General features: G+C 60.3%; 49 protein-coding genes and 1 tRNA gene (1 of these 50 cut by a window edge). 29 read left to right on the top strand and 21 right to left on the bottom strand.

What is annotated here, in order from left to right; all coding sequences use genetic code 11:
• Nucleotides 1–104: 104 nt before the first annotated feature.
• Nucleotides 105–1370, top strand: a complete 1266-nt coding sequence (locus KY494_RS17235) for a histidine kinase (protein ID WP_219134056.1) — start codon at nt 105–107, stop codon at nt 1368–1370.
• A complete protein-coding gene (locus KY494_RS17230) occupies nt 1357–2139 on the top strand; it encodes a LytTR family DNA-binding domain-containing protein (protein WP_219887640.1) in 783 nt (260 codons plus the stop codon). Before KY494_RS17235 ends, KY494_RS17230 begins: the two co-directional genes overlap by 14 nt.
• Nucleotides 2140–2182: 43 nt before the next feature.
• On the opposite strand, the gene KY494_RS17225 is transcribed toward KY494_RS17230, so the two are convergent.
• The 7 genes from KY494_RS17225 to KY494_RS17195 all read right to left on the bottom strand — a co-directional run bounded on the left by KY494_RS17225 (nt 2183) and on the right by KY494_RS17195 (nt 9799).
• A complete protein-coding gene (locus tag KY494_RS17225; RefSeq protein WP_219887639.1) occupies nt 2183–3226 on the bottom strand; it encodes a histone deacetylase family protein in 1044 nt (347 codons plus the stop codon).
• 19 nt (nt 3227–3245) lie between these two features.
• Entirely contained in the window at nt 3246–4847 is a 1602-nt protein-coding gene (gene gshA / locus KY494_RS17220) for a glutamate--cysteine ligase (RefSeq protein WP_219887638.1), read from the bottom strand.
• 215 nt (nt 4848–5062) lie between these two features.
• Nucleotides 5063–5893, bottom strand: coding sequence for a peptide chain release factor N(5)-glutamine methyltransferase (gene prmC / locus KY494_RS17215; RefSeq protein ID WP_219887637.1), 831 nt, complete (start codon nt 5891–5893; stop codon nt 5063–5065).
• A 10-nt stretch (nt 5894–5903) separates the two neighbouring features.
• On the bottom strand, nt 5904–6374 hold the full coding sequence (locus tag KY494_RS17210; RefSeq protein ID WP_219887636.1) for a disulfide bond formation protein B: 471 nt from the start codon (nt 6372–6374) through the stop codon (nt 5904–5906).
• Nucleotides 6375–6578: 204 nt separating this feature from the next.
• The gene (gene prfA, locus KY494_RS17205; protein ID WP_219887635.1) at nt 6579–7655 is read right to left on the bottom strand and encodes a peptide chain release factor 1; all 1077 of its coding nucleotides are present in this window, start codon (nt 7653–7655) and stop codon (nt 6579–6581) included.
• A gap of 87 nt (nt 7656–7742) precedes the next feature.
• The gene (gene hemA, locus KY494_RS17200) at nt 7743–9017 is read right to left on the bottom strand and encodes a glutamyl-tRNA reductase (RefSeq protein WP_219134051.1); all 1275 of its coding nucleotides are present in this window, start codon (nt 9015–9017) and stop codon (nt 7743–7745) included.
• A gap of 92 nt (nt 9018–9109) precedes the next feature.
• Nucleotides 9110–9799 (bottom strand): response regulator transcription factor, encoded by a 690-nt coding sequence (locus KY494_RS17195; protein WP_071079937.1) that lies wholly within the window; start codon nt 9797–9799, stop codon nt 9110–9112.
• A gap of 167 nt (nt 9800–9966) precedes the next feature.
• Between KY494_RS17195 and KY494_RS17190 the strand changes: the two genes are divergently transcribed.
• Entirely contained in the window at nt 9967–10470 is a 504-nt protein-coding gene (locus tag KY494_RS17190; RefSeq protein WP_219887634.1) for a hypothetical protein, read from the top strand.
• 11 nt (nt 10471–10481) lie between these two features.
• Here KY494_RS17190 and ptuB read toward each other — a convergent pair whose 3' ends face one another.
• From ptuB to metE, 6 genes are all read right to left on the bottom strand, one after another.
• On the bottom strand, nt 10482–11114 hold the full coding sequence (gene ptuB, locus KY494_RS17185; RefSeq protein ID WP_219887633.1) for a retron Ec78 anti-phage system effector HNH endonuclease PtuB: 633 nt from the start codon (nt 11112–11114) through the stop codon (nt 10482–10484).
• The gene (locus KY494_RS17180) at nt 11107–12555 is read right to left on the bottom strand and encodes an AAA family ATPase (protein WP_219887632.1); all 1449 of its coding nucleotides are present in this window, start codon (nt 12553–12555) and stop codon (nt 11107–11109) included. Before KY494_RS17180 ends, ptuB begins: the two co-directional genes overlap by 8 nt.
• A 111-nt stretch (nt 12556–12666) precedes the next feature.
• Nucleotides 12667–12918: a cell division topological specificity factor MinE gene (minE, locus tag KY494_RS17175; protein ID WP_071079935.1), complete on the bottom strand. Its 252-nt coding sequence runs from the start codon at nt 12916–12918 to the stop codon at nt 12667–12669.
• Between the two features lies 1 nt (nt 12919).
• On the bottom strand, nt 12920–13735 hold the full coding sequence (gene minD / locus KY494_RS17170; protein WP_071079934.1) for a septum site-determining protein MinD: 816 nt from the start codon (nt 13733–13735) through the stop codon (nt 12920–12922).
• Between the two features lie 37 nt (nt 13736–13772).
• Nucleotides 13773–14510, bottom strand: coding sequence for a septum site-determining protein MinC (minC, locus tag KY494_RS17165; RefSeq protein WP_099761089.1), 738 nt, complete (start codon nt 14508–14510; stop codon nt 13773–13775).
• Nucleotides 14511–14738: 228 nt separating this feature from the next.
• Complete coding sequence (metE, locus tag KY494_RS17160) at nt 14739–17069, bottom strand: 5-methyltetrahydropteroyltriglutamate--homocysteine S-methyltransferase (protein ID WP_219887631.1); 2331 nt, start codon at nt 17067–17069, stop codon at nt 14739–14741.
• A 118-nt stretch (nt 17070–17187) separates the two neighbouring features.
• Between metE and KY494_RS17155 the strand changes: the two genes are divergently transcribed.
• From KY494_RS17155 to KY494_RS17135, 5 genes are all read left to right on the top strand, one after another.
• Nucleotides 17188–18096, top strand: a complete 909-nt coding sequence (locus KY494_RS17155) for a LysR family transcriptional regulator (RefSeq protein ID WP_116742914.1) — start codon at nt 17188–17190, stop codon at nt 18094–18096.
• A gap of 129 nt (nt 18097–18225) precedes the next feature.
• Nucleotides 18226–18711, top strand: coding sequence for a phasin family protein (locus tag KY494_RS17150; RefSeq protein WP_219134046.1), 486 nt, complete (start codon nt 18226–18228; stop codon nt 18709–18711).
• Between the two features lie 212 nt (nt 18712–18923).
• A complete protein-coding gene (locus KY494_RS17145) occupies nt 18924–20102 on the top strand; it encodes an acetyl-CoA C-acetyltransferase (protein ID WP_099761085.1) in 1179 nt (392 codons plus the stop codon).
• Nucleotides 20103–20314: 212 nt separating this feature from the next.
• Nucleotides 20315–21055, top strand: coding sequence for an acetoacetyl-CoA reductase (gene phbB / locus KY494_RS17140; protein ID WP_096233088.1), 741 nt, complete (start codon nt 20315–20317; stop codon nt 21053–21055).
• A gap of 119 nt (nt 21056–21174) precedes the next feature.
• Nucleotides 21175–22611, top strand: a complete 1437-nt coding sequence (locus KY494_RS17135) for a tetratricopeptide repeat protein (protein WP_219887630.1) — start codon at nt 21175–21177, stop codon at nt 22609–22611.
• Here KY494_RS17135 and KY494_RS17130 read toward each other — a convergent pair.
• Nucleotides 22548–23168 carry a LysE family translocator gene (locus KY494_RS17130; RefSeq protein ID WP_258194287.1) on the bottom strand — a complete coding sequence of 207 codons (621 nt, stop codon included), beginning with the start codon at nt 23166–23168 and terminating at the stop codon, nt 22548–22550. The two genes, KY494_RS17135 and KY494_RS17130, sit on opposite strands and share 64 nt — an antisense overlap.
• Before the next feature lie 165 nt (nt 23169–23333).
• Between KY494_RS17130 and KY494_RS17125 the strand changes: the two genes are divergently transcribed.
• The 4 genes from KY494_RS17125 to KY494_RS17110 all read left to right on the top strand — a co-directional run bounded on the left by KY494_RS17125 (nt 23334) and on the right by KY494_RS17110 (nt 25902).
• Nucleotides 23334–23816: an Lrp/AsnC family transcriptional regulator gene (locus tag KY494_RS17125; RefSeq protein WP_010393611.1), complete on the top strand. Its 483-nt coding sequence runs from the start codon at nt 23334–23336 to the stop codon at nt 23814–23816.
• A 78-nt stretch (nt 23817–23894) separates the two neighbouring features.
• Nucleotides 23895–24851, top strand: coding sequence for a prolyl aminopeptidase (gene pip, locus KY494_RS17120; RefSeq protein ID WP_219887629.1), 957 nt, complete (start codon nt 23895–23897; stop codon nt 24849–24851).
• A 112-nt stretch (nt 24852–24963) separates the two neighbouring features.
• The gene (locus tag KY494_RS17115; RefSeq protein ID WP_101483434.1) at nt 24964–25404 is read left to right on the top strand and encodes a DUF2721 domain-containing protein; all 441 of its coding nucleotides are present in this window, start codon (nt 24964–24966) and stop codon (nt 25402–25404) included.
• 42 nt (nt 25405–25446) lie between these two features.
• Complete coding sequence (locus KY494_RS17110) at nt 25447–25902, top strand: hypothetical protein (RefSeq protein ID WP_219134043.1); 456 nt, start codon at nt 25447–25449, stop codon at nt 25900–25902.
• Between the two features lies 1 nt (nt 25903).
• On the opposite strand, the gene KY494_RS17105 is transcribed toward KY494_RS17110, so the two are convergent.
• Entirely contained in the window at nt 25904–26485 is a 582-nt protein-coding gene (locus KY494_RS17105) for an SRPBCC family protein (protein ID WP_257572057.1), read from the bottom strand.
• A gap of 159 nt (nt 26486–26644) precedes the next feature.
• Between KY494_RS17105 and KY494_RS17100 the strand changes: the two genes are divergently transcribed.
• Nucleotides 26645–28690, top strand: coding sequence for an NADPH-dependent 2,4-dienoyl-CoA reductase (locus KY494_RS17100; RefSeq protein WP_219887628.1), 2046 nt, complete (start codon nt 26645–26647; stop codon nt 28688–28690).
• A 74-nt stretch (nt 28691–28764) separates the two neighbouring features.
• Here the strand turns inward: KY494_RS17100 and ybaL are convergent, their stop codons facing one another.
• The 3 genes from ybaL to KY494_RS17085 all read right to left on the bottom strand — a co-directional run bounded on the left by ybaL (nt 28765) and on the right by KY494_RS17085 (nt 33455).
• On the bottom strand, nt 28765–30474 hold the full coding sequence (gene ybaL / locus KY494_RS17095) for a YbaL family putative K(+) efflux transporter (protein ID WP_219887627.1): 1710 nt from the start codon (nt 30472–30474) through the stop codon (nt 28765–28767).
• A 210-nt stretch (nt 30475–30684) separates the two neighbouring features.
• Nucleotides 30685–31806 (bottom strand): beta-ketoacyl-ACP synthase III, encoded by a 1122-nt coding sequence (locus KY494_RS17090; protein ID WP_219134040.1) that lies wholly within the window; start codon nt 31804–31806, stop codon nt 30685–30687.
• A 206-nt stretch (nt 31807–32012) separates the two neighbouring features.
• A complete protein-coding gene (locus tag KY494_RS17085; protein WP_219887626.1) occupies nt 32013–33455 on the bottom strand; it encodes a S41 family peptidase in 1443 nt (480 codons plus the stop codon).
• 325 nt (nt 33456–33780) lie between these two features.
• Between KY494_RS17085 and KY494_RS17080 the strand changes: the two genes are divergently transcribed.
• The 4 genes from KY494_RS17080 (at nt 33781) to KY494_RS17065 (ending at nt 41007) form a co-directional block, all read left to right on the top strand.
• Nucleotides 33781–34359, top strand: coding sequence for a hypothetical protein (locus KY494_RS17080; protein ID WP_219887625.1), 579 nt, complete (start codon nt 33781–33783; stop codon nt 34357–34359).
• Between the two features lie 132 nt (nt 34360–34491).
• Nucleotides 34492–36555: a M13 family metallopeptidase gene (locus KY494_RS17075; RefSeq protein ID WP_219887624.1), complete on the top strand. Its 2064-nt coding sequence runs from the start codon at nt 34492–34494 to the stop codon at nt 36553–36555.
• A 243-nt stretch (nt 36556–36798) separates the two neighbouring features.
• Nucleotides 36799–38874, top strand: a complete 2076-nt coding sequence (locus KY494_RS17070; protein WP_258194286.1) for a M13 family metallopeptidase — start codon at nt 36799–36801, stop codon at nt 38872–38874.
• Between the two features lie 219 nt (nt 38875–39093).
• Entirely contained in the window at nt 39094–41007 is a 1914-nt protein-coding gene (locus tag KY494_RS17065) for a methyl-accepting chemotaxis protein (protein WP_308836388.1), read from the top strand.
• A 113-nt stretch (nt 41008–41120) separates the two neighbouring features.
• On the opposite strand, the gene KY494_RS17060 is transcribed toward KY494_RS17065, so the two are convergent.
• A complete protein-coding gene (locus KY494_RS17060) occupies nt 41121–41684 on the bottom strand; it encodes a cytochrome c5 family protein (protein WP_219887623.1) in 564 nt (187 codons plus the stop codon).
• Nucleotides 41685–41883: 199 nt separating this feature from the next.
• Between KY494_RS17060 and KY494_RS17055 the strand changes: the two genes are divergently transcribed.
• A tRNA-Arg gene (locus tag KY494_RS17055) sits at nt 41884–41959 on the top strand.
• Nucleotides 41960–42105: 146 nt separating this feature from the next.
• Here KY494_RS17055 and KY494_RS17050 read toward each other — a convergent pair.
• The gene (locus KY494_RS17050) at nt 42106–42819 is read right to left on the bottom strand and encodes a hypothetical protein (protein ID WP_219887622.1); all 714 of its coding nucleotides are present in this window, start codon (nt 42817–42819) and stop codon (nt 42106–42108) included.
• A 972-nt stretch (nt 42820–43791) separates the two neighbouring features.
• Between KY494_RS17050 and KY494_RS17045 the strand changes: the two genes are divergently transcribed.
• The 5 genes from KY494_RS17045 (at nt 43792) to KY494_RS17025 (ending at nt 47774) form a co-directional block, all read left to right on the top strand.
• Nucleotides 43792–45048 carry a type II secretion system protein GspD gene (locus KY494_RS17045; RefSeq protein ID WP_219887621.1) on the top strand — a complete coding sequence of 419 codons (1257 nt, stop codon included), beginning with the start codon at nt 43792–43794 and terminating at the stop codon, nt 45046–45048.
• 73 nt (nt 45049–45121) lie between these two features.
• Complete coding sequence (locus tag KY494_RS17040) at nt 45122–45559, top strand: hypothetical protein (RefSeq protein WP_219887620.1); 438 nt, start codon at nt 45122–45124, stop codon at nt 45557–45559.
• A gap of 340 nt (nt 45560–45899) precedes the next feature.
• A complete protein-coding gene (locus KY494_RS17035; RefSeq protein WP_219887619.1) occupies nt 45900–46277 on the top strand; it encodes a HigA family addiction module antitoxin in 378 nt (125 codons plus the stop codon).
• A gap of 21 nt (nt 46278–46298) precedes the next feature.
• Nucleotides 46299–47309 (top strand): DNA-binding protein, encoded by a 1011-nt coding sequence (locus KY494_RS17030; RefSeq protein WP_219887618.1) that lies wholly within the window; start codon nt 46299–46301, stop codon nt 47307–47309.
• 3 nt (nt 47310–47312) lie between these two features.
• A complete protein-coding gene (locus KY494_RS17025) occupies nt 47313–47774 on the top strand; it encodes a type II toxin-antitoxin system death-on-curing family toxin (RefSeq protein ID WP_219887617.1) in 462 nt (153 codons plus the stop codon).
• Here the strand turns inward: KY494_RS17025 and KY494_RS17020 are convergent.
• On the bottom strand, nt 47767–48747 hold the full coding sequence (locus KY494_RS17020; RefSeq protein ID WP_219887616.1) for a site-specific integrase: 981 nt from the start codon (nt 48745–48747) through the stop codon (nt 47767–47769). The two genes, KY494_RS17025 and KY494_RS17020, sit on opposite strands and share 8 nt — an antisense overlap.
• Before the next feature lie 384 nt (nt 48748–49131).
• Between KY494_RS17020 and KY494_RS17015 the strand changes: the two genes are divergently transcribed.
• From KY494_RS17015 to KY494_RS16990, 6 genes are all read left to right on the top strand, one after another.
• Nucleotides 49132–49653 (top strand): hypothetical protein, encoded by a 522-nt coding sequence (locus tag KY494_RS17015; protein WP_219891799.1) that lies wholly within the window; start codon nt 49132–49134, stop codon nt 49651–49653.
• Nucleotides 49654–50121: 468 nt separating this feature from the next.
• Nucleotides 50122–52779, top strand: coding sequence for a TonB-dependent receptor (locus tag KY494_RS17010; RefSeq protein WP_219887615.1), 2658 nt, complete (start codon nt 50122–50124; stop codon nt 52777–52779).
• Between the two features lie 194 nt (nt 52780–52973).
• A complete protein-coding gene (locus tag KY494_RS17005) occupies nt 52974–54326 on the top strand; it encodes an MFS transporter (protein ID WP_219887614.1) in 1353 nt (450 codons plus the stop codon).
• 24 nt (nt 54327–54350) lie between these two features.
• Entirely contained in the window at nt 54351–55298 is a 948-nt protein-coding gene (locus tag KY494_RS17000; protein WP_219887613.1) for a family 43 glycosylhydrolase, read from the top strand.
• 18 nt (nt 55299–55316) lie between these two features.
• On the top strand, nt 55317–56387 hold the full coding sequence (locus tag KY494_RS16995; protein ID WP_219887612.1) for an aldose epimerase family protein: 1071 nt from the start codon (nt 55317–55319) through the stop codon (nt 56385–56387).
• A gap of 196 nt (nt 56388–56583) precedes the next feature.
• Nucleotides 56584–57671 carry the 5' portion of an IlvD/Edd family dehydratase gene (locus tag KY494_RS16990; RefSeq protein WP_219887611.1) on the top strand. Its footprint extends 655 nt past the window's final position, so 1088 of the gene's 1743 nt are visible here — the first part of the coding sequence; the start codon lies at nt 56584–56586; its stop codon lies beyond the right edge, outside the window.

The following is a 57671-nucleotide window of genomic DNA, read 5'->3' as shown; positions in this document are numbered from 1 at the left end:
TTTTGATGCCTTTGTCGCCAGTATTGCCCTTCCATCGCATAATGGCCACCGTCGCCGGGGGCGATGGTTATGCTGGGCCCACTTCAAACCCCAAGGAAAAAATCATGACTAGCCTCTTCTTTATCCTGCGCATCACCTTGGCCACGATGCTCACCTACATCATCGCCACGGCAATCCTGGTGGAGAATTTCCTGCGCTATATCTTCGGGCATACGGAAGGCTTCTTTGTCATCGTCGGCGCGCTGCTGGCCAGCGCCGTCATCACGAATGCATTTTCGCATGTGCGGCGCGTGCGCCTGATCGCCGGTGCCGTCAATGCCAGCACTCTGTCGAGCCGCCAGCGGCGTCAGATCGAGATCCCGTTCGAGGCGGGCGAGGTGTTCGACATGATCGACGCGGCCATCCGCGAATTGCCGGGCAGCGAAGTGGTCGAAAGCGCGCGCGACAGCCTGCAGGTGCAGGCCAGAGTGCGCCGCGCCGCGCCGTACACGCACACGGGCTTGCCCCGCATGCGCGTGCTGGGTTTCCTGGAGCCGCGGCCGAACCAGATCCTCGCCACCGTCACGCCGAATGGCGAGGCGGGCAGCGTGACGCTGATCTGCGAGCCGGCGCGCAATGCCTGGACCGACTGGTTCCTCGTCGACCATGGCAGCAACCTGGAAAATGCGGAAGCGGTGACGCGGGCGATGACGCGCCGCGTGGCGCAGCGTCGGCGCGGCGAGCAGGCCGAGGCGCGCCAGACGGTGACGGAAAAGGAACTCACGGTGGCCAAGCTGAGCCTGCTGCACGCGCAGGTCGAGCCGCACTTCCTGTACAACACGCTGGCCAGCGCGCAGCTGCTCACGCGCAGCGATCCCGTGCGCGCCGACGAGATGCTGGGCAACCTGATCCTGTACCTGCGCCACTCGCTGCCGCGCACGGAGCAAGCCATGTCGACCCTGGGCACGGAGCTGGAACGCGCGCGCGCCTACCTCGATATTTTGAAAATCCGCATGGGCGGACGCCTGAACCTGCAGATCGAGGTGCCGCAATACCTGCGTCAGGCGGAGCTGCCGCCGATGATGTTGCAAACGCTGGTGGAAAACGCCATCAAGCACGGCCTGGAGCCGAAAAGCGGCGGCGGCACGATCTGGATCATGGCGCGCAGCGGTGACGGCACGGTGATCGTCACGGTGGCCGACGATGGCAAGGGCTTCAGCGACGACGGTGCCGGCACGGGCATCGGCCTGCGCAATGTGCGTGAGCGCCTGCGCTTGATCTACGGCAATACCGCCGCGTTTGCCATCGTCGCCAACTTCCCCGATGGCGTGACGGCCACCATCACGGTGCCGGACAGCACGGCGCAAGGAGTGTCGTATGCATCCGCCTGAGATGAGCTGCGTCATCGCCGAAGATGAAACCCTGCTGCGCGATGCGCTGGTGGCCCTGCTGGCCGAAGAGTGGCCTGGCTTGCGCATCGTCGCCGCCTGCGACGACGGCGGCACGGCGCTCGACGCCATCGCCACCCTGCGCCCCGACGTCGCCTTCCTCGACATCCGCATGCCGGGCCTGACGGGGCTGGAAGTGGCGGCTGGCGCGCTCGAAGCGAGTCCCGGCACCCAGGTGGTGTTCGTTACCGCCTATGACCAGTACGCGATCGATGCCTTCGACAAGGGCGCCGTCGACTATTTATTGAAACCCATCGCCCGCGAGCGTCTGCGGGCGACCTTGCAGCGCGTGCAGGCGCGGGCCGGCAAGGGACAGGCGGGCGACGGCGCGCTGGCCGGCTTGCTGCAGCAATTGAGCAGCGCCTTGCCGGCGGCGGCCAAGTCGCCGCCGCTGGTGTGGCTGACGGCCAGCAGCGGCAAGGATACGCGCCTGATCATGGTGGAAGACATCGCCTATTTTCAGTCCGATACCAAGTACACGGCCGTCATGACGGCGGACGGCGAGGCGCTGCTGCGCAAGCCGATACGCGAACTGCTCGACGTGCTCGATCCGGCCATTTTCAAGCAGATCCACCGCTCCACCATCGTCAACATGAAGATGGTGGCGTCGGTCACGCGCGACGAGGTGGGACGCGGCGTCTTGCGCCTGAAAACGCGGCCGGAAACCCTGGCCGTGAGCCAGCCGTTCATGGCGCTGTTCCGGAATATGTAGGTCGGCTTAGCCCGCCAGGGCGTAAGCCGACATCACCACCGGCCTACTCCGCCGTCTCAAAACCTTCGAGCACGTTCACCACATTGATGCCCAGTTCCCTGACCGCATAGCCGCCTTCGAGGATGAAGGCGGTGGGCAGGTTCAGATGGGCCAGGCGTTCGCCCACGCGCAGGTAGTCGCCGCTTTGCAGGGCGAAGTGCGACAGCGGGTCGCCGACGAAGGTGTCGACCCCGAGCGACACCACCAGCGCGTCGGGCGCGTACATCTTGATGCGCAGGCAAGCCGTTTCCAGCGCGGCGAACCAGCTGGCCGTGGTGCTGCCGGCCGGCAGCGGCAGGTTGACGTTGTAGCCGAGCCCGGCGCCGCTGCCCGTCTCATCGGCGTGGCCCAGGTAAAACGGGTATTCGCTGCGCGGGTCGGCGTGGATCGAGGCGAACAGCACGTCGTTGCGCGCATAAAAGATGCTTTGGGTGCCGTTGCCGTGGTGGTAATCGATATCGAGGATGGCGACCTTGCTGGCGCCGTCGTCGAGCAGGTGCTGCGCGGCCAGGGCCGCGTTGTTCAGAAAACAGTAGCCGCCAAAGAAATCGCTGCCCGCATGGTGGCCCGGCGGGCGCGTCAGGGCGAACGTGGCGCGCTCGCCCAGGCGCAGCGCGTGGGCCGCGTTGACGGCGCAGTCGGCGCCCGTCTTGGCCGCCGTCCACGTACCGGCCGTCAGCGGCGTGCCGTTGTCCATCGAATACAGGCCCAGCTTGGCCGTGAAGTCGTCCGGTTCGATATCGCTGCGCAAGGTGCGCACGGGCCACACGGAGGGCAAGGCATCCTTGTTGGCATTGTCCGGGTCGAGCGCCAGCCAGTCGTGCCAGGCGTGGCGCAGGAAGTGCAGGTAACGGGGCGTGTGGATGCGCTCCAGTGAGGTCAGCGGTACACCGTGCGGCGTGACGATGCGGCCCAGGTTGCGCCGTCCCAGTTCGGCCACCACCATGTCGGCCCGTTCGGGCGTCTCGAAGCAGGGCACCAGGGTGCCGCGAAACATTTCGAAGCGGCCCCGGTGCTGGCTGTGCAATTCATTGTAGAAGGTCAGCATCGGGGCATTTTTCGCAAGGTCAGGTGTGTGAACAAAGGGTGCTGGCGCGGTAGGCGGCGACGAAATCGTCGAAGCTGCCGGCGGGCGCCGCTTCCATGGCGCGCTGCTCGGCCAGCGAGCTGGCGGCCATCGCGTCGAAATACGCGCTTTGTTCCTTGCTTGCCGGCTGCGCGCGGAAGTAGGCGGCGTGGCGTTCGCTCTGGCGCAGGCCGAAGGCGGCAAACGAGCCGCCATTGGCGCGCAGTTCAGCCAATACCTTGGCCGATGGCGTCGCGTCCGGGTCGGCCAGTTTGGCCGCCTGCGCCGCCAGGCTGTCCGCATGCGCCGTGCCGCCAATGCGCGCATCGAGCATGGCCGCCACGGGGGCGATGCGCGCCAGCAATTCTTCGCCCCACGCTTGCAGGGTGATGTCTGCGCCATCGCGGCGCAAGGTCAGGCCCGGCGTGCGGCCTTCCTTGACGGTGCGGGCAAAATTGTGCGTGTAGCAGGCGCTTTGCTCGGCAGAAATCGGCGCACTGTCGTCGAGCGCGCAGAACAGCAAGAACGCGTCGAGGAAGCGGCCCGTTTCCAGGCTGATGCCGACCGGTTCGAACGGGTCGACATCCATGCAGCGCACTTCGATGTATTGCACGCCGCGCAGGCACAGGGCCTGGATCGGGCGCTCGCCCGTGCGGATCACGCGCTTCGGGCGGATGGTCGAATAGTATTCATTTTCGATCTGCAGCACGTTGGTGGACAATTGAATCCACTCGCCATCCTTCTTTGTGCCCAGCGCCGCATACGGCGGATACGGGTCGTTGACGGCATGCGTGAGGGCGCTGACGTAGTCTTCCAGGCTGTTTTCGTGCGGGCGCAGACCCGACTGGGCATCGTTCTGGTAACCGAGGTCGCTCATGCGCAGGCTGGTGGCGTAGGGCAGGAACAGGGTGTCGCCGGACAAGGTGTCGAGCTTGTGCGCGCGGCCGCGCAGGAAACCGCTGGACAGCGCCGGCGAGGTGCCGAACAGGTACATCAGCAGCCAGCTGTAGCGGCGGAAATTGCGGATCGTCGCCAAATAGCTTTCCGACTGCACGTCTTGCGGCGTGGCCGCCGCGTGTTGCGGGCTGGCGCTGGTGTCCGGGTTGCTGGCGAGCACTTGCCACAGCTGTTCGTCGAGCGAATAGTTGTAGTGGATGCCGGCGATGCATTGCATGGCCTTGCCGTAGCGCAAGGCCAGGCCGCGCCGGTAGACGTGCTTGAGCATGCCCATGTTCGAGCTGCCGTAGTTGGCGATCTCGATATCCTCCTCAGGCGGCAGCTGGCACGGCATCGACTGGCTCCACAGCAACTCGTCACCGAGGCGGCTGTAGGCGTGGCGGTGCACGGTATCGAGCTTGTCGAGCGTGACGGCGATGTCGCTTTCAGCCGGTGTGATGAATTCGAGCAGCGCTTCGGCGTAGTCGGTGGTGATTTCAGGGTGCGTCAGCGCCGAGCCCAGGGCGGCGGGGTGGGGCGTGGAAGCCAGTTGGCCGGCATGGTCGACGCGCAGGGTTTCACGCTCGATGCCGCGCAAGCCGCCCAGCAGCGCGCGGTTGGCATCTTCGGTCAGCAATGCCAGGCGGCGAGTCAACAGGTTGGGCAATTTGAGCTTCCTTTCTTGTGCAGCATATAAATAATTTGTGCTGAGATTAACCGAATTTTGGCAAATGCGTCGGCGCCGGCCCAAAAAACGCCGCGTCGCCAGCGTCCGCCCCGGGCAAGAGGGGCGGCGCTTCGGTCAGGAATTCGCTTGATATTTTAACAAACTGCGGGGGATCTGGCGCGCCACTGGGTCAAGCTTTGCGCAGGTGGCAACGGTCAGCCCAGGCGGGCGCCGCTGACGCGCTCGATGCCGGCCAGGTCGCGCCAGCTTTGTACTTTGCTGTAGCCGGCGTCGGCCAGCAAGCCGCGCACGGATGCCGCCTGGTCATAGCCGTGCTCCATCAGCAGCCAGGCGCCCGACGCCAAGTGACGCGCGGCGCCGGAGACGATGGTGCGCAGGGCCGACAGGCCGTCCGCGTGGTCGGTCAGCGCACCGACCGGCTCGAAGCGCAAATCGCCTTCGGCCAGGTGGCGGTCGCCGCTGGCGATGTAGGGGGGATTCGAGACGATCAGGTCGAATTTTTCCGTGCCCAGCACTTCGAACCAGTCGCTGGCCATGAAGGTGATGTTGACGCCGTTGGCGCTGGCGTTGCGGCGCGCCACGGCCAGGGCCGTGCTGCTGACGTCCAGGGCCGTGACGACGGCGTCGGGCCGCGTGTACGCCAGCGCGACGGCGATGGCGCCGCTGCCCGTGCCCATGTCGAGCACCCGTCCGCCAGGCGGCAGGCGCTCGAGCGCCAGTTCCACCAGCACTTCCGTGTCGGGGCGGGGAATCAGCACGGCGTCGTTGACTGCGAACGGCAGGCCGAAGAATTCGCGTTGGCCGACGATGTAGGCGATCGGCTCGCCTTGCAGGCGGCGCGCCAGCAAGCCTGATAAACGTTCGGCTTCATCGGAAGTGAGCACACGCTCCGATTGCGTGATCAAGCTGACGCGCGACAGGCCCAGCGCGTGGCCCAGCAGGATGCGGTTGTCGAGCGGATCGAGCAGTGGACGGATTTGCAGGGCGCCGACAGTGCTGCCGGCGGGGATCAGTGTTTCTGGCATGGATAGTCTATTATTTCTTGCGGCGCAGCAGTGTCCACAGCAGGCCTACGGTAAAAATGGCGAACCAGGCGAACGCCCATTGTGGGATCGACAGGCCGAAAAATGGCTCGCCGGCGTTTTCGCAGGCGCCATACGATTCAAACATGAACGGCATGAGTTCGGCCGTGAAGACCTTGTTCAGCGCCGTTTCCACCGGGTCGATGCCGCACGAGAAGCCGGGATGGGCCAGCACGTACAAATGCTTGGCGCCCACGCCCAGGCCGCCCAGGGCCGCCAATACGCCGATGCCGGCGCCGATTTTCGGTCGGTTGGCGGCCGCGCCAGCCAGGCAGGCGATGCCGATGGCGAGGAACAGGTAGCGCTGGATCACGCACAGCGGGCACGGCGCCATGTTCATGGCATGCTGCAAATACATGGCCACGCCCAGCATCAGGAAACACAGGGCGGCGATCAACAGGAGGACGGTGCGTGAATTTTTCATGGGCGACACGGTGAGGTGGATGGAATCGAGCTGGTCATTTTCGCACAAGGCCGGATTTTTATTGCTTAGCCGCTACTTAAAGCTGTCGGCTTACGCGCTGCGCGCTAAGCCGACCTACAAATTGCGGCGTAGGACGGCGTAGGTCGGCGTAGGACGGCGTAGGTCGGCTTAGCGCAGCGTAAGCCGACACAACGGCGCCAGCGTTTAGTCGCCTAAAGCAGCCAGCAGTTCCGCCTGATGCTCCGCCGCCAGCGCATTCGTCAAATCCGTCAAATCGCCGTCCATGATGAAGTCCAGCTTATACAAGGTCAGATTGATGCGGTGGTCCGTCAGCCGGCCCTGCGGGAAATTATAAGTGCGGATGCGCTCGCTGCGATCGCCCGAGCCGATCAGGCTCTTGCGCGTGGCCGCTTCCTTCGACTGCTGCTCGCGCAATTGCACGTCCTTGATGCGCGCGGCCAGCACTTTCATCGCTTGCGCCTTGTTCTTGTGCTGGCTGCGGTCATCCTGGCACTCCACTACGATACCGGTGGGCAAGTGGGTGATGCGCACGGCCGAATCGGTCTTGTTGATGTGCTGTCCGCCCGCGCCCGAGGCGCGGTAGGTGTCGATGCGCAGGTCGGCCGGGTTGATGTTGACGTCTTCGACTTCATCGGCTTCCGGCATCACGGCCACCGTGCAGGCCGACGTATGGATGCGGCCCTGCGTTTCCGTGGCCGGCACGCGCTGCACGCGGTGGCCGCCCGACTCGAATTTCAGCTTCGAATACGCGCCATTGCCGACCACGCGCACGATCACTTCGCGGTAGCCGCCCAGGTCGGAGTCGGACGACGACACGAGTTCCACCTGCCAGCGGTTGCGTTCGGCAAAGCGCGAGTACATGCGTAATAAATCGCCGGCGAACAGGGCCGATTCATCGCCGCCCGTGCCGGCACGAATTTCCAGGAAGATATTGCGCTCGTCATTGACATCCTTCGGCAGCAGCATGGTTTGCAATTCGCGTTCCAGGCGCGCCATGGTGGCTTTCGCCGCCTCGATCTCTTCCTGCGCGAATTCCTTCATGTCCGGGTCGCCCAGCATCTCTTGCGCCGTGGCGATATCGTTGCCCGCTTCCTGGTAGGCATGGTACAGGGCCACCAGCGGGCCCAGTTCGGCGTGCTCGCGCGTCATCTTGCGGTAACTGTCCATGTTCGACGTGGCGTCCGGGTGCATCAGCAGTTCGTCGAGTTCGACCAGGCGGTTCGCCAGTTGATCGAGTTTGCCCAGCATGGATGGTTTCATAGCGATTCGCGGTAAAAGAGTGTAGGAATGATGCAAGCCCGGCAGGCGGGCAGGGGTGGCCGCGCGCGGGCGGCCAGCGGGGCTGCGCTAACGGCGGGGGCGGAACAGTTTCGGCAGCAGGGTGACCAGCTGCTTGCGCTCGTCGCCTTGTGCCTGGTGCAGCGCCTGCTGCGGGCCGTGCAGGAACTTGGCCGTCAAGCCTTTCGACAGCGCTTCCAGCACGGCGTCGATGTCGGCGCCCTTGGCCAGCATCTTGCGCGCCCGTTCGACTTCCATCAGGCGCAGCGCTTCGCTGTTTTCATGCAAATGCTGGATGACGGGCACCATGGCGCGGTCATCGACCCAGCTCATGAACGATTGCACGCGCGTCTCGATGATGGCCTCGGCTTGCGCCACGGCCGCCTGGCGGCTTTCCAGTCCCGTCTGCACGACCTTGCCCAGGTCGTCGACCGTGTACAGGAAGACGTCGTTCAGGCGGCCCACTTCCGCTTCGATGTCGCGCGGCACGGCCAGGTCGACCATGAACATGGGTTTGTGGCGGCGCGCCTTGATGGCGCGCTCGACCAGGCCCAGGCCCAGCAGCGGTAACGATGACGCCGTGCACGAGATGACGATGTCGAACTGGTGCAGCATTTCTGGCAAGTCCGCCAGGCGGATGGCCTTGCCGTTGAAGCGGTGCGCCAGTTCCTCGCCCCGTTCCATGGTGCGGTTGGCAATCGTGATGCTTTTCGGGTTTTGCGCGGCAAAGTGCGTGGCGCACAATTCGATCATTTCGCCGGCGCCGATGAACAGCACGTTCTGCTCGGCGATCTTGTCGAAGATGCGCTGCGACAGGCGCACGGCGGCGGCCGCCATGGACACGCTGTGGGCGCCGATTTCCGTGCTGCTGCGCACTTCCTTGGCGACCGAAAAGCTGCGCTGGAACAACTGGTGCAGATACGTGCCCAGGCCGCCCGCCTCGTCGGCCGTGCGGATGGCGTCCTTGATCTGCCCCAGGATCTGCGTTTCGCCCAGCACCATCGAATCGAGCCCGGAGGCGACGCGGAAGGTGTGGCGCACGGCATCGTGCTGCGGCAGCATATATAAGTGGGGGCGCAGCTCGCTGTAATTGAGCTGGTGATAATCGGCCAGGAAATGCGCGCCCGCATCGAGCGGGTTCGGCACATGGCTGGCCGCATACAGCTCGGTGCGGTTACACGTCGAGAGAATGGCCGCTTCGTCGTTGTCGCGCAGGTCGATGCGCTGGAACCAGGTGCGCGCCGCCATCACCGCCGAACCCAGATGCTCAGGCGCAAACGCCAGCTGTTCGCGGAGCGACACTGGAGCGGTGGTATGGTTGAGGCCGACGGCGAGCAGTTGCATTTCAGGGCTGTTGGGAATTCTTATGCCGACATTATAACGCCTTGTGCCCGCTCTTTGAGCAGTTCGCCTGTTTTCACCCGGATGCGTGGGCGTCACCCGCCCAGTTTTTCCAGGCGATAACCATAACTGTAGACGGGCACGAGGCGGTAGCCGTGTTCCGGTTTCAGCTGCAGCTTGTTGCGCACGCGCGAGACGTGGGTATCCATGGTGCGCGAGGGCAGGGCCGTGTCGCGCTGCCACACGGCTTCGTGGATGTAGGCGCGCGACAGGGGACGGCCCATATTGCGGAAAAACAGCAGCGCCAGGGCGAATTCCTTGTGCGTCACGTCCAGCACTTCGCCATCCTTCAGCAGGCGGCCGGGGCGGGTTTCAAACGTGTAATGACCAAATTGCAAATACTCGGCGCCATTCTGCGCCGGGTAGGCCACGCGCAGCAGCGCCTGGGTGCGCAACGTCAGTTCGCTGCGCCGCAAGGGCTTGATCATGTAGTCGTCGGCGCCGGCCGTCATGCCGGCCACCACATCGTCTTCGCCCGAGCTGTTGGTCATAAACAACACGGGTGCCTTCGGCGCCAGTTTTTCCCGGGCACGGCGCAATACTTCGGCGCCATCCAGATCGCTCACATGCCAGTCGAGGATGAGCATGTCGCAACTGTCCTTGCGCAGTTGCCCCAGCATTTCCTTGCCACTCTGAAACTCGTGGCAAGCGTGGCCGGCGGCGGTGAGCACCTGGCAGATCAGTTCTGCCTGACTATGGTCGCTATCGAGTACGGCAATTCGCATAATGGGCTGGAGTGTGTAGCAACAAACAGACGGTCCGCTCTGCTTATCGTAATGTTAAGGAATGCTCAAGTGAAATATAACAGAGATTGCAACTGTGTCCAGTGAAATCAGCGGCCGTATTCTTTACGTTACACTTGTTCATCTACCCTCACCGCGGAGAAACGGCAATGACAGACAAGAGCAGTACCGATTGGACCCTGATACCGGCCAGTCGTGCCGAAATCGAGCAAGTGCGCGAGCGCTGCCGGCGCCTGGTGCAGCGGCGTGCCGTGATGTCGGCGGGCGCCTCGGCCATTCCCATTCCCGGCATCGACCTGATGTCCGATGTCGGCCTGTTTTCCATGTTGATCAACGATATCAACCACGAGTTCGGCCTGACGCCCGAGCAGATCGAGCGCCTCAACCCGCAGTTCAAGATGATGGCCTACCGCGCTGCGGTGGGCATGGGTGGCATGCTGGTAGGGAAGCTGGTGTCGCGCGAACTGATCCTCCAGCTGCTCAAGCGCAGTGGCGTCAAGATTGCCACCAAGCAGGTGGCGCGCTTCGTGCCGTTCGCCGGGCAGGTGGTGGCGGCGGCCATCGGCTACGCCGTGTTCCGCCAGATCGGCAACCAGCACGTGAATGCCTGCGCCGCGGTGGCGCAGGAATTGCTCACCGTCAGGCCGAGTTAAAGCTGATTCTTTTATGTAGGGATCAAAATGTGTTTGATAGCCGTCGCAAACGGTTGATTCGCTGTTGCGACGAGTTCGTCTTTTAAAAATGCTTTTCCTTCCGCTATGGTGAAATCGCCTGAGGCTACCATTTCCCGGACTTCCCTTGCCTGGTCGATATAACCGGCGATGGCGGTGCGTCGTCTTTCGCGCAAGGCGCCGTTGAGATTAAAGATGCGTATGGTTTCCATTGCACGCCTTTTATCCAAGGCATTCAATCCTTCCCGAACCGCTACACTGCCGTCGCTGACGAACAGGAAAAAGTGTTCCGGGTCTTCCTCGTCCGGTTTGATCAGGTCGGCAACATCGTAAGGAGGCAGCTCATCCTTGAATTTGCCACAGTTGTCCGGTCGATTGCAGGAACCAAAAAGATTTGTCCAGAGAAAGGTTACCTTCGAATCCTGCCGCTTTTGACGAAAGTGTTCGATATGCCTCTTGTCGGTGCGTAAATAACCTTCGCAATAGGCGCAGTGCTGGTGCTGCATCTCATTCAGTTTTTCCCATATCTCTTGCTTGTCTTCGAACGTGACGGCATTCCAATTGTCTCGGCCATGGTGGTAGGTGGACAGGCACGCCGGCGCCGTACCGCGTTGCAGCTTATGCATCACCAGTCTCGTGCAACGGTAGTTTGCGTTTGAAGGCTTGCAGGCGTATCAGGCGATCGCACTCCAGCATTTTTGGATGGTCGGCACCGAAATGCACGTTCAGTTCTTCACGGAGCGCCTTGCCACCAGGCTCGTCATGCAAGTTCTGCTGAATTAACGCCATGTAGTGACTGAGTTGGCGAGCCGGCTCGACATCGGGAACGGGATTGATACCCATCACATTGGCCAGTACGTCCGAGCTGGCCACGCCCATGGTTTGTTGCTCGATCGTATTGACCACCATGCGCTGGCGCCCGCTTTCTTCGTCCCGTTCCCAATCGAGCCGGCGTATGCAGTGCGCGTCGACGCTGCTCAGCATTTGCGGACTGTGGGTGGTCACGATGAACTGGAGATTCGGGAATGCCTTTAGTAAATCGGGTAACACGGTCTGCTGCCACTCCGGGTGCAAATGCATGTCGATTTCGTCGATCATGACGATGCCATGCGTCAGCAGGGCCGCTCTGTCGCCATGGTGGGTATTGAGCTTGTAGCAGCGGTAGGCGATGTCACCGACGAGCGCCAGCATATTGCGTATGCCATCGCTGAGTTGGCTTACCTTGAGCTTGCCCTGATCAGGGTGCTCCAGTACCAGATCGTCGTGTTCGGCGCTATATTCCAGCCAATGCCAGCCTGTATGCGGTTCCAGAATCACGTCGATGGCCTGCTGGACGGCGCGTACCGGTGCAAGCAGATCGTCGGCGACCTCCGCCTCGGCCCCCAGTCTCTTTTCGAGATTGCGGATCTGGGCATCCCTGAGCGCCTTGAATACCCGCGTGTACCACTGGGCAAAGTCCTTGTAGCTCGACGAAGGCGCCAGGCAATCGCGATAGGCCCAGGTGCGCGAAAACGATGCCTGGTCCACTTTCTCGGATTTGCCGGCCAGTTTCTTCTGGCTCCACAGCCGGCCCGTGCCGTAATAACCCAGCATGGGTAAATTGTCTTCTTCGACTTGCCCGTTGTCAAACACACGACGTTCCAATGCTTGCGCATAGGTATTCAATGCTGTCTCATTCAAGAAAACAACGTTTTTTGTTTTACTGGCTTTTTTGACGCTGTCACGGCGGCGTTTTTCGTGCCACCGTAAATCCATTTTATCTGCCTTATGGACCATCGGCTCAATAGTGCCAAACGATTCAATCACGCAAGGCAGGCGCCATTCCATCTGATGCGCTGCCAGTTTTTCGCGCAACACATCGTCGATCTGTATGCCGGTGGTGTCGAGCGACATGCTGCCCAGGTCGAAACCGGCAAGATACGGCCACAAGGCAATCTTGATCGCATCGAGCAGGGACGATTTGCCCTGGCCGTTGAGTGCGACGATGACGGTCAACCGGGGATCGAAAGCGAGCTGCACATTTTCAAAGCAACGGAAATTCTGCAGAGTGATCCGTTCGATTTTCAATGTTGACTCCAGTGCAGCATAGGTGAATGTCGTCGGGGACAACGCGAAAAGGGCTGACTGAATGTCAACCCTTTGATTATAGTACTGTTTTTGCCCGCTGCTTGGCCAGCTCTACGCGTCCGGCAGCACCACATTGACGTCGAGTACCTCCAGGTTGCCCTGGCGGTCCAGCGAGATCTTGATGTCGTCGGCATTGACCTTGGTGTACTTGGAAATGACGGCGATCAATTCCTTGTGCAGGGCGGGCAGGAAGTCCGGACCACCGCGGCCGCTGCGTTCGCGGGCGATGATGATCTGCAGGCGTTCCTTGGCGGCGGTCGCCGTCTTCGGCTTGGGAGGGAACAGGAAAGAAAGCAAGGCCATATCACTTCGCCCCAAAAATGCGCTGGAGTAATCCAGGCTTTTCATAGTTGGTAAAGCGCAACTCGACCTCTTCGCCGAGGAAACGCGAGACCACGTCTTCATAGGCTTGCGCCACGTCCGTGCCCTTGAAATGGATGGCCGGATTACCCTGGTTCGAGGCGGCCAGCACTTGTTCCGATTCCGGAATGATGCCCACCAGCGGGATGCGCAGGATTTCCTGCACGTCCTGGTAAGACAGCATTTCATCCGATTCCACGCGTTTCGGCGAGTAACGGGTGATCAGCAAATGTTCCTTGACCGGTTCGCCGCCCGTCTGCGCGCGGCGCGACTTGGCTTGCAGGATACCGAGGATGCGGTCCGAATCGCGCACCGACGACACTTCCGGGTTGGTGACGATGATGGCTTCGTCGGCAAACGTCAGCGCCATCAGCGCGCCATGCTCGATGCCGGCCGGCGAATCGCAGATGATGAACTCGAAACCCATGTTGATCAGGTCGTTCAACACGCGTTCCACGCCTTCTTCCGACAAGGCATCCTTGTCGCGCGTCTGCGAGGCGGGCAGGATGAACAGGTTGTCGCAGTGCTTGTCCTTGATCAGGGCCTGGTTCAGCGTGGCTTCCTTGTTGATCACATTGATCAGGTCGTAGACGACGCGGCGCTCGCAACCCATGATCAGGTCGAGGTTACGCAGACCCACGTCAAAATCGAGCACGGCTGTCTTGTGGCCGCGCAGGGCCAGGCCAGTGGAAAAACTGGCGCTAGAGGTCGTCTTGCCGACACCGCCCTTGCCGGACGTCACAACAATAATTCTTGCCACAAATAATCCTTTTCAGATATCTCTTGAATTGTGCAGCTTAAGAGCGGTTCACGGGAGTGACCGGATTGACAGAGTGTATATCGATTCTGTCTCCAGCCAAACGAATTTGCGCGGGTCCGCGTGCCATTTCCGCCGGGAAACCATCCTCGAACGTGCGGTAGACGCCGGCGATCGACACCAGTTCCGGCTCCATGGCCAGCGCAAAAATGCGCGCCTGGGCATTGCCCGAGGCGCCGGCCAGCGCGCGGCCATACAGCGAGGAATACACATGGATGCTGCCGTCGGCGATGATTTCGGCGCCATTGTTGACCACGGCGGTGATGATCAGGTCGCAGCCGCGCGCATAAATGCGCTGGCCCGCACGCACGGGCGTGTCGATCACCATCACTTGCGCTTCGGCGCCCGCCTGGGCGGCCGCCGTGGGCGTATCCTTGGGCGGCGCATCGTCGCGCGTCTTGCCGCTATCGAGGCTCAAGCCTTGCGCCAGGATGGCGTCCTGCATCTCGGCCGGCGCATTGCGCACGGCCACGGCATTCAAACGGTATTTTTTCAGCAGGGCCACCAGGGACGCCCAATCGACGGGCATGCCGCCAGGCGGCAAGTCGGCCACGTCCAGCACGGCCAGGTCATCTTCGAAAAAGTCCGCCACGCCTCCCGTCATGTCGCGCAAGGCGGCATCGAGTGCCTGCGTATCGGCGCTATGGACAATGGCGGAAACGGCGACGACGGTGGAAATCTTGATTTCGATAGGCTTCTGCGACGGGCTTTTGGACATAAACATTTATCAAAGTGAAACTGCGGCAGGCCAGATGTTCCGTACGGCAACAATGGGAGCAGTAAATTTCTTGCATTCTACTGCAAAAAAATCAGCGTCAGGGACCTGGAGTGTGCTATTCCGCAGGGCAACAGTGACTTCTTGTCAAAAAACAAGGGCGGCGCCCCGGAAAACCGCTGCGCCGCCCCAAGAGCAGCTGAGAATGCGCCCTGACGGCGCGGTCCCGGATCAAGCCGCGCGCATCTGGCGCGCCGCCTCCACCATATTACGCAACGCGGTTTCCGTTTCCGCCCAGCCGCGCGTCTTCAGGCCGCAGTCCGGGTTCACCCACAAGTTGGCTGGCGGAATGACGGCGCTGGCTTTTTGCAGCAAGCGCACCATGTCGACGGTCGAGGGGATGCGCGGCGAATGGATGTCGTACACGCCGGGGCCGATTTCGTTCTGATACTGGAACTGGCCCAAGCCCGTCAGCAACTCCATGTCCGAGCGGCTCGTCTCCAAGGTGATGACGTCGGCATCCATGGCGGCGATCTGCGGCAGGATGTCGTTGAACTGCGCATAGCACATGTGCGTGTGGATCTGCGTCGCGTCGCTGACCACGGACGCGGCGATGCGGAAGGCGCGCGTGGCCCAGTCCAGGTAGGCGTCCGACTGGCCGCGGCGCAGCGGCAAGCCTTCGCGGATGGCCGGCTCGTCGATCTGGATGATGCCGATGCCGGCCGTTTCCAGGTCTTGCACCTCGTCGCGGATGGCCAGGGCCAACTGCAGCGCCGTGCTGGCGCGCGGCTGGTCGTCGCGCACGAACGACCATTGCAAGAGCGTGACGGGACCCGTCAGCATGCCCTTCATGGGTTTATGCGTCAGGCTTTGCGCGTGCACCGTCCATGCGACGGTCATGGCGGCCGGGCGCTGCACGTCGCCGTAGATGACGGGCGGTTTCACACAGCGCGAGCCGTACGATTGCACCCAGCCCAGGCGCGTGAAGGCGAACCCGTCGAGTTGCTCGCCAAAGTATTCGACCATGTCGTTGCGTTCCGCTTCGCCATGCACCAGCACGTCCAGGCCCAGCGCTTCCTGGCGCCCCACGGCGTGGGCGATTTCGGCGCGCATCTGGCTTTCATACTCGGCGCTGGCCAGTTCGCCCCGTTGATGGCTGGCGCGGGCGGCGCGAATGGCCGCCGTCTGCGGGAAGGAGCCGATGGTCGTCGTCGGGAAGTCGGGCAGCTGGAAACGCGCGCGCTGCACGGCCTGGCGCAGCGGGAAGCTGGAATCGCGGCGGTCGACGGTGGGCGTGAGCGCTTGCAGGCGCCGCGCCACCGATGCCCGGTGGACGCGGGGGCTGGCGCGCCGCCCGGCGATGGCCAGGCGGGAACTGGCCAATGCGGCCAGCGCGGCGGCGTCGGACTGGCCTTCCAGTGCCCCCTTGAGCAGGGACAGTTCCGCCAGCTTTTCCGTGGCAAACGCCAGCCAGCTCTTGATCTCGCCGTCGAGCGCCGTTTCCGCTTCCAGGCTGAACGGCACGTGCAGCAGCGAGCACGACGGCGCCAGCCACAGCTGGCCATTGCGCTTGGCTGCCAGCGGCTGCAGCACGGCCAGGGCGGCGTCGAGGTCGGTGCGCCAGATGTTGCGCCCGTCGACGATGCCGATCGACAAGACTTTATGCGCGGGCAGCCAGTCCGTCACGCTGATCAATTCATGCGGCGCGCGGATGCCGTCCACGTGCAGGCCGGCCACGGGCAGGCGGCAGGTCAGGCTGAGGTTTTCTTCCAGCGGTGAGAAATATGTGGCCAGCAAGATATTCACGCCCACCTGGTTCAGTTGCCAGTAGGTGCTCTCAACAGCGCTGCGCCAGGCGTGGGGCAAGTCCAGGCCCAAAATCGGTTCATCGAGCTGCACCCACGTCACGCCTTGCTGTTTCAGGCGGTCGAGCAGGGCGCCGTACACGGGCAGCAATTGTTCCAGCAGGGCCAGACGATGGAATCCCGACTCGCCCGGCGTCTTTTCCTTGCCCAGCCAGAGGAAGGTGAGGGGGCCGATCAGGGCTGCCTTGACCTGGTGGCCGAGCGCTTGCGCCTCGGCCACTTCCGCCAGCAGGCGCTCGCCAGCCAGCGAAAATTGGGTCTGCGGCGACAATTCGGGCACCAGATAGTGGTAATTGGTGTCAAACCACTTGGTCATTTCCAGCGCGGCCGTGCCTGCGGCGTTGCTATGGTGCGCGTGGCCGCAGTGCGCGTGTTGCGCCTGCGTTGCTGCACCGCGCGCCATGCTGAAATAGCGCGCCAGCGGCGATTGCTCCGGCGTAAAGTTGAAACGCGCCGGTTCGCAGCCCAACAGCTGGATATGGTTGGCCACCTGGTCGTACAAGGCGAAGTCGCCCACGGTGACGTAATCGAGCCCGGCATCGCGTTGCTGCGCCCAGTGGCGCGCGCGCAGTTGCTGGCCCGTCGCTTCCAGGGCGGCCTCGGACACTTCGCCACGCCAGTGGCTTTCCAGTGCCAGTTTCAGTTCACGCGCGGCGCCGATACGGGGAAAGCCAAGGATGTGGGTACGAATGGGCATGATGTCATCGAGATTTAATGTGAGTGCGCTAGAGTGTGCGGCAACTTGGTCTATAATCAAAACGAAACATTTTGCCGAATAACATGAAAATAATTCACGTACATCCCCCCATTTCCCGATGCTAGAAATCCGCCACCTGCGCACCCTGAGTGCCTTGCGTTCGTCCGGCAGCCTGGTGCGCGCCGCGCAGCTGCTCAATTTGACCCAGTCGGCGCTGTCGCACCAGATCCGCTTGCTGGAAGAGCGCTACAAGGCGCCCTTGTTCGAGCGCAAGTCGATGCCGATCGCGTTTACGGCCACGGGCAGCCGGCTGCTGGAGCTGGCCGACAAGCTGCTGCCCGAGATCGAGCTGGCCGAGCGCGACGTGGCGCGCCTGTCGCAGGGCGACAAGGGGCAGTTGCGCGTGGCGCTCGAATGCCATACCTGCTTCGACTGGCTGATGCCGGTGATGGATGCGTTCCGCCAGCGCTGGCCGGAAGTGGAAATCGACCTGGTGTCGGGCTTTCACAGCGAACCGGCGGACTTGCTGCGCTCGGGCGAGGCCGATCTCGTGATCGGTTCGCCATATGGCCCCGATTTCACCGTGTTTCCCCTGTTTCGCTTTGAAATGCTGGTGGTGATGGCGCAGAAGCACCGGCTGCAGGCGCAGCGCCGGCTGGTGGCGGCCGACTTTACGGGCGAGACCCTGATCACCTATCCCGTGCCGGAAGAGCGCATCGATCTGATCCGCGAAGTGCTGCGGCCTGCCGGCATCGAGTTTGAACGCCGCACGGCGGAACTGACGGTGGCCGTGCTGCAACTGGTGGCGAGCCGGCGCGGCATCGCCGCCTTGCCGAACTGGGCCATCAAGAATTACGTCGATTACGATTATGTGGTGGCGCGTCCGGTGGGCGAGCACGGCCTGTGGAGCGACTTGTACGTGTCCGTGCCGCAGCAGTTGCAGGACAAGGCGTATGTGCGCGATTTCGTCAGCGTGATACGCGAGCAGTGCGCGGCCTCGCTCGATGGTATCAAGTTGTTGTCCTGATCAACGTTGAGTTGGAAACAAACCAACAGCAAAGCTTGATAAATATCAAGGTTCAGCAATGAACCACCGCTTACAGTTGAGCACTGTGCGGCGCAACATGGCGCTGCCTACTCTTTGGGGAGGAACACGATGTTTTCATTTTCCGAGCAATGGGCACTGGCCGGCAAAGCCGTGGTGGAAGCACAATTGATCAGCGCGCAAGCGTATGCCCAAGCCGCCGTCGAGAGCGGCGCCAGCGTGCTGGACTTGCAGCTCGACGCGGCCCGCGCGGCGCTGGCGGCCGCTACGGTGGCGGGCAATCAGCTGCTGTCCGCGAAGGATACGCAAGCGCTGCTGGAACTGTCGCGCACGCAGTCGCAACTGGCCATCGAACGCATCGGTGCATATGGCCGTCAGGCAAAGGATGTTGCTCAGGAAACCCAGGAGAAATTCGACACTGTGACAAAGGGTGAGTTTGCTGCATCGCGTCAAAAATTTGGCGAACTGGTGCAGGTGGTAAAGCAAACGCCCGTGCCCCTGATTATTCCCTTCAATAATTTTCTAAAAACCACTTTCGGCGGCGCCGATGAAGGGTATGATAAAAATAAAAACACGCGTTCCGCTCGTCAAACATAGACGCGTTGCGGCCCGGCAGCGACTATCCGCCGCGCCAGGCCGCCCGCCGCCACCGCAAGGCAGGCTGCCATCGCCGCCGCCTGCGGTGTGGCGCTGGAACTGCGGCGTATGCCGCGCTAGAATGAAACACAGCTTGCTGTGTCTTCCCGGATTCATTGGATTGTATTAATACCTTGACCTTGGCCCTCGTGGCCTGCATATCGGAGAAATAAATGGATGATGTCGTAATCGTGGCCGCCGGCCGTACCGCAGTCGGCAAATTCGGTGGCAGTCTGGCCAAGATTCCTGCGTCCGAACTGGGCGCGCATGTAATCAAGGGCTTGCTGGCACAAACCGGCATCGACCCGAACCTGATCGGCGAAGCGATCCTGGGCCAGGTGCTGACGGCTGCCGTCGGCCAGAACGCCGCGCGCCAGGCTGTCATCAAGGCTGGCCTGCCCAGCTCCATCCCGGCATTCACCATCAACAAGGTATGCGGCAGCGGCCTGAAGGCCACGCACCTGGCGGCGCAAGCGATCAAATGCGGCGACGCCAACATCATCATCGCTGGTGGCCAGGAAAACATGAGCGCCTCGCCGCACGCGATGAACGGCTCGCGCGACGGTTTCCGCATGGGCGACTTCAAGATGGTCGACACCATGATCGTCGACGGCCTGTGGGACGTGTACAACCAGTACCACATGGGCATCACGGCGGAAAACGTCGCCAAGAAATACGAAGTGACGCGCGCCGAGCAGGATGAATTCGCGCTGCAGTCGCAACTGAAGGCGGAAGCGGCGCAAAAAGCGGGCAAGTTCAAGGATGAAATCCTGCCGCTGGAAATCGCCAACAAAAAAGGCACCGTGGTCTTCGACAGCGACGAATACATCAAGCCGGGCTCGACCCTGGAATCGCTGACCGGCCTGCGCCCCGCGTTCGCCAAGGATGGCACCGTCACGGCCGGCAATGCTTCCGGCCTGAACGATGGCGCCGCCGCCGTCATCATGATGTCGGCCTCGCAAGCGAAAGAACTGGGCTTGAAGCCGCTGGCACGCATCAAGGCCTACGCCTCGTCGGGCCTGGACCCGGCCGTCATGGGCATGGGCCCTGTCTCCGCTTCGCGTCTGTGCCTGAAAAAAGCCGGCTGGACGCATGAAGAGCTGGACTTGATGGAAATCAATGAAGCGTTTGCCGCGCAAGCGATTGCCGTCAACAAGGAAATGGGCTGGGATACCAGCAAGATCAACGTGAATGGCGGCGCGATTGCCATCGGCCACCCGATCGGCGCCTCCGGCGCGCGCATCCTGGTCACCCTGATCCACGAAATGATCCGCCGCGACGCCAAGAAGGGCCTGGCAGCGCTGTGCATCGGCGGCGGCATGGGTGTCGCCCTAGCGATCGAACGCGACTAAGTAGCTGGCACCGCCCCCAAGCTACTGCGCGGCGCGCTTTGCGGCCTGCGATGCTCACTGTGCTTCAGCACAGTTGCGCTTCTCGGCCACAAATCATCGCCGCTCGCTACGCTTGGGTACGGTGCGGTTTGCCGCCGTGATGCAACGGTTGTGGACTGTCTTACCTAATTAATTAACTTTTTAGCAACAGAACGACACTGAGGGGATGAAAAATGGCAAGAGTTGCATTGGTAACTGGTGGCATGGGTGGTCTGGGCGAAGCAGTCTGTTTCAAGCTGGCGGCGCTCGGCTATCGCGTGGTCACGACCTATTCTCCAGGCAATCAGAAGGTCGCGGACTGGCTGGCGACGACCAAGGACATGGGCTATGACTTCAAGGCGTATCCGTGCGACGTGGCCGACTACGATTCGGCCGCCGCCTGCGTGGCTGCCGTGGAAAAGGACATCGGTCCTGTCGACGTGCTGGTGAATAACGCCGGCATCACGCGCGACATGACGTTCAAGAAGATGGACAAGCCGAACTGGGATGCCGTGATGGGCACCAACCTCGACTCTGTTTTCAACATGACCAAGCCCGTTTGCGACGGCATGGTGGAACGCGGCTGGGGCCGCATCATCAATATCTCGTCCGTGAATGGCCAGAAGGGCGCTTTCGGCCAGACCAACTATTCGGCCGCGAAAGCCGGCATGCACGGTTTCACCAAGTCGCTGGCGCTGGAAGTGGCGCGCAAGAACGTCACCGTCAACACCATTTCGCCAGGCTACATCGGCACCAAGATGGTCATGGCGATTCCGCAGGAAGTGCTCGACAGCAAAATCATCCCGCAAATTCCGATGGCGCGCCTGGGCAAGCCGGAAGAAGTGGCCGGCCTGGTGGCCTACCTGGCCTCCGATGAAGCAGCGTTCGTCACCGGCGCCAACATCTCGATCAACGGCGGCCAGCACATGTCGTAATCGTTGTGGAGGTAAAACAGAGAGACAGCTGCGGCTGTCTTTTTTTTATGCTTGCCAGCAAAGCTTGGGGATCGCCGGATTTGCCTTAGAATCAGCATTTCTTCACTGCATCATTCTCCATGCCCCTTGTTCCTGCCTTGCGCCGCGCCAGCGTGGCCGTCATTCTTTTCCTGGGCGCCAGCGCGGTCCAGGCCAGCGTCGCGTTCCACGTCACGGTGACGACCGAGCGCGTCAACCAGCCCGGCGTGAAAACCAGCCTGCCCGCGCGCGATACGCAGGACAGCGACGTCGTGCTGGGTCCGCATTACCTCAGCGTGCGCGATGGCAAGAGCTTGTCCGTGCTCGACTTTGCCACGCGCCGCCACCACGTCATCGATACGGCGGCGTCCACCTACGACACGTATTCGCTGTTCGACGTGGCGGGTTTTCGCCGTTTCGAGATAGAACACCGCAAGGGCATGGCCGGCGCGCTTGAGGCTGGCGGCTTGCAAGCCCACGTCACGCCGCTCGTGTACGAGGAGCAAGCGCTGTCCGTGCCGGCGGCCAGGCGGCGCAATGCCCTGCAGCCCCAGGTGCTCGACGGTGCCGTGCTGTGGTCGCTCGACGGGCAGCCCCTGTTGCGCCTGGACATTGCCGGCAGCCCCTCCAGCCGCGACGATGCGACGGCGTTTGCCCAGTATGTGCGCTACACCTGGGGCGGCCACCCGGCGGTGCTGAAGATGCTGGCCGACGGCAAGCGCATTCCCGCCGACTTCACCTTGCACTACCAGGAAGTGGGCGGCAAGGTCACGCGCCATTTCCGCATCAGCGCCATGACGGCGGGCGCACCGGCCACCTATACCTTGTCCGCGTACCGGCCCCGCCCGCTGGCGGCCGATGCGCCGGCGCTCGAACGTGTGCTGGCGCAGGCGGCGCTGCTGCCGCCGCCGGGACCCCAGGTCCATCCTGCGCTGCGCGCCGAAGCGGAAAAGCTCTTTGCCGCAGACAAGCCCTTCGAGGCTTTTTTGAGCATGCTGGACGACCATTTTTCCACGGGCGCGCTGGTCGACAAACTCTCGCCGCAGCAGCAACTGGCCATGCAGGCGTGCCAGCCCATCCATGACTTGACGCGCGCACTGCTGGCCAAGGACAAGGAAGGCATCGCGGCCGCACTGGCCAGCGTGCAGGAACTGAGAAAGCAAACGGGGCTGGAGCAGCCGGTACTGGCCTTGTTCGAAGGGAATTTGCGCGCCAAGCTGGGGCAATGGCCCGAAGCGACCGCGCTGTATCTGCAAGTGCTGCAGGAAAAACCGCAGATGGCGGCCGTGTACCAGGACCTGGGCGACGCCTTGCTGGCGCAATTCGATGCGCCGAACGCCTGGCGCAGCTGGGATGCGGGCCGGGCCATGGCGCCCACGCTGCGGCAATTTCGCAAGGTCAACGATTTAGAACGTAGCCTGTTGCACGACTATCCCGCCTTCTTTACCGGCGGGGTGACGCTTGCGCCTGACGTTCAGCCCAGCACCAGCCGCCCGGCCAGCAAGACGAAGACGGTGGGCAGCACGAACTTGCCGTAAGGCGAAGGTTTACCACGCAGGCGGCGCGCCAGACGCGCGGCCAGCACGGCGTACAGGGCGTCGAACAGCAAGCCCACCAGCACCAGGACGGCGCCCAGACGCAGGTATTGCATGCCGACCTGCTCGCCGCCGACGACGAATTGTGGCAGGAACATGCTGCAAAACAGCAGTGCCTTCGGATTGAGCAGATTCGTCAGGAAGCCGCGCACCAGGCTGGCGCGGGCGCCGTGCGCCGTGGCGGGGGCGGCTTCTTCCTGTGCCGTGCTTGTCGACAGGGCCGACTGCAGCAGGCGCAGCGCCAGGTACAGCAGGTAGGCGGCGCCCGCCCATTTGACCCATTGCAAGGCTTGCGGATGCGTGACCATCAACGCCGCCAGGCCCGCGCCCGACAGCGCCACGTGTACGGCGCGCGCGCCGGCGATACCCAGCGCCGTCACCAGCGCCGTGGCCACGCCGCGCGCGGCGCCCGTCGCCAGCACCAGCGCCATGTCGGGGCCTGGCAATAAAAAGGCGCCGGTCAGTGCCAGCAGGTACATCAGGAAGGTAGAATCGGACATGGCGCAGCTCGGTCACAGGCAAAAAGTAAGGGCGGGAGCAACGGCAGCTTGCCGCATGCTCGCCGGGCCCCATTATGTTCTTGTCGCGATGAAATGTGCTTGCTTTTCCTGCCCTGCATGCCCTAGTATTCGGGTAGATTCCACTCCTATAAAAACAAAAATTAGATGAAAATTTCAGAAGTTAGCCTCGACGCCACCGATTTGCAGATACTCAGGCTGTTGCAGGATGAAGGAAGGCTGTCCAACGCGCGCCTGGCCGAGCGCTTGAAGCTCAGTGAAACCCCCGTCTGGCGCCGCCTGCGCCGCCTGGAAGAGGAAGGCTTTATTACCGGCTACCAGGCTTTGCTCAACCGCAAGAAACTGGGCATCGGCCTGGTCGCGTTTGTACGGGTCGTGTTTGCCAACCATGGCGGCGAGCAGCCGTCGCAGTTCGAGCAAGCCATCGCGACGATTCCCGAAATTTTGTCGTGCCACAATGTGGCGGGCGAAGCCGATTATTTCCTGCAAGTGGTGGCGCGCGACCTGGAAGCGTATGGCGAATTCGTCTCGACGGTGCTGCGCCGCCTGCCCGGCGTGGCGGAAATCCAGTCCAGCCTGTCGATGCGCGAAATCAAGTCGTCGAACCGCCTGCCCTTGCCGCTGGCCTGAGGCGCCGGGGGCGCACTATAATTGGAACAGTTGCCAGGAATCGTGCCTGGTGCCCTGACCGCCATTCCGAGGACCGCCATGCCCGATTCTTTGTCCCCCCTGTTTCCCGCCCTGTCGCCGAACCGGCACGGCATGCTGGCGGTCGATGACATCCACACCATTTACTGGGAAGAGTGCGGCAACCCCGACGGTACTCCCGTGCTGTTCCTGCATGGCGGCCCGGGCGCGGGCCTGTCGCCGCAGCACCGTCGCTTCTTCGATCCGCAGCGCTACCGCGTGATCCTGTTCGACCAGCGCGGCGCGGGCAAGTCCACGCCGCTGGGTGAATGGCGCAACAACACGACGCAGTTGCTGATCGACGATATCGAAGTGCTGCGCGCCCAGTTCGGCATCGCCCAGTGGCTGGTGTTTGGCGGCTCCTGGGGCTCGACCCTGGCGCTGGCGTATGGCCAGGCGCATCCGGAAGCGTGCCTCGGTTTCGTGCTGCGCGGCATCTTTTTGTGCACGCAGGCGGAAATCGACTGGTTCATCGAAGGCGTACGCTGGTTCTATCCGGAACTGTACGAAGAATTTGCCGCGCCGATTCCGTCGGAGGAGCGGGGCGACCTGCTGGCCGCCTATGTAAAGCGCATCCTCAGCAGCGACCCCGCCGTGTACTGGCCTGCCGCGCGCGCCTGGAGCCGCTTCGAGGGCCGCCGCGTGTACCTGATGCCGCAGCCGGAAGATGCGCCGAACGATGCGCTGGACCTGGGCGTGGGCAGGCTCGAATCGCATTACATGGCCAATCTCGGTTTCTTCGAGGAAGACCAGCTGATCCGCAACATGGGGCGCATCGCGCACTTGCCGGCCGTCATCGTGCAGGGACGCTACGACGCCATCTGCCCGCCCCTGTCGGCCTACCGCCTGCAGCAGGCCTGGCCCGGCGCGCAGCTGGAGATGATCCCGGACGCGGGCCATGGCGCGCTCGAGCACGGCATCGCTTCGGCGCTGGTGCGCGCCACCGAGCGCTTCGTGCCGGGGCGCGGCTTCGCATGACATTACAACGCGCCGGTTGGCAAAGCGGCCAGCCGGCGTGCGTCACCTGCTACACTACGGCCTGTGCTGGCGCCAGGGTCGGGTGCCGGTGTGAACCCACGACTTCTTATCCATGAACATACAGATCGGCGACATCGGCCATATTATCCAGCTGGCGATTGCGCCGGTTTTCCTGCTGACCGGCATCGGCACCATGCTGGTTGTGCTGACCAACCGCCTGGGCCGCATCATCGACCGCACGCGCGTGCTGGAAGACCGGCTCGACATCGGTTACAACGATTTCTATATGGATGAGCTAGATACCTTGTATCAGCGTACCCATCTGATCAATTACTCGATTTCGCTCAGCACGGCGTGCGGTTTCTTCGTCTGCGTCATCATCGCCATGCTGTTTTTGGGCGATATTCTGAACCTGACCCTGGACAAATACATCGCGGCCTTCTTTGTACTGGCCGTGATTTGCCTGATCGGCTGTTTTATTTATTTACTGCGCGAAATTTACCTGGCCGCCAGAGCCCAGCGCATCCGGCGCCATATCCGCCCGCCACGGTAAGCGGCGCGCCGGTTTACCCTACTATTGAAGAACGAGTCCAGCATGCACGATTACAAACGTCCCCCCACCCTGCACCGCTACGGCCAGCGCAGTGAACTCGAGCTGGCGCTGAGCCTGGGCCAGTTCCGTCTGATGCCAGCGGGCAATTGTTTGACCCTCAGCTTTTCGCAAGTGTGGGACAAGCAACTGTTTGACCTGTTTGCTCCGGCCGACGCCTGTCTGATCATCCACAATACGGAAGAATTCGGCGAACGCCTGCACCGCGCCGTGCAGCGCACCTTGCCCAGCTGGGCCGGCATCGATGGCGTCGTCGAGTATGGCCAGCGTGCCGCCCTGGGCGCCGCCTTCACCAAGACGCGCGCCGAAGCGCCTGAGCAGGAATGGCTGTTCGCCTGGCGCTCGATGCAGCCGCAAGCGAGCCTGAACCCCGTCACCGTGAAACTGGGCAGCCTGGAAAACTTCGCGGAAATCCGCGACCGCGACACGTACCTGGCTTGATTTAACCTGCTTTTTCTGCGTACTGGCTGTCGATACGCGCCAGCACCGCCGCCATCATGCGCTCGATATCGCCGCGTATCATGGTCGTGCCCAGCATGCCGGGTACATAGAAGCCCGGCATCAGCCGGCTGGAAAAGACGATGCGCGTACCGCCCGTTTCGGGGATGGGGTACAAATTCCAGCGCGATTCGTAATGCCGCATGTCGCCGGAGATCAGGGCGATGTCGATGGAGGTCAACGGCGTCTCCGTGGCCCGCACCACCAGGTGGATGGCGTGGTTCATGAACAGGAAGCGCGCCATGCCCTGCTGTTCGATGATGACTTCATTGCCGTTGCGCGACAGCACGCGGCAGGAGCTGAGGTCGGGCACGAATTCGCTCATGCGTTCGTACGTCGTCAAGGTTTTCCACACGGACGCCGGCCGCGCCTGCACGCTGCCGCTGGCATCGACTTCATACATGCGCTGCCCGTCGACCTCGATGCGCTTGACCTCGACCTTCAGCTTGTCCAGGCGTATCGCCTGTGCCAGCGCGGTCGCGGGGACGGCGCACAGCATCAGCAGGCAGAGGAAGAGTCGCTTCATGTCACCTAGCCTACGGGAAACTAGCGCCCGGCACAAGCTGTACCCATCGCCGGCGGGCGCGGCCGGCGATTTAGAACTCCCGGTCTAGAGAAATACACTGCGGTGGCCAGCAATGCTTGTTACCGTACGGCCTGCATACCACCATCTATCGGACCGACCATGACTGCCTATCCCCACCTGCTGGCCCCGCTCGACTTGGGTTTTACCTCTTTGCGCAACCGCGTCATCATGGGGTCCATGCACACGGGCCTGGAAGACCGCTTCTATCATTATGGCAAGCTAGCCGCGTTTTACCGCGAACGGGCGCGCGGTGGCGTGGGGCTGATCGTCACGGGTGGCATCTCGCCGAACCGCCAGGGCTGGCTGCTGCCGTTCGGCGGCACCTTGAATTTCCTCGGCGACGTGCCCAACCACCGCAAGGTGACGCGCGCCGTGCACGAGGAGGGCGGCAAGATCGTCATGCAGATCCTGCATGCGGGCCGCTATGGTTATCAACCGTTCGTCGTCTCGGCGTCGGCGAAAAAATCGCCGATCTCGCCGTTCCGCCCCCGTCCCTTGAGCGAGCGGGGCATCGAGCGCACCATCTGCGACTACGTGCGCTGCGCGCGCCTGGCGCAAAAGGCGGGCTACGACGGCATCGAAGTGATGGGCAGCGAAGGATATTTATTGAACCAGTTCCTCTGCGCGCGCACGAATCTGCGCCAGGACCGCTGGGGCGGCACGATCGAGAACCGCATGCGCCTGCCCGTGGAGATCGTGCGCCGCATCCGCGCCGCCGTCGGTCCCAACTTCATCATCATGTACCGCCATTCCCTGCTCGACCTGGTCGAGGGCGGCAATACCTGGGACGACGTGGTGACGGTGGCCAAGGCGCTGGAGCAGGCCGGGGTGACCATTCTGAATACGGGCTTCGGCTGGCATGAAGCGCGGGTGCCCACCATCGTCACGTCCGTGCCGCGCGCCGCCTTCGCTTCCGTGGCGGGCCGCTTGCGCCGCGAAGTGGGCATTCCCGTGGTGGCGTCGAACCGCATCAACATGCCGCACGAAGCGAACGCCATCCTGGAACGGGGCGACTGCGACCTGGTGTCGATGGCGCGCCCTTTCCTGGCCGACCCTGACTTTGTCGCCAAGGCCGCTTCCGGCCGCGCCGACGAAATCAACACCTGCATCGGCTGCAACCAGGCGTGTCTCGACCACACCTTTGCCAACAAGCGCGCCAGCTGTCTGGTCAACCCGCGCGCCTGCCATGAAACGGAACTGGTCTATGCGAAAAAGGCCGTGCCACGCCGGGTGGCCGTCGTCGGCGCCGGGCCGGCCGGCCTGTCGGCCGCCTGCGTGGCCGCCGAATGCGGGCACGCGGTGACCCTGTTCGACAGCAGCGACAGCGTGGGCGGCCAGTTCAAGGTGGCGATGCAGATACCGGGCAAGGAAGAATTCACGGAAACCATCCGCTATTTTGCCCGCCGGCTGGCGCTGCTGGAAGTCACGCTGCGCCTGGGCCAGCGCGTCACGCGCGAGCAATTGCTGGCCGGCGGCTATGACGACGTCATCGTCGCCACGGGCATCAAGGTGCGCCTGCCGGCCATTCCCGGCATCGAGCATCCGACCGTGCTGTCGTATCTGGATGTGCTGCAAGCCAAGAAACCTGTCGGCGCGCGCGTGGCCATCATCGGCGCGGGCGGCATCGGCTTCGACGTGGGCGAGTATTTGCTGCACGACCCGGCGCACCCGCTGCCGCAATCCGTGGCGACGTGGGCGGGCGAGTGGGGCGTGGACTTGAATGCGGCAAGCGGCGGCGGCCTGGTGGCGCCCGTGGCGCCCCATCCCGTGCGGCAAATCTTCCTGTTGCAGCGCAAGACCTCGAAAGTGGGCGCGGGCCTGGGCAAGACCTCGGGCTGGGTGCACCGCGCGGCGCTGGCGCGCAATGGCGTGGCCATGCTGGCTGGCGTGAGCTACGATAAGATCGACGGGCAGGGCTTGCACATCACCGTGGGCGGCGAGCAGCGCCTGCTGGCGGTGGACAATATCGTCATCTGCGCCGGCCAGGACAGCTTGACGGAACTCATGCCGCCCGTCGACAAGGATGGCAAGCCCTTACAGGCAGGCGGCCCGCGTTTCCATAAAATCGGCGGCGCCGCGCTGGCGGCGGAACTCGATGCCAAGCGGGCGATACGGGAAGGGGCGGAGCTGGCCGCGAGTTTGTAAATTGAGGGCTGGGGTCAGACGGGGACGCCGAGTCCCGGCGGGTCTGACCCCGGATGTCGCTACACGTGCCGTTATTAATGGCCATGCCCCTTCTTCGCCGTCTCAAAACTCTGCAGCACGTGCTCGGCCATGCCATTGGCCAGTTCGTGCTCGCCGATAAACACCTTGCCCGCGTTTTCCGTGCGCAGCAATTCCGCCTCTTCCTCGCTGTGCGTGCGCACCACCGTCAGGATGTGCGGGTTCAGCGCGCGCGCCGTCTCGATCATGGCGCGCACGTGGAAGGTGTCCGGCGTGGCGATGACGAGCATGGTGGCGTGCGTGATGTGCGCCTGGATCAATACCGCCGGTTCGCCCGCATTGCCGGCCACGGCCGGAATGCCCTGCTTGCGCAGCTGATCGACGATTTCGCGGTTTTCCTCGGCCACGACAAAGTGGATGCCCCGCTCCATCAGGGCGGCGGCGATGCGCCGGCCCACGCGGCCGTAGCCGACCAGCACGACTTGGCCCGACAGCTTTTCCTGTGGCACCGTCATCGGCAGCTCGGCCAGCGGGTCGGTGGTGCGTTCAAACTTGCGCGCGAAATCGCTGTTGCCGATCACGCGCAGCAGCGGCTTGGCCATGCTGAACACGAGCGGGTTGAGAGCGATGGACAGGATGGCGCCGGCCAGGATCAGGCTTTGCCCTTCCTGCGGCATCAGGCCCAGGGAGAGACCCAGGGCCGCCAGGATGAACGAGAATTCGCCGATCTGCGCCAGGCTGGCCGAGACGATGATGGCTGTTTTCGGCGGATAGCGCAGGGCCATCACCAGCAAAAAGGCGGCAATCGACTTGCCGAAGATAATGATGGCGCACACGGCCAGCACTTGCAGCGGCTTGTCGATGAGGATATTCGGCTCGAACAGCATGCCGACGGACACGAAGAACAGCACGGCAAACGCGTCGCGCAGGGGCAAGGACTCTTCCGCGGCGCGGTGACTGAGTTCGGACTCGCGCAGCACCATGCCGGCGAAGAAGGCGCCCAGCGCGAACGACACGCCGAACAGTTTGGTGGAAGCGTAGGCGATGCCGACGGCGGCGGCGATCACGCACAGGGTAAACAGTTCGCGCGAACCGGTGCGCGCCACTTGCCACAGTATCCACGGGAACAGCTTGCGACCCACCACCAGCATGAAGATGATGAAACCGGCTACTTGCCCCAGGGTCACGGCCAGGGTTTGCCACAGGCTGGTGGCCTCGGCACCCGGTGCGACCTTGCCACCCAGCATACCGGCGAACGCCGGCAGCAGCACCAGCACCAATACCGTGACGAGGTCTTCCACCACCAGCCAGCCGACGGCGATGCGGCCATTGAGCGAGTCGAGGATGCCCCGTTCTTCCAGCGCGCGCAGCAGCACCACGGTACTGGCCACGGACAGGGCCAAGCCAAACACCAGTCCGCCACCGAGGGTCCAGCCCCACCAGTGGGCCAGACCCATGCCCATCGCCGTGGCGACGCCGATCTGCAAGATGGCGCCGGGCAGCGCAATCTTGCGCACGTCCCACAAATCGTCGATGGAAAAGTGCAGCCCGACCCCGAACATCATCAACATCACCCCGATCTCCGCCAATTGCCCGGCTATTTCCGCATTCGCCACAAAACCGGGCGTGGCCGGTCCGATGATGATGCCGGCGGCCAGATAGCCGACCAATGCCGGCAGTTTCAGGCGCGCGGCGATGAAGCCGAAGATGAGGCCGAACCCGAGGGCGGCGGCGATGGTGGTGATCAGACTGATGTCATGGGGCATGCGTGGTGGGTTCCTTATGGCGACGTGCGGATGGAAAAAGAGGCTGTTCAGCGATTGAGTATAAACGCAACAAAGCTGCGGCTGGAATTTTCCTGCCGCTTTTTTCACAAAAAATTTGCGCTATATCTTCGTCCAGGTGGTCGCGAACGCATGCCATCCACTGCGATCTGCGCCTAATTGAGGCAATCAGGCGCATCCCGCCCCAAACGCTTACACCTTGCGCACGACCACGCAGCCGATGGAATAGCCGGCGCCGAACGAGCAGATGACGCCCATGGCGCCCGCCGCCATGTCATCCTGATATGTATGGAAGGCGATGATGGAACCGGCCGACGAGGTGTTGGCGTAGGTGTCGAGGATCACGGGCGCTTCGTTGGCCTCGGCGTCACGGCCCAGGATCAGGCGCGCGATCAGCAGGTTCATGTTCAGGTTGGCCTGGTGCAGCCAGTAGCGGCTCACTTGCGCCACTTCCACGCCGGCCTTGGCCAGGGTCGCCTTGATCATTTCGGCGGCCATCGGGCACACTTCCTTGAAGACCTTGCGGCCTTGCTGGCGGAACAGCTTGTCGGTCTTGCCCACGCCGGATTCGTCAAAACGGTTGAGGAAGCCGAAATTGTTGCGGATGGCGTTAGAGAAGCGCGTTTTGAGTTCCGTGCCGATGATCTCGAACTGGTGCTTGGACACGGCCGTGTCTTTCGCTTCGACGATGATGGCGGTGCAGGCGTCGCCGAAAATGAAATGGCTGTCGCGGTCGCGCCAGTTCAGGTGGCCGCTGGTGATTTCGGGATTCAAGACCAGCACGGCGCGCGCCTGGCCGCTTTGCACGGCGGCCACGGCTTGCTGGATGCCGAAGGTGGCGGACGAACACGCCACGTTCATGTCAAAACCATAACCGTCGATGCCCAGCGCATCCTGCACTTCCACCGCCATGGCGGGATAGGCGCGCTGCATATTGCTGCAGGCCACCAGCACCATGTCGATGTCGGCCGGCGTGCGGCCGGCGCGCGCCAGGGCGTCACGCGCGGCGGCGACGGCCATTTCCGCCTGCAAGGACAGTTCGTCATCGCCCCGTTCCGGGATGCGCGAGACCATGCGCGCCGGATCGAGGATGCCTTCTTTCTCCATCACGAAGCGCGACTTGATGCCGGACGCCTTTTCGATGAAGGCCACGCTCGACAGCTCCAGCGCCGTCACCGTGCCCGCGGCAATCGCGTCGGCGTTGTCGGCATTGAACTTTTCCGCGTAGGCATTGAAGCAGATGACCAGCTCTTCGTTGGAGATCGAAAATGGCGGCGTGTACAGTCCGGTACCGCTGATGACGACTTGTTTCATGGTTAAACTTTCAAATTTGGCAATCGGCGCGGCGCCGATAAGTGAAGCAAATTTTACACAAACGGACTCGACTGTAGAGAGTTTCGTGTGGCGGGGCAGGGAGAAGTGTGGCGGAAGATTGATTTTTGTCGCGTGGGCCGGTTAACGGGAGGCATGGCGCCCCCTGCTGGATGGGGGCAGACCCGGCGGGTCTGACCCCAAATTGCTTACTTCTTCTGTTCTTTCTTGACGTCGGCCTGCACCACCACCGCTTCGGGTTTGGCCAGCTGGACTGGCAAACCCTTCAGGTGGTTCAGCGCCTGGTGCAATTGAAAATCATCCTTGCTGCCGAATTCCAGCGGCTTGCGGGTTTTTTCCAGGGCGATGAGGCGCAATTGCTCTTCCATCTCGTCGTTGACGGGGGCCGCTTTAGCGCTTTCCTGGTCGCGGTCGTTGCTCAGGTGCTTGGTCAGGTCCGCTTCGCGGATGCGCAAGCCGTTCAAGCCGTCGCCGTCCGCATTTTCATCGACCAGCAGGTCGGGCACGATGCCCTTGGCCTGGATCGAGCGGCCGTTCGGCGTGTAGTAGCGGGCCGTCGTCAGCTTGACGGCCGTGTCGGCCGTCAGCTGGCGGATGGTTTGCACGGAACCCTTGCCGAAGGTTTGCGTGCCGATGATGGTGGCGCGCTTGTAATCCTGCAGGGCGCCAGCGACGATTTCCGAGGCCGAGGCCGAACCCGTGTTGACCAGCACCACCAGAGGCACTTTCTTGATAGCGGCCGGCAATTTCGCCAGCGCATCGCCTTCCGAGCGGAAGGTATAGTATTCGGCGCGGCCGTAAAACACCTGTTTCGAGTCGGGCAGCTGGCCGTTGGTCGAGACGATGGCCGCGTCCTTCGGCAGGAAGGCGGCCGAGACGCCGATGGCGCCCTGCAGCACGCCGCCCGGATCGTTGCGCAGGTCCAGCACCATGCCCTTGATGTGCGGGTCTTGCTGGTACAGGGCCGTGATCTGCGCGGCCATGTCGTCGACGGTCGGTTCCTGGAATTGCGACACACGCAGCCAGGCGTAGCCCGGCTCGACCATTTTCGCCTTCACGCTCTTTTGGTGGATTTCCTCGCGCGTGATGGTGAAGGCCAGCGGCTGCGGTTCATCCTTGCGGGCAATGGTCAGCGACACCTTGGTGCCCGGTTCGCCGCGCATGCGCTTGACGCTGTCGTCCAGGCTGACGCCTTTCACGGGCTGGCCATCGAGGCGGGTAATCAAATCGCCGGCCTTGATGCCGGCGCGGTAGGCGGGTGAATCCTCGATGGGCGAGACGATCTTGATGTAGCCGTCTTCGCTCATGCCAATTTCAATGCCCAGGCCGACAAACTTGCCTTCGGAGCCTTCGCGCAGCTCGGCGTAGGCTTTCTTGTCCAGGTAGGCGGAATGGGGGTCGAGCGAGGCGACCATGCCGGAAATGGCGTCTTCCAGCAGTTTCTTGTCTTCCACCGGCTCGACGTAATCGGACTTGATCAGGCCAAACACATCGGCCAGCTGGCGCAGCTCTTCCAGCGGCAGGGGCGGCTCGACGGTCTTTTGCGCCATGGCGGAAAATTGCAGCGACACGGCGACGCCGGCCACCACGCCCAGGCCGATCAAGCCGGTATTTTTGAGTTTGCCCATCATTGCACCTTTGCAGCTAGCGTGTCTTGCATAAGCGCCAGTCCCCATGGAGCGGCGCTTTCCTGAAAGTATAGACCTGAATCTCTGCCGGCGTGGGCCGGCCGTGGAAAAAGCGTGCCTGGCCTCAGTCTACGCGCGAAAACGGGGCGGTCAGCTTGCCATATGTTGCGGTTTTGTATGCGATGTATAGTTACTCTTGAGGGGAGTAAGCATTTGTAAGAGTCGAAAAAAAGCGTGTGCGGCGGCCCTATAGTGGACTCGCATTCTCGACCCGAAGTGGTTTTGCCTGCGTCTGCGGACGCAGGCTTTTTTTTATCCGGAGCCCCCCATGACATCGCTGACCTTTTCCCCCGCCTTGCGCCGCCTCAGCCTGGCTTTCCTGCTGGGCACCACCGCCTTGACCGCCTCGGCCGTGCCGATCGCCGAGATGCGCCTGGAAGACTTGCTGCCGATGGCCCCCGATTTCAGGACGGAATTGAAACTCAATGCGAATCAAACCACCTTGTGGCAGCAGGTGGAAGGAAAAACCCGTCAACTCTTGCGCGAACGCAAGGCGCGCCGAGAACGCCTGCAAGCGGCTGTGACGCAGGGCTTGCAGGCGCCCCGGCTGGAGTTGCGCGACCTGCTCGCCGGCCTGGACACGGAAAGCACGCTGAGCCTGGCCGAAGAAAAGCAGGTGCGCGAGTGGTGGCTCAGCGTCAACGATGCCCTGGACGAGCAGCAGCGCCAGGCGGTGGCCCAGTTCATCGCCGGCCAGATGGCGCGCGTGATGGACGCCGCCGTACCCCACAGTGAATCGCGCGGCGCGCCCGCTGGCGAACACGGCGGGCGCAAGGGGGGCAAGGGCGGCATGGGCGGCGTGAGCGTGGGCAGCGGGGGCGCCGGCATGACGCTACCCAACAACTGAGGGGCAGTCCGGGGGGGAAGGATGGCCAAATGGCATGGTCGCGTGCTACATTCCTGCAGCGCCTGGCGCGGCGGGCTATCCGCCCGCAGCTATCTGCCCGGTCTTTTTTGACATGCCCCATAAGGACAATCCGTGAATCGCTATCTCTTGAGCAGTCTGACCCTGACCCTGTTGGCTGCGTTTGCCCATGCCGCCGAACCCGTATCCGCCGTGGCCGCGCCGACCGTGGCGCCTGCCTCCGCTGGCGTCGTTTCCGGCATCGAGGTGCAGTACATCGACCCCGCCGTGCGCGTGCAGGACGATTTCTTTACCCATTTGAACGGCAAGTGGCTGGCCACGACCGAGATTCCTGCCGACAAGTCGAGCTGGGGTTCGTTCGCCAAGCTGCGCGACGACACGACGCCGCAATTGCGCGGCATCATCGAAGCCACGCAACAGGACAAGCACAAGAAAGCCGGTTCCGAGGCGCAGAAAATCAGCGACCTGTACGCCAGCTACATGGATGAAGCCAAGCTCGATGCGCTGGGCACGAAGCCGCTGGCCGGCGAACTGAACCGTATCCGCTCGCTGCGCGACAAGAGGGGCGTGCCTGCCCTGATCGCCCACCTGAGCCAGACGGGCGTATCGACCCCATACGCCGTGTATGTGGGCCAGGATGCTCGTGCTTCGACGAAATATGCGGCTTACGTGAGCCAAAGCGGCCTGGGCATGCCCGACCGCGACTACTACCTGGAAGCCAAGCAGGCGGGCGTGAAGGAAAAATACCAGGCGCACGTGGAAAAAATGCTGGCCATGGCGGGCGACAAGAACGCCGCCGCGCGCGCCAAGGCTGTCGTTGCCCTGGAAACATCGCTGGCCGAAGTGCAATGGACCAAGGTCGAGAACCGCGACCCCGTGAAACGCTACAACAAGACCGACATCAATAAACTGAACGACCTGACTCCCGGCTACGACCTGAAGTCCGGCCTGGCTGCCCTGGGCATCGCCAACAAGGTCGATTATGTCATCGTCAACCAGCCCAGCTACCTGGCCGGCTACAACAAGGTGCTGGCGTCCGCCGATCTGGACACCCTGAAAGCGTATTTCGAATGGCAGTTGCTGCGCAGCTATGCCAGCTACCTGTCGAAAAACTTCGTCGACGAGAGCTTTGCCTTCTATGGCACGGTACTCAGCGGCGTGACGGAAAACCAGCCGCGCTGGAAGCGTGGCGTAGGCGCCGTCGAAGGCGTGCTGGGCGAAGCCGTCGGCAAACTGTATGTCGCGCAATATTTCCCGGCAGAGCGCAAGGCGCACATGCAGGAACTGGTGAAAAACGTGCTGGCCGCCTACAAGAACAGCATCGACACGCTGGATTGGATGAGCCCGGAGACCAAGAAAGAAGCGCAAGCCAAGCTGGCCAAGTTCACGCCGAAGATCGCGTATCCGAACCAATGGCGCGATTACACGAAGCTGCAAATCGTCCAGGGCGACCTGGTGGGCAACATGATGCGCGCCGCCAACTTCGGCTCCGCGCGCCAGGTGGCCAAGCTCGGCAAACCGATCGACCGCGAAGAGTGGGGCATGACGCCGCAGACGGTGAACGCCTATTACAGCTCGACGATGAATGAAATCGTCTTCCCCGCGTCCATCCTGCAGCCGCCGTTCTTCGACGCCAACGCGGATGACGCCGTCAACTATGGCGCCATCGGCGCCGTCATCGGCCATGAAATCAGCCACGGCTTCGACGACAAGGGCAGCCAGTCCGATGGCGACGGCAACCTGCGCGACTGGTGGACCCCCGCTGACCGCAAGAATTTCGCCGCCAAGGCCGATGCGCTGACCAAGCAATACGACGGCTATAGCCCATTGCCGGGCTACAACGTCAACGGCGCGCTGACCCTGGGCGAGAACATCGCCGACAACTCGGGCGTGGCGATCGCCTATAAAGCCTACAAGATTTCGCTGGGCGGCAAGCCGGCGCCCGTGCTCGATGGCTTGACGGGCGACCAGCGCTTCTACATGGGCTTTGGCCAGGTCTGGCGCAGCAAGATGCGCGAAGCGCAGCAGATCGTGCAAATCAAGACCGACCCGCATTCGCCGGGCCAGTACCGCGCAAATGGCACCATGGTCAACCAGCCTGGCTTCTATGAAGCGTTTGGCGTGAAACCGGGCGACAAGATGTATGTGGCGCCGGAAAACCGCGTGATCATCTGGTAAGTGTCATCCGACCAACCGATGGCGCTAACAATGTTGTCGGCTTACGCCCTCCGGGCTAAGCCGACCTACGTCATGTAAACGTTATCTTGTCACAACAAAAGAGACCACCGCGCGTGGTCTCTTTTGTATTTCTGCCAAAGTTCTTTCTGTCATTTCGGCCGGTATGCTACAGTCAAAAACCGGGCCAGAAGCCGCGGGCATTCTGACCCTTATATTCCACACAATACAATATTGAGGATTACCGTGAATCGTTATTTGTTAAGTGCATTGACCCTGAGTTTGCTGGCCGGCGTGTCCGGCATGGCTGGCGCCGCTGATTCTGCCAAGAAAGCCGCTGCCGCTCCCGCCACGGCCGTCGCCGCCACCGCGCTGACGTCCGGCATCGCCGTCGAATACGTCGACCCTGCCGTGCGCGCGCAGGATGACCTGTTCCAGCACCTGAATGGCAAATGGCTGGCGGAAACCGTCATTCCTGCCGACAAGTCGAGCTGGGGCAGCTTTGCCAAGCTGGCCGACGATACGCAAACGCAGTTGCGCGGCATCGTCGAAGGCGCCAGCGCCGACAAGACCCGCGCGGCCGGCTCGAATGCCCAGAAAATCGGTGATTTCTATAACAGCTTCATGGACGAAACCAAGCTGGAAAGCCTGGGCCTGACGCCCTTGAACGCGGAGCTGGCGAAGATCGCGGCGCTGCAGGACAAGGCGGAGTTGCCTGCAGTGATCGCCCACTTCAGCAAGCTGGGCGTGACCTCGCCGTACGACTTCGGCATCCACCAGGACGCCAAGGATTCCACCAAATACGTGGCCGACATCGTGCAAAGCGGCCTGGGCTTGCCTGACCGCGATTACTACCTGGAAGCGGGCAAGGCCGACACGCGCGCCAAATACCTGGCCCACGTGGAAAAAATGCTCAGCCTGGCTGGCGACGCGAATGCCGCCGCGAATGCGAAAGCCATCGTGGCGCTGGAAACGGACTTGGCCAAGGCGCAATGGAGCAATGTGCAGAACCGCGATCCGGTTAAAACCTACAACAAGGTGGAACTGGAGAAACTGGCCGCCGTGGCGCCAGGCTACGACTGGGCCCGCTACCTGAAGGACACGGGCATCGCCGGCAAGGTCAATTATGTGATCGTCAGCCAGCCCAGCTACCTGAAAGGTTTTGCCGAGATCGCCAACAAGACGCCGCTGGCGACGTGGAAAGCGTACTTCCAGTGGCACTTGCTGCACGCCAATGCCGGCTACCTGCCGAAAGCGTATGTCGATGAAAACTTCGCCTTCTATGGCACCACCCTGACGGGCGTGACGGAAATGCGTCCGCGCTGGAAGCGTGGCGTGGGCGCCGTCGAAGGCGCGCTGGGCGAAGCCGTGGGCCAGTTGTACGTGGAGCAATATTTCCCGGCCGAGCGCAAGGTGCGCATGGAAGCGCTGGTGAAAAACCTGATGACGGCCTACAAGCAAAGCATCGACAAGCTCGACTGGATGAGCCCCGTCACCAAGAAACAGGCGCAAATCAAGCTGGCCAAGTTCACCACCAAGATCGGCTATCCGAACAAATGGCGCGATTACTCGGGCCTGACGGTGGCGCAGGACGATTTGATCGGCAACATCCAGCGTTCGCACTTGCTGAACTACAACCGCGAATTGAACAAGCTGGGCCAGCCTATCGACCGTGACGAGTGGGGCATGACGCCGCAGACCGTGAACGCCTATTACAACCCGGAACTGAACGAAATCGTCTTCCCGGCCGCCATCCTGCAAGCGCCGTTCTTTGACGCCAACGCGGACGACGCCGTCAATTATGGCGCCATCGGCGGCGTGATCGGTCATGAAATCAGCCACGGCTTCGACGACCAGGGCGCCCAGTACGACGGCGACGGCAACCTGCGCGACTGGTGGACCAAGGCCGACCATAAAAACTTCGCCAAGAAAACCAAGCAGCTGGTGGCGCAGTACAACAGCTTCAGCCCCATCCCTGGCCATTTCGTCAACGGCGAACTGACCTTGGGCGAAAACATCGCCGACAATTCCGGCGTGGCGATTGCCTATAAAGCGTACAAATTGTCGCTGAATGGCAAGCAAGCCCCCGTCATCGACGGTTTCACGGGCGAGCAGCGTTTCTATGCGGGCTTTGCCCAGGTCTGGCGCATGAAGATGCGTGAAGCGCAGCAATTGGTCTTGCTGAAAACGGATCCGCATTCGCCAGGTCAGTTCCGCGCCAACGGCACCATGCGCAACCAGCCCGGCTTCTACCAGGCCTTCGACGTGAAACCGGGCGACAAGATGTATCTGCCACCGAAAGACCGCGTCATCATGTGGTAAGCCATTTTTTCGGCTTGACAGAAATACGCTAGCAATGCCGCCCGGTTCGCGCCGGGCGGCATTTTTTTTGCTTGCTGGCATGCCGGGCACAGCGAAGTGTTGCGCGCATCGCCGACGATTTTCCTTGCTCGTTGACAACGAAGATTGAAGCGCCTATATCTGGATGAAAACAATAATAAACCTGTATAACGCCCCGTGTGTCATCAAAAAGGAAACATTGTGAGAGACATATTTCGTACCAGCCAAGCCCGTTTTATCACCGTGTTCAGTCTTGTTTTTGTGGTGTTGCTGGTCATGACCCTGGCCGTCATCCATTTTTTCGTCACGCCGGATTTGAAACGCACCGAGGGCATGGTGGTCGGTTTTGACGTCAGCAAAATTTCCACCAGGATTACCGAGCAGCTGCGACAGGTGGAGGCGCAGCAGCGCAGCATCACCCAGACGGTGGCGCTGATGGACAGCGCCGCGATCGACGTCCTGCTGCCGGGACTGGTCGACCAGTATTCCGACCCGAATGTGTTTGGCGGCGGCATCTGGCCGCTGCCGAAAAAGCGCGATCCCGAGCGCGACAAGTTCAGCACCTTTTTCGCCCGCGACGCTTCCAACAAACTGGTCGTCAACACGCACTGGAACTCGCCGGAATCGTTGAAGTACTTCGAGCAGAGCTGGTATCTGGGCGGGCTCAAGTCGGCCAAGGGACATTGCGACTGGGCCAAGGCCTACAAGGACGACGCCAGTGCGCAGCCGCGCACCAACTGCGCCATGCCGATCTACAAGGACAACGAGTTGTACGGCGTTTCCACCATCGATGTCACGCTGGGCTTTTTCAACCGCCTGGTGGCCGACATGGAGAAAACGATCCACGGCCAGATCCTGATCGTCGAGCGCGACGGCAAGATCATCAGCAACAGTACGTATATCAAGGACGAGATCGTACTCAAGAAAGTCGAGGATCTGGCGTCCAGTTCGCCGATGGCGGCGGAAATCGGCCGCCTGCTGCCCAAGCTCGACGCGCAGGGCGTGGCGGAGTCGGAGTATCGCAGCGACGGCACGCCCCACACGCTGTTCCTGAAGGCGATACCGGGCAGTCCATGGGTGCTGGCGACCGGTTTGCCGACCAGCCAGCTGACCGAGCAAAGCGACCGCATCTTGAGCAAGCTGGGCATGGTGCAGATCCCCATCGCCCTGCTGCTGCTGGCCATGTTCATCGGCAGCATCCGCCTGTTCATGGGACGCCTGGGCGTACTCAAGAGCAATATCGACGCGCTGTCGGCCGGCGACGCCGACCTGACGCGGCGCCTGCCGGGCGGCGGCGGCAGCGAGTTCAACGATGTGGCGGCCAGCTTCAACGCCTTCATCGAACGGCTGCAGCGGATGATGCGCGAAATCGGCACCAGCACGGCGTCGATCGCGCTGGCCTCGCGTGAAATCGCCAGCGGCAACCAGGATCTGTCGGCCCGCACCGAAAGCCAGGCCAGCGCGCTCGAGCAGACCGCCGCGTCGATGGAAGAGTTGACCGGCACGGTCAGGCAGAACGTCAGCAGCGGTCAGGAGGCCAACCGGCTGGCGCTGGACGCCTCGAAGGTGGCGGCGCGGGGCGGGGCGGTGGTGACGCAGGTGGTCGAGACGATGGGCGCGATCGAACACTCGTCGAAGAAAATCGCCGACATCATCAGCGTCATCGACGGGATCGCGTTCCAGACCAACATCCTGGCGTTGAACGCGGCCGTCGAGGCGGCCCGGGCCGGCGAGCAGGGCCGCGGCTTTGCCGTGGTGGCATCCGAGGTACGCAACCTGGCGCACCGCTCGGCCACGGCGGCCAAGGAAATCGGCGCGCTGATCGTTGAATCGGTGCACAACGTCAACGCCGGTACCAAGCTGGTCGACCAGGCGGGCGCCACCATGCAGGACATCGTCGCCGGCACCGACAAGGTTGCCAACATCATCGGCGAGATCCTGCTGGCCAGCCAGGAGCAGGAAACGGGCATCGGCCAGGTGAACCAGGCCATCGTCCAGCTCGACGACACCACCCAGCAAAATGCCGCGCTGGTGGAGCAGGCGGCGGCGGCAGCCCATTCGATGCAGGAGCAGACGGCCAAGCTCGAACAGATCATCGGCGCATTCAAGCTGTAGCGCGCCGCGCATGGACATGAAAAAGCCGCCCGGTTCAAGTTGAACCGGGCGGCTTTTTTACATCCGAAGCAACCCTGGGGCCGCTTCAACGCGCCGCCTGAGCGGCATCGCGCTTATTTCTTGGCTTCTTGCGCTGGTGCGCCAGCGCCGTCAGCGGCCGCGGCCGGTGCCGGCACTTCCGGTTCCTTGAACTTGCCGCCCGAAGCGTTGGCCATGTAGACCACGGCGCGCGCCACTTCCACATCGTCGAGGTCGGGATTGCCGCCCTTGGCCGGCATCGCGCGCAAGCCTTCGATGGCGTGCTTCAGGACCGTATCGTAGCCCTGGGCCAGGCGGGCCGACCAGCTGCCCGCATCGCCAAACTTCGGCGCACCGGCCACGCCGGCGCCATGGCACGCCACGCAGGTGGCCGTGTAGACGGCTTCGCCGCCTTGCAGCACCTTCGGACCGCTGGCATCCTTGAAGGTAAAGCCGGCGTTGGCCACGGGGCTCAGGCGCTCGGCAATGGCTTCCGGCGACTGGCTGTCCGTCCCTGCGCCCGTCAGTTTTTGCGCCGTGACGAACTGCACCAGCAAGATGATGCCGATGACGGTGAGGAGGAAGAAGCCCGCTACGGCGGCAAGCAATTGTTTAGGCGTTTTGATCGCTGATTGTTGTTCGTTATGTGCGTCGCTCATGATGTCCTTAGTCCAGATTTGAAACTGATGGCCGTGTAAGGTAGCATTTTTACATGCTTGTATGTAAACCTTTATGAAACCCACAATTATAGGCACAAAAATTGAGCAGCGACATGCAATTGCCAGCGATACGACAGTTTCCGTAGACGTAGGTAAAGAAAAACGGTATCCTTCGCATCACTTCAGAAATTCCCCCTACGCGGCTGTAGCTCAGTGGATAGAGTATTGGCCTCCGAAGCCAAGGGTCGTGGGTTCGATCCCCGCCAGCCGCACCAGTTTTTCCCCACAAAAATCAACTACTTAGCGGTTGCATTGGTTTGCAATGTAATGCGTTATTTCGCATATTTTGGCACACTCACTGTGCCAAAATTGTGCCACCACATAGGCACAGAAATTCAAGTATTTGGCACAATGTGGTGACCTAGGTCGACTTTAATGAGTGTTCACGAGTGTAGTCCACGTGGCGCTGCAATCTCTTAAGTTCATCATCTAGCTTCTGTTGTAGCTCTTCTTTGCGCTCAGAATTGGTTTCTGTCGTTAGCACTTTGTCGAGCAATTCCTGAATTGTCTCCCCCAATGCCGCTGTCTGATCGTAGTCAATGTTCGGCATCTCCGAATTTAAAAGGATCTCTGCGCGCCTGAGCTTCTCCGCTTTTGCGACATTCCTTAGAGCATCTTGAGTGCGTTTAGTCTCCTCGTCAGACATGCCTAGCAGGTGTGCACAGCGAAGGAGGCTATCTGTCAAAGCTCTGCTTGGCACGTCAACTTCATCAAAACTCTCTTTGTACCAGCGAGCGGCTAGGGCAAGCGCTTCGCGTCGGTAATTTTCTACTTCTTTAAAGTAAGCAGCAGTGTTGGACTGATCCATACTCTTTTTTGGAAAACCATGGTCAGACGGCGCCGAGTGTCCGTAGGCAGGATCCACATATCCAGTCGCCAGCCAAAGTGCGTATTGAGGCCAAGCACGCGCGATAGCTTCAATCATGTCTGCGTTAGGTCTCTGACGTCCGTAGTAAAAACTTTTCCAGTTTTCTGCGGTAATTGGGGTTATCGACTCAAGTTGAGCGAACTTTCCTCTCTTGTCTGTTTTGCTGTCGATGATTACTTTCAAACGGTCAGCGATTCCTAGTCCCATCTTCTTCTCCTTTGCTATTTGTATGGCGATTGTACCTAGATCATGTGCATTGCACACAATTTAGTTGACCTCGCACAATCTTGGTGGTAATCTGCGCCTGTTATGTGTGCATTGCACACCAATTGGATTCAAATGCACACTACAGCTAATGATAGATGAAAATATGCCAACTGCGAAACTTTTGAATGTTGATGATCTCGCAAGGATTATTCACAAGTCACCTTCAAGTGTGCGAAGCGATGCATCTCGCAATCCGGATGTACTGCCACCTATTTGCCGCCTTCCAGGCAACAAACGCCTTCTTTGGAGGAGTGAGGATGTGTTTGCTTGGGTTGCTCGCTTTGTTCAGCGGAATCCAATTGCTCATCCCACAGCTTTGTCATCGCTTGGTGATCTTCCTGCGCGGCGGGGACGTCCTCGTAAGACTGAGGCACGCGCATGAGGCTCGTATATCGGAGTCAGCAAACCATCGGGGAATTTGTTGAGTTTTGTCGTGCCACAGCCATACAAATTTCGCCTGCCCGCAGCGGAGCGAGGACAGCCGAAATTTATATGGCTGCCGGCAATAAAGTTCCTCAGAACACTTTGATTTAAAGGAGCGTGTGGCATGAAGAATTCCGTACAAGTTATTGGTTTAGACACGTCTACCAATGCTCCATATCAGGCGCCGACGCCTCCAGCGCCTGCATATAGCGAAGTCTGGAGGGTTGCGGGGAATTTATACGCGCAGGGCAGGGCGTGGGTAGTGCTAACGAACACCGCAGGCCTGGTGCGCATCGAGTCGCCATCAGTGTTCGTCAATACCGGGCTGATACAGTCGGGCGATATTGACGGCGCTAAAGTCACATCGTGGACTGGTGTGCCGGCGCTTCAATCTTCCAGCGGATTCGGGGCAGCACTTGTCGCGCCAGCATCGCGCCCAGCACCGGTAGCGTCCGCCAAAGCTCCGGGCCCTGCAGTAGGTAATCTGAGATGAAAAAATTTCTCTTTGTCTTGCTTTTGAGCGTCGCGTCTCTCGTTCACGCCGTAGCCAAGCCACGGGCTGAACAGAACACGAGTTTCGACTTTCGCAGCTTGAACGTGGCGCAGGCCGTGCAGCTCATTTACGCGGAAGCCATAAAGGAGGCTTACGTTATTGATCCGGAAGTGCTAATTGATCAGCGTAATGTGTCATTTCGCTATGACAGTGCCAAAGGCGATCTGCGGTTGTTTATCAAGTCCTTTTTCGACTCCCTTGGTTTGGAAGTAGCCCGTCGCAACGGTGTTGATTTCATTGCCAAGAAACAGACAAAGGAGACACTACCAGAGGAACCGGAGGTCTTCGTGTATCGGCCTAAGCACCGCGGCGGATCGTATCTCGTAGATCTGCTCGCGCCGTTGTTCAAGGGCCAGTTCACCGCGCGGCGAACGATTCGGGCTACCGACGGCGATAAGTCACCGCAGGTGGCCAGTCCCCCTGGATCGGCTGCTGCGTCGATAGACCGTGACAGTGATACGCTTGTTTTTTCCGGCCCGGTAGCGGAAATTAAGTTGCTCGAAAAGATGCTCCCGCAAGTTGATGTGGCGGTGGGTGAGGTTATCATCAAAGCGTATATGTATGAGGTAGGAAGCAATGACAACGATACGTCAGCACTTGGCCTAGTGCTCTCCGCTTTGGGCGGCAAGATCCAAGTTGGTAACGCGACCAATACCTTAGAGAATTTTCTTCGCTTGAAGACGAGTTCGATTGATCTGATTGCCTCGGCTCTAAAATCTGACGGCCGCTTCAAGGTCGTTACATCGCCATATCAGCGTGTGCGTTCAGGTAAGACTGCCCGTTTCGTATCAGGGTCACAGGTCTCAATCCTGGGGGCTATTATGACGAATCAGAACGGTTCTACCCAGCAGTCATATGACCGTGTAGAGTCGGGAACGATACTTGAGATTTCACCTGTCGTTAGGGATCAAGGAGTTGACATTGATCTGTTTCAGCAGGTCTCGTCGTTCGTCAATATTGATGCTAATTCCCAGCCAACGCTGAACAAGCGTGAGCTACGTACATCGTTGACTGTACGGGACGGTGAAGTAGTGGTGATTGCCGGTCTGGATGATCTGAAGGAGGATGATTCTCGTTCGGGTCTTTCTTTCTTACCCTTCGCGCTGGCAAAGAGCAGAAGTATCCGGAAGTCCCAGCTCGTTCTTGTTTTGGAAATGACTCGCATCACTGTCGATGCATCTGGGGTGCAGTAGAGTTTTGTTTTAGCCGAGGTTTTTTAGAAATTAAATTGACTCACGTAGTCAGTTTTTAACTTAAGAGAGAAGTATGTTATTTAAAACGTTAAAAGCACTGGAAGTTACCCCGAACCCGGACGAGATGTTTGGTGATTTTGGTTCGCGTCGTCATTCGATTGTCGAGGTAACTATAAATGAACTTCTCTTACATTTAGATGTGGAATTTCGTAACGATGAAGATGATGGTTTCCGTTGCTGGTCTCGTTTTTTACTATCGGACGCAGCTCAGGTATTACAGCTCTTGGGTAGTAGGGATGTTGTCGAGGCAAGAATCCATTTGCAGGCAGCGAAGGATAACTCTAACAATTCTGATTATTCGATTGTTCGCGTTAAGAAAATTTTGGCCTGCACGACAGTTGATGGGCGTAACTTGTTCGAATACCAGTTGGTCGATGGCAGCTCTCAGGTGGACATGGACTATGAAGAGGATCCCATCGTTAGTCGGGAAATAGTGTACTTCGAACAGTAGTTTGGCTGTTCTATTAGCAATGACCTCAATATAGGTCACGTATGACCCATCTTAGGTCATTGGTAGCCTTTCTCGGGTCAGCTGTGACCTGTATTGAGTTCACGAGAAAGCTGAACTTCGTTTTTCCGGCTCGCTTAGGTATGGAATATGCGTCCCGGAAAAAGGGCGATTTGAGGCCCGCGAGGGCTGGAGCGAAGCGGAACCCTTTTTGCTTCACGGTGGCATGTAGGAGCGTTTTGGCCGGTCGTCCCGGCCAGCGACGATGCCGGCCGGTTGTTGTCGTAAGTTTGGAGCTCCGTATGCTTAGGGGCGTGGCTCTATAGCAGAAACGGAGTTCATCATGTTCAAGAACGGTATGCGTCCTGTTCATCCAGGCGAGATCCTGGTGGAGGACTACCTCAAGCCCATGGGCCTCAGCGTGCGTGCTGTGGCTTTGGCTCTGCATGTTCCGTACTCGCGTCTCAGCGAGATCACCAAAGGCACGCGTGGCGTGAGTGCTAACACAGCCCTTCGCCTAGAGCGCTATTTTGGTAGCGAGGCTCAAGGCTGGTTGAACCTGCAAAGTGCCTTCGACCTTCGTAACGCCGAGATATCCGTTGGAAAAGTGATCGCCAAGCAGATTAAGCCCTTATCTGTTACTGAGCTTCAATCGATAGACGATGGCCTGTATTACTCTGGCTCTTTCGTGTCAGGAGAGATACCATGGTCTCTCCCGTAAGTTTTAACGAATGAGAATAGCATGGCCCATGATCTGACCGCATCCCAGAGTGACCGTCAAAATGTTTTGAACAATCGCTATGCTTGTCAAAAAGTACAGGATCACTTGTCTCTGCCAGGTGTTCAATACGGCGGTGAAGCGTTCTTCACAAAGCAGCAGCTGGCTACGATGTTCGCTGTAAGCGAAAGTACTATTGAGAAATATCTGTCTACTTATGGTGATGAACTTAAAGCAAATGGCTACGTCGTCCTAAAAGGGAAAAAACTCAAAGAATTCAAGGACTTAGTGGGGGATACCGTAACAGGTTACGGTACCCTCTCTCAGCTTGGCGTATTTACCTTTAGAGCAACATTAAACATTGCAATGTTGCTAACTGAAAGTGATGCTGCTCGTGTGATGCGTAGCCGAATCTTAGATATTGTCATAGATGTAATGGCTGAGAGAGCCGGCGGTCATACTAAATATATCAATCAACGAGATCGCGAGTATCTACCAGCTGCGTATCAAGAGTTTAACTATCGAAAAATGTTCACCGATGCTTTGTCGAATTATTTAGACATGGGCTCGATGAAATTCGGTGTTTATACAAATAAGATTTATCAATTGGTTTTTCGAGAAAACGCAAGCGAGTATAAGCGAATTTTGAAACTCGCAACGCATGATAATCTTCGGGATACTCTATATGCTGAAGTTCTCAAAGCGATTGCCAGCATTGAGAATGGATTAGCATGCGAAATGAAAGATAAGTCGCATTTGTTAGGTAGGAAACTTTTACCTGTTGAGGTCGATGCAATGCTTGATGGCGCCGATAAAAATCCCTATCTCAAGCCAATAATTGAAGATGCACGCACAAAGATGGCTAGTCGTGATAAAGGGTTCCGTGATGCGTTACATGAAAAATTAGAAGCCTATATTCAGACGGTTCCCGAAGGAGATTTCGAGCGCTTCTTGGGAGAAGCAAGCAAGTCGTTAGAGCAGCAATTGGCCGATCCAGAGACACTAGAGGTCTTCAAGCGGCTTAAGGATCGATAACTGATGGGCGATAATTTCATATATTTCGACAAAATCCATGCGATTGCTGTACATGACTGGATTATTGCCAATTCTGGCGGACGCTCAGGTATGGAAAATGAAGGTTTGCTTGAGAGTCCGCTTCAGATGATACAAAACGAACTGTATTATCCTGAGCTAGAAGATAAGTTGACGCATCTGTTCTATTCGATCAACAAAAATCATGCCTTTTCAGATGGAAACAAAAGATCCGGCATTGCTCTGAGCGCATATTTTTTGCAGCTTAATGGTTTCGGGCACGTCGTTAAAAGATTTATTAGCGAAACGGAGAACGTTGCAGTCTGGTTGGCTGATAATATAATTGATAGAGATTTGTTGAGACAAATATTGTGTGGTTTAATATATGAAGAGGAGTACAGCGAGGAATTAAAACTGAGAATTCTAGCTGCACTTGAAAAGGCTGAGCGAGATAAAGAAATTAATTAAGTTTCTTAGCTAAATCCTCTGCTCGAAGATGGGTATAGCGCTTTAACATATCGAGAGTTTTATGTCCTGTTATCGCTGCTACTTCCATTACGTTCAATCCCTTCTCGAACAATCGGCTGGTTGCTTCGTGTCGTAGATCGTGGAAGCGCGCGCCTACTATGTTGGCTCGATGTGGTTCGCAAGCGCGATCAAAGGCCTGACTCATTGACGCCGCTTGAAGTTCAAACACGGGTCCTTTAGTCTTTACACCAAAGTCTTCCAGCGACTTGATAGCAGCTTTCGATAGTGGCACACTGCGAGGTACATCGGTCTTTGTTTTAGGTAGATGTGCGGTCTGTTTCTTCAAGTCAATCTCGCCCCATGTCAGCGAGGCCAGTTCGCTCCGGCGCATACCTGTTTCGACAGCTAAGGTAACAATCGTTCGCAACTCGTCAGAGCCTGTGATTTCGAGAATCTTGGTAATTTCCTCTTCCGTTACCCTACGATCCCGACCACGGGGCTTAGTCGGTTTGCGTACCTGGGTAGTTGGGAGTCCACCAGGTAGAGCGATACCCCAGTCCATGGTGGCGGTTTTAAGAACCCGGTTCAGTAGATTGATTTCGTGAATTACGGACTGTGGCCCGACAACCTTCAAGCGTTGGTCACGAAACCTTGCGACCTGCGTTGAGTTCAGACTGGCCAAGCGGTAATCCCCAAATGCTTCCGTCAAGGTCTTAATGCGAGATTTGTCGGACTGCTCGCTGCGCTTGGTTGGTAGTATTTCGGTAGCGAATCGTTGCAGTACGTCTTTGACGAGTGTCGCTTCGGCTTCGGTGCGAGATACGAACACGCCGCGTTCCATTTCGGACTCGATGATGATTGCCCAGCGCCTGGCGTCAGCTTCCTTGGTGAAGGTTTTGGTCTGGGTCGGGTAGCCGCGCTTGCGAATTTGTACGTGGTACTGGCCTTCGCCTTTTTTACGGATGGTGGGCATAGTGTTTATTGGCAGCATTGAAATGAGGCAACAGTGTGCCAAAATTGTGCCAATAAAGGTGGAATATCTCGCTAAGGCCCATGGATGCTAGTGCTAATTTGGGCCTCCGAAGCCAAGGGTCGTGGGTTCGATCCCCGCCAGCCGCACCAAGATTTTTCCTTCAAGATTCGACATCATCCGTATGGTCCGCAGGCCAATCAGCGTACGGGATACCTGTACCGCAGCGTCTTGCATTGCCATGCCAGTTTTGATTTTTAAATAAATATTGCTATCCTGCACTAATAATTTGATATTGAGAAAATATTAAATACGAGAAGACGGGAAGAACTGGCTGGGCCAGTCCCTTTTTAGTATTGATTCATGTACAGGGAACAGGAAAATAAATTGAATTTAAAATCATTGATTGGTATGGGAACGGCGGCGTTGTTATTGGCTGCTTGCGGCGGCGGTGGCTCTTCTTCTTCTGCTGCGCCAGAGAAACCTGCGGTGATCACGCCGCCGGACAGTGGTATCATGGCGCGTGGATTCACCTTTGCTCAAAATGAGGCGTTTTTCAAGCTGACTCAGCAACAGCGCCTGGAGCTGGTGGCGCTACCGGTTTTTGAGATTGCCGCACGTGCCAGCAAGACGGAGCAGGTGCATCTGGCGACCGAAAGCGGCGGCGGGATGCTGTCGGCTAGATGTTCGACACGCAGCAGCTGTGTCTCGGCGGGTAGCGCGGATGTTATACGCGTGGAATTGAGCGATAGCAGTCAACTGCGTTTGTGTAATGGCAGTGTTGGCTCACTTGGTGAAAAAGACGTTTATATTTGTGTCGATTCCGAACCTTTCAGCGAGACGGAAATGAGCATTTACTTGGTTAACGGCAAAATAATCAAGAAAACCTTGCGCTACAAACCTGCATAAATTGCATGCGCCGCGTGCCCAGATGTGAGCGGCACGTGGTATTTCATGCCGCGCTCCAGCTGTTATTCCGCTACCGTGAGGTGCGGTTTATGTCGCCGCTTCCAACGAGACCAGATTCTGGCCCCTGATCAAGACTCCGCCCGTTAGCACATATGCCTCCCGGTCCGCTCTCTTCGAGTCGATGCCGCCGTTTTCCCTGAGCATGTCTCCCACCGGGAAGGGCTCGACTTTCGTCAGGCCCCCGGCGCATTCTTCCGTATTCGTCCATCCTGTCACTTTCTTTCCTCTGACGCCCCTGCCGTTGTCTGTTTACGACCTCCAAAGTCCCCCAGCCACCGATATCAAAATTGATATCGAAACAGTGGAAAAATTGATTGGAGAGATTATCGCCCAGCCCCTAAGATAAACGCCGAGCATGCGCACGACATGCAAGCGGTACAACAATATCAATACAATATCTGGAGATTCATGATGCGCAACGCCACCGGCCCGCTCGCGGCCACTTTCCCTCGTCCATTCATTTTGAAGGCAGCCGTTGCGGCATTGGCCGGTATCGGCCTGCTGAGCACGGCTTCGGTCTGGGCGCAGGACGCGGTGGCGGCCGATGCCGGTACCGAGCCTGCGGCGGAAGTGTCGGTGGTGACCGTCAGCGGCGTGCGCCGCTCGGCGCAGAATTCCCAGCAGATCAAGATGCGTTCGGACCAGGTCATCGATTCCATCGTGGCCGACGACATCGGCAAATTCCCTGACAACAACGTGGCCGAAACCCTGGCGCGCATTTCCGGCATCCAGATCCGCCGCGATTCGGGCGAAGCGAGCGCCGTCATGATCCGTGGCTTGCGCGATGTCACGACCCTGCTCAATGGCCGCGAACTGTTCACCACCACGGGCCGCTACGTCAATCTGGCCGACATTCCCGCCACCATGCTGCAGCGCGTCGACGTGTACAAATCGCAGGGCGCCGACCAGGTCGAAGGCGGCGTGGCCGGCATCATCGACGTGCGCACGAACCGCCCGTTCGACTTCAAGGATTTCACGGCCAGCGTGAACACGCGCGCCGTCTACAGCGACAAGTCGAAAGCCACCGACCCGAATATCAGCGGCATGCTGTCGAACCGCTGGAAGACGGGCATCGGCGAAGTGGGCGCGCTGCTGGGCTTGTCGCAGCAGCAACACCGTTACCATGAGGAACGCGCGTTCAGTACGGCGCCCGTGGATAAAAGTTTCCTGTCGCCGGGTTTGACGGGGCCGGACCAGGTGGGCTTGTTGCCGATCAAGGGCGACCGCCGCCGCAGCACCGCCAATGCCGTGCTGCAATGGCGTCCGAACGCCGATATCGAACTGTACGCGGAAGGCATGGCCACGCGCTTCCTGCTCGACGCCGAGTCCGACTACTTCGTCGGCTTGCCATGGTGGGGCACGCCCGTCTCGGCCACCAGGATTGCCGGCAGCAACCAGCTGCAAACGCTGACCTCGACCAACGTCAACACCATCATGTCGACGCAGGCGAACAAGAACCAGACGAAGACGCAGCAGTTCGCCGTGGGCGGCTTGTGGGATATCAACCCGGAATGGCGCTTCACGTCGGAAGTGGCCAGCACCAAAAGCACCTATGCCTGGCGCAATCCGATTCTCGACGCCATCACCGTCGTGCCGAACGCCACCATCAATACCAACCAGAACGGCACCCTGCACGTCGACTACACGGGCATCGATCTGCGAGACCCGTCGAACTACTATCTGAAGGGCTTTTTCGACCGCTACGGCGAAGACAAGGGCAGCTCGAACGATGTGCGCGCGGACCTCGCGTACACGCCGAGCTCAGGCGGCTTTTTCAAGGAAATCAGCGTCGGCGTGCGCGGCGTGAAGCGCGAAGCCGAATCGATCAAGAGCTTCGAGGGCAATGCGGAAGCACCGGACGTGTCCGGCGCCGCGTTTCCGTTCGGCCGCCAGAGCGTGACCTCGATTCCCGGTTTGAATTGCCTGTCGGAACCGATGTCCGGCGGCGGTCCCGACTATGGCTTGAAGCAGTGGTACACGCCGTGCGCCAGCTTCCTGCTCAATAACACGGGGACCATCCGCCAAGCCGTCACGGGCAGCGGCGCGGCGCGCGCCATGGATCCAGGCTCCTTCTTCAAGGATACGGAAAAGACGTATTCGATCTATACCAAGGCGAAGATCGCCTTCAAGCTGGGCGCCTACCCCGTCGATGGCACCGTGGGCGTGCGCGTCGTGCGCACCGAACAAAGCCTGCAAGGCAACAGTTCGCAGGATGGCGTCTACACGCCCGTCATCAGCGACACGGCCAGCACCGACGTGCTGCCCAGCGTAGCCTTGAAAATCAAGCTGCGCGCCGACCTGGTGGGCCGCTTTGCGGCGGGCCGCACCATCAGCCGCCCCGGCTTTGCACAGTTGAACCCGGGCGTGGCCCTCGTCAACTCGACGGAAACGGTGAAGGCGACGGGCGCGGGCGGCAATCCGAATTTGAAACCGGTGACGGGCGACAATGTTGATGCCGCACTGGAATGGTATTTCGCGCCGGCCGGTTCCGTGACGGCCACCGTGTTCCACCACAAGTTCGACGGCTATATCCAGCAACGCATTGCCAGCGAAACCATCGCCGGCAAGGCCTACGACGTGGACCGCCCGTACAACACGGGCGCCGGCAAGCTGCAAGGCCTGGAAATCGGCTACCAGCAGTTTTATGACGGCTTGCCGGGCCTGTTGAGTGGCCTGGGCTTGCAAGCGAACGGCACCTACATGAGCGGCAGCACCGACGATGAGACGGGCAGCCATGCCATCACGGGCGTGTCGCGCTATGCCTACAACCTGGTGTTGCTGTACGAAAAAGATGCGTGGTCGGGCCGCCTGGCCTACAACTGGCGCTCGAAATTCATCGACAGCTACAACCAGGGCGGCCCGGGCCTGGACTTGAAAGTGGCGCCGACGGCGCAGCTTGACGGATCGCTGTCGTACAAGATCAACGAACAGTTCACCGTGACCCTCGATGGGAATAACTTGCTCGATACCAAGTTCAAGGATTACTGGAACGAGCCGGGCGTGTATGCGCGCGATACGCGCCGTTATGACCGCACGGTAGGGTTATCACTGCGCTGGAAAATGTAAAACGTCCATGGCTGCGTTGCATTGCCTCGCCGTACTCCTCGTACTGTCTTCGGCAACGCGCCTTGCCCTGAACGTTTTACATGAGTGAAAAAAGCAGTATCCAAGGGCGTTGCCATGGTTTCGGCCGGCAGCGCCCCTTGCGTTGCAGTTAGGCAGTCAGACACGATTCATCATCAAAAGAATGGACGGAAAGCATGGAGACGCAAAAATTATCCACCGTTGAAAAGGTCGGCTTCGGCGCCGGCGACATGGCGCTCAATGTCGTCATCTCGTCGATGATGTTGATCATCACCTTTTTCTATACCGATATCTATGGCTTGAAAACCACGGACCTGGCCCTGCTGTTCGTGGCCGTGAAAGTCATCGGCGCCATCGCCGACCTGGGCATGGGCCAGATCACGGACCGCTACAGCTTTGCCGCAGGCCGTTACCGTCCCTACCTGCTGTGGCTGGCCGTGCCGTTCGGCGTCAGCGTGTTTTTTGTGTTCACCACGCCGGAATGGGGCTATGACGCCAAATTGATCTGGGCGTATTCGACGTATATCCTGATGACGATCATGACGGCCGGCGTGGGCATCCCCTACATCTCGCTGATCAGCGGACTCACCAGCGACCCGCACGAGCGCCTCTCGGCCAATGGCTACCGTTTGTTCTTCGCCAAGATCGGCGCCTTCATGGTGACCATCGTCGTGCCGATCCTGTCGCAGCGCTGGGGCGGCGGCAACCCGGCCGTCGGCTACCAGGCGGCCATGGCCGTGATGGCGGTGATGGGCGTGGCCCTGTTCCTGTTCTGCTATTTCACCACCACCGAGCGCGTCGTGCACATGGTGGAAAAACAATCGCTGCTGGAACAATTGAAGGTGCTGCTGCAGAACGACCAGTGGCTGGTGCTGTGCGGCGTGTGCGTCACGGGCACGGTCGGCTACGTGGTGCGCGGTTCCGTCGCCATCTATTATGCGAAATACTATCTGGGTGGCAGCACGGAAACCGTGGCCGCCTTTCTGACCACGGGCGTGGTGGCGGCCATCCTGGCCATGATCGCCTCGACCTGGATCACCAAGTTTTATTGCAAGGTCAAGCTGTTCCGCTACTCGCAAATCGGCGTCGCGCTGATCAGCCTGGCGATCTACTTTTTTGTGAAGCCGAGCGACACCGTGCTGGCTTTCGCCCTGTATTTCCTGCTCTCCTTTGTGGTGGACTTGCATGCGCCCGTGTTCTGGTCGGCCATCGCGGAAACCATCGATTATGGTCAAGTCAAGACGGGCAAGCGCGTCTCCGGTTTCGCCTTTGGCGGCATCTCCGTCTGCCAGAAGGCGGGCATGGCCGTGGCGGGCTTTTTGGTCGGCATGCTGCTGTCGTATTTCGACTACCAGCCCAACCATGAACAAACGCAATTCGCCCTGAACGGCATCGCCCTGATGCTGTCGATCATCCCCGGCTTCTTTCATTTGCTGATGGGCTTGCTGATGTTCAAGTACCGCATCAGCGACAGCTATTACACGGGCGTGAAAACCGAAATGCATAAGCGCGGCTACGTGGCCGCGTAAGAATAATTGAATGGAGCAAGCAACATGGCAGACGTCTTGAAACCGCTGATCGAACAACGCGCCGACCCGCATATCTACCGCCACAGCGATGGCTATTATTACTTTACGGCGTCCGTGCCCCAGTACGACCGTATCGAACTGCGCCGCGCCGACAGTATCGCCGGCCTGGCCGGCGCGCCAGCGGTCGACGTGTGGCACAAGCCGGAAACGGGCCCGTACAGCGAACTGGTGTGGGCACCTGAGCTGCACTTCAACCAGGGCGCCTGGTATGTGTATTTCGCCGCCGCGCCGAGCCGCGAAATCAAAGATAAATTGTTCCAGCACCGCATGTATGCGATCCGCAATGCCAACGCCAACCCTTTGATTGGCGAGTGGGAATTCATGGGGCAGATCGATACGGGCATCGACACCTTCTGCCTGGACGCCACCACGTTCGAACACGACGGCGTGCTGTTTTACCTGTGGGCGCAAAAGGATGTGGCCATCGAGGGCAACTCGAACCTGTACATCGCACCGATGGCCACGCCGTGGCAGCTGGCCGGCCCGCCCGTGATGCTGAGCAAGCCGGAATTCGACTGGGAAATCCGTGGCTTCTGGGTCAACGAGGGACCGTCCGTGCTGAAACGCAATGGCAAGATCTTCATCAGCTATTCGGCCAGCGCCACTGATGAAAACTATGCGATGGGCTTGCTGTCGGCCGATGACACGGCCGACTTGCTCGATCCGGCGGCGTGGACGAAGTCGCCCGAGCCCGTGTTTGCCACCTGCTACGAGCACGGCATCTACGGCCCCGGCCACAACAGTTTTACCTCGGCCGACGATGGCGACGGCGTGTTGCTGGTGTACCATGCCCGCACCTACACGGAAATCGTCGGCGACCCCCTGTGGAACCCGGATCGCCACACGTTTGTGAAGCCGCTGCGCTGGGATGCGCAAGGCATGCCCGTGTTTGGCCGCTCATCGACCCTGTAACGTTCCGGACCCGACGCCATGACCCCAGTTGATTCTGTTTCAGTGACGCAAGCGCCATTCGGCATCCTGCCCGATGGCCAGCACGTGACGGTGTTTACCCTGGCGAACCGCCAGGGCATGCAGGTAAAAGTGCTCGACTTTGGCGCCATCATCAGCGCAATCCACGTGCCGGACCGCGACGGCGCCTTCGCCGACGTGGTGCTCGGTTTCGACCGCCTCGAACCGTATTTGCAGAACAGCGCCTTCCTGGGCGCCGTCATCGGGCGTTTCGGCAACCGCATCGCGGCAGGACGTTTCAGTCTGGACGGCAAGGATTACCAGTTGGCCGTGAACAATGCGCCCAATCACTTGCATGGCGGCAACCAGGGCTTTCACCAGGTGATGTGGCAGGCCGCGCCGTTCACGACGGATGACGCCGTGGGCGTGACGTTTACCCGCTGCAGCCCGGACGGCGAAGATGGCTACCCGGGCAAGCTCGACGTGACGCTGACCTATGAACTGGATGACGACAACGCGCTGAGCCTGCGCTACCACGCCGTGACGGACCAGGCCACACCGATCAACCTGACCAACCACAGCTATTTCAACCTGGCGGGGCAGGGCAGTATCCTCGGCCATGAGTTGACGATCAACGCGGACCGCTACCTGCCCGTCGATGCGGGGGCTATCCCCACGGGCGAACTGGCTGATGTGACCGGCACGCCGTTCGACTTGCGCCAAAGTGCCGTCATCGGTGACAGCATCACCCTGCCGCATGAACAGCTCCGCATCGGGCGCGGTTACGACCATAACTTTGTGCTCAATCAACAGCCAGGCCAGGCGTTGACGCTGGCCGCCATGGTGCGCGAGCCGGAATCGGGCAGGGTGATGCAGGTGTACACGCAGGAGCCGGGCATCCAGTTTTATTCCGGTAACTTCCTCGACGGCAGCCAGCACGGCAAGCGGGGTGCCCACAGTTACCGCAGCGCGCTATGCCTGGAAACCCAGCATTTTCCCGATTCGCCGAACCAGGCGCATTTCCCGAATGCCATTTTGCGGCTGGGCGAGGAATACCGGACGGTAACCGTGTACCGGTTTTCCGCCGAGTAAGCACCCCTGCCAAAACAGCCCACGCCCTGCCGCCACGCGCCCGCAGGGCGTTTTCATTGGGGCATGCTGATACCGTTTTCGATATCGGAACGCATTAAAAATTGATTGGAAAGGCATGGCAGGATTCTTTAGTATTCCAACATCGCTGCCCGGGCCGACGACATTAGATCCGGCATGGCACAACCAGGAGAATGGCATGTCTGAGACAAAAAAGAAGGTAGCCCTGCGCTCGGCCGAGTGGTTCGGCTCGCAGGACAAAAATGGCTTCATGTACCGCAGCTGGATGAAAAACCAGGGCATACCTGACCATGAATTTCATGGCAAGCCCATCATCGGCATTTGCAATACCTGGTCCGAACTGACCCCCTGCAACGCGCATTTCCGCCAGCTGGCCGAACACGTCAAGCGCGGCATCCTGGAGGCGGGCGGTTTCCCAGTGGAGTTCCCCGTCTTCTCGAACGGCGAATCGAATTTGCGCCCGACAGCCATGCTGACGCGCAACCTGGCGTCGATGGACGTGGAAGAATCGATCCGCGGCAATCCGATGGACGCCGTCGTGCTGCTGGTCGGCTGCGACAAGACCACGCCGGCATTGCTGATGGGCGCGGCCAGCGTCGACATTCCCACCATCGTCGTCAGCGGCGGCCCCATGCTGAACGGCAAACTGAACGGCAAAGACATCGGTTCCGGCACGGCCGTGTGGCAGTTGCACGAACAGATGAAGGCCGGTTCCATCACCTTGCACCAGTTCATGTCGGCCGAATCAGGCATGTCGCGCTCGGCAGGCACCTGCAACACCATGGGCACGGCCTCGACCATGGCCAGCATGGCGGAAGCGCTGGGCACGTCCCTGCCGCACAACGCGGCCATTCCCGCCGTCGATTCGCGCCGCTACGTGCTGGCGCACATGTCGGGCATCCGCATCGTTGAAATGGTGCACGAAGACCTGCGCCTGTCGAAAGTGCTGACGCGCGAGGCGTTTGAAAACGCCATCAAGGTCAACGCGGCCATTGGCGGTTCCACCAATGCCGTGATCCACCTGAAAGCGATTGCCGGCCGGATCGGCGTGCCGCTGGAGCTGGAAGACTGGACCAAGGTCGGCCGTGGCACGCCGACCATCGTCGACTTGCTGCCGTCGGGCCGTTTCCTGATGGAAGAGTTTTACTACGCGGGCGGCTTGCCGGCCGTGATACGCCGTCTGGGCGAGGGCGATTTGCTGCCGCACAAGAATGCGCTGACCGTCAACGGCAAGTCGCTCTGGGACAACTGCGTCGAAGCGCCGAT

This window comes from Janthinobacterium sp. PAMC25594 (assembly GCF_019443505.1).
Classification (GTDB): domain Bacteria; phylum Pseudomonadota; class Gammaproteobacteria; order Burkholderiales; family Burkholderiaceae_D; genus Janthinobacterium.
Note: the sequence above shows the minus strand (reverse complement) of the source record. Positions and strands in the feature narration are given on the sequence as shown.

What these genes read in the sequence shown, in the direction of transcription:
- KY494_RS17235 (WP_219134056.1), top strand. Translation starts at nt 105, where the DNA reads ATGACTAGCCTCTTCTTTATCCTGCGCATCACCTTGGCCACGATGCTC.
- KY494_RS17230 (WP_219887640.1), top strand. Translation starts at nt 1,357, where the DNA reads ATGCATCCGCCTGAGATGAGCTGCGTCATCGCCGAAGATGAAACCCTG.
- KY494_RS17225 (WP_219887639.1), bottom strand. Translation starts at nt 3,226, where the DNA reads ATGCTGACCTTCTACAATGAATTGCACAGCCAGCACCGGGGCCGCTTC.
- prmC (WP_219887637.1), bottom strand. Translation starts at nt 5,893, where the DNA reads ATGCCAGAAACACTGATCCCCGCCGGCAGCACTGTCGGCGCCCTGCAA.
- KY494_RS17210 (WP_219887636.1), bottom strand. Translation starts at nt 6,374, where the DNA reads ATGAAAAATTCACGCACCGTCCTCCTGTTGATCGCCGCCCTGTGTTTC.
- prfA (WP_219887635.1), bottom strand. Translation starts at nt 7,655, where the DNA reads ATGAAACCATCCATGCTGGGCAAACTCGATCAACTGGCGAACCGCCTG.
- hemA (WP_219134051.1), bottom strand. Translation starts at nt 9,017, where the DNA reads ATGCAACTGCTCGCCGTCGGCCTCAACCATACCACCGCTCCAGTGTCG.
- KY494_RS17195 (WP_071079937.1), bottom strand. Translation starts at nt 9,799, where the DNA reads ATGCGAATTGCCGTACTCGATAGCGACCATAGTCAGGCAGAACTGATC.
- KY494_RS17190 (WP_219887634.1), top strand. Translation starts at nt 9,967, where the DNA reads ATGACAGACAAGAGCAGTACCGATTGGACCCTGATACCGGCCAGTCGT.
- ptuB (WP_219887633.1), bottom strand. Translation starts at nt 11,114, where the DNA reads ATGCATAAGCTGCAACGCGGTACGGCGCCGGCGTGCCTGTCCACCTAC.
- minE (WP_071079935.1), bottom strand. Translation starts at nt 12,918, where the DNA reads ATGGCCTTGCTTTCTTTCCTGTTCCCTCCCAAGCCGAAGACGGCGACC.
- minC (WP_099761089.1), bottom strand. Translation starts at nt 14,510, where the DNA reads ATGTCCAAAAGCCCGTCGCAGAAGCCTATCGAAATCAAGATTTCCACC.
- metE (WP_219887631.1), bottom strand. Translation starts at nt 17,069, where the DNA reads ATGCCCATTCGTACCCACATCCTTGGCTTTCCCCGTATCGGCGCCGCG.
- KY494_RS17155 (WP_116742914.1), top strand. Translation starts at nt 17,188, where the DNA reads ATGCTAGAAATCCGCCACCTGCGCACCCTGAGTGCCTTGCGTTCGTCC.
- KY494_RS17150 (WP_219134046.1), top strand. Translation starts at nt 18,226, where the DNA reads ATGTTTTCATTTTCCGAGCAATGGGCACTGGCCGGCAAAGCCGTGGTG.
- KY494_RS17145 (WP_099761085.1), top strand. Translation starts at nt 18,924, where the DNA reads ATGGATGATGTCGTAATCGTGGCCGCCGGCCGTACCGCAGTCGGCAAA.
- phbB (WP_096233088.1), top strand. Translation starts at nt 20,315, where the DNA reads ATGGCAAGAGTTGCATTGGTAACTGGTGGCATGGGTGGTCTGGGCGAA.
- KY494_RS17135 (WP_219887630.1), top strand. Translation starts at nt 21,175, where the DNA reads ATGCCCCTTGTTCCTGCCTTGCGCCGCGCCAGCGTGGCCGTCATTCTT.
- KY494_RS17130 (WP_258194287.1), bottom strand. Translation starts at nt 23,168, where the DNA reads ATGTCCGATTCTACCTTCCTGATGTACCTGCTGGCACTGACCGGCGCC.
- KY494_RS17125 (WP_010393611.1), top strand. Translation starts at nt 23,334, where the DNA reads ATGAAAATTTCAGAAGTTAGCCTCGACGCCACCGATTTGCAGATACTC.
- pip (WP_219887629.1), top strand. Translation starts at nt 23,895, where the DNA reads ATGCCCGATTCTTTGTCCCCCCTGTTTCCCGCCCTGTCGCCGAACCGG.
- KY494_RS17115 (WP_101483434.1), top strand. Translation starts at nt 24,964, where the DNA reads ATGAACATACAGATCGGCGACATCGGCCATATTATCCAGCTGGCGATT.
- KY494_RS17110 (WP_219134043.1), top strand. Translation starts at nt 25,447, where the DNA reads ATGCACGATTACAAACGTCCCCCCACCCTGCACCGCTACGGCCAGCGC.
- KY494_RS17105 (WP_257572057.1), bottom strand. Translation starts at nt 26,485, where the DNA reads ATGAAGCGACTCTTCCTCTGCCTGCTGATGCTGTGCGCCGTCCCCGCG.
- KY494_RS17100 (WP_219887628.1), top strand. Translation starts at nt 26,645, where the DNA reads ATGACTGCCTATCCCCACCTGCTGGCCCCGCTCGACTTGGGTTTTACC.
- ybaL (WP_219887627.1), bottom strand. Translation starts at nt 30,474, where the DNA reads ATGCCCCATGACATCAGTCTGATCACCACCATCGCCGCCGCCCTCGGG.
- KY494_RS17090 (WP_219134040.1), bottom strand. Translation starts at nt 31,806, where the DNA reads ATGAAACAAGTCGTCATCAGCGGTACCGGACTGTACACGCCGCCATTT.
- KY494_RS17085 (WP_219887626.1), bottom strand. Translation starts at nt 33,455, where the DNA reads ATGATGGGCAAACTCAAAAATACCGGCTTGATCGGCCTGGGCGTGGTG.
- KY494_RS17080 (WP_219887625.1), top strand. Translation starts at nt 33,781, where the DNA reads ATGACATCGCTGACCTTTTCCCCCGCCTTGCGCCGCCTCAGCCTGGCT.
- KY494_RS17060 (WP_219887623.1), bottom strand. Translation starts at nt 41,684, where the DNA reads ATGAGCGACGCACATAACGAACAACAATCAGCGATCAAAACGCCTAAA.
- KY494_RS17050 (WP_219887622.1), bottom strand. Translation starts at nt 42,819, where the DNA reads ATGGGACTAGGAATCGCTGACCGTTTGAAAGTAATCATCGACAGCAAA.
- KY494_RS17045 (WP_219887621.1), top strand. Translation starts at nt 43,792, where the DNA reads ATGAAAAAATTTCTCTTTGTCTTGCTTTTGAGCGTCGCGTCTCTCGTT.
- KY494_RS17040 (WP_219887620.1), top strand. Translation starts at nt 45,122, where the DNA reads ATGTTATTTAAAACGTTAAAAGCACTGGAAGTTACCCCGAACCCGGAC.
- KY494_RS17035 (WP_219887619.1), top strand. Translation starts at nt 45,900, where the DNA reads ATGTTCAAGAACGGTATGCGTCCTGTTCATCCAGGCGAGATCCTGGTG.
- KY494_RS17030 (WP_219887618.1), top strand. Translation starts at nt 46,299, where the DNA reads ATGGCCCATGATCTGACCGCATCCCAGAGTGACCGTCAAAATGTTTTG.
- KY494_RS17025 (WP_219887617.1), top strand. Translation starts at nt 47,313, where the DNA reads ATGGGCGATAATTTCATATATTTCGACAAAATCCATGCGATTGCTGTA.
- KY494_RS17020 (WP_219887616.1), bottom strand. Translation starts at nt 48,747, where the DNA reads ATGCCCACCATCCGTAAAAAAGGCGAAGGCCAGTACCACGTACAAATT.
- KY494_RS17010 (WP_219887615.1), top strand. Translation starts at nt 50,122, where the DNA reads ATGATGCGCAACGCCACCGGCCCGCTCGCGGCCACTTTCCCTCGTCCA.
- KY494_RS17005 (WP_219887614.1), top strand. Translation starts at nt 52,974, where the DNA reads ATGGAGACGCAAAAATTATCCACCGTTGAAAAGGTCGGCTTCGGCGCC.
- KY494_RS17000 (WP_219887613.1), top strand. Translation starts at nt 54,351, where the DNA reads ATGGCAGACGTCTTGAAACCGCTGATCGAACAACGCGCCGACCCGCAT.
- KY494_RS16995 (WP_219887612.1), top strand. Translation starts at nt 55,317, where the DNA reads ATGACCCCAGTTGATTCTGTTTCAGTGACGCAAGCGCCATTCGGCATC.